Origin of the sequence: Acinetobacter sp. T_3_1 (assembly GCF_025377055.1) — a bacterium.
GTDB lineage: Bacteria > Pseudomonadota > Gammaproteobacteria > Pseudomonadales > Moraxellaceae > Acinetobacter > Acinetobacter kookii.
In genome coordinates this window covers 1-57,671 of the sequence record NZ_JACHVD010000002.1, presented here as the reverse complement: position 1 = coordinate 57,671, position 57,671 = coordinate 1, and the positions used below count along the sequence as shown (strand labels likewise).

Genomic DNA, 57,671 nt, shown 5'->3' with positions numbered 1-57,671 from the left:
CAACAATAACGTGCAAGCCATTGTTTAAAAGTACGATTTCAGTTGGTGCAGCTTCATCACCATTGAAACCTACAAATTGAGCTTCTTTCGCTAAGGTAGTGGTTGAACCATCTTTTAGCGTCACAACCAATTTTTTGCCTTCAACCGCATATTTGGTTGCATCGGCATGTGAGCCATTTGCCAATGGGAAGGTTTCATTTAAGAAGTTTTTAGCAAATGCAATAACTTTTGCACCACGAACCGGGTTATAGCCCTTACCTTTTTCCGCGCCACCTTCTTCAGAGATCACGTCGAAACCGTAAAGTGCATCGTATAAAGAGCCCCAACGAGCGTTCGCAGCATTCAAGCAGTAACGTGCATTACGCACAGGAACCACCAATTGCGCACCAGCCAATAATGCGATTTCTTCATCTACATTTTCTGTGCTGATTTGGAAATCTTCTACTTCTGGTAATAAGTAGCCAATTTCTGTAAGGAAAGCTTTGTAAGCTTCGAGTTCAAATTTGTTGTTGCGGTGCCATTCATCAATTTTAGCTTGAAGGTCGTCACGCTTAGCCAATAGTGCTTTGTTCTTTGGGCTAAGATCGACAACGACTTGTTCAAAGTTTTTCCAGTATGTTTCGCTGTCCAAACCAGAACCTGGTAGTGCTTCATTTTCGATGAAATCGTAAAGTTCTTTAGCAATCGCTAACTTGCCTTTTTGAATACGTGCAGTCATTGTCTTTCCTGATATTGCTACTTTTTATAACAAGAGATTCTAGTATACCGATTTATACCTAGCTGAATAGTACTATCACATTCCTAAATAATGATCATTTTCTAATAAATGAATATATACATCATTCAAAAAAATGAAGATCACCAATGCAACATTATTATTTGCCTGAATACCTTTTTATAGTTTATAAAGTTTTAAAAATGTCGAAATTAGACTTAAGTGCAGAATTTTGCTTTAAAACCACCCAAAAGCTGTATTTCTCATAGCTGTTGAGCAAAGATTAAGCCATGAATAGAACAAAATGTCGATAAAATACTCAAACAATTTATGTAAAAAAAGCGCCTGTTTAGGCGCTTGATCTTTAGCTGGCTTCCGAGGCTGACCCCTGTATTTGTCGATGTTCAGAATTCAGATATTCATCGGACTGCATTTCCAGTAAACGTGAACGCGTACGTTCAATTTCAAAAGCAAGTTTCTCGCCCTGGTAAATATCAATAATACTGTCTTCCGAGGTCAGCAGGAGTTTGACGCCACGATCGTAAAACTCATCTACCAGATAAATAAAACGGCGTGTACCTTCCGACAGGTAATCGGTCAAATGCGGCACATTACTGACCAGTACCGTATTATAAATATTGGCAATTTCAATAAAGTCAGCCGGGCTACGCGGTTTTAAACACAGCTCCGAATATTCACACCACAACACATCTTCCGTATGACCAATGGTTTCCACAATACGGTTATTGATGATAATTGGTTCTTGCGACTGGGTCTGGGTCTGGGTTAAAGCGCTAAAACGCTGGGCAATCCAGAGCTTATGATCATGCGTTAATGGATGTTTAAACAATTGTGCCTGCTTGAGCACACGCAAACGATAATCAACGCCAGCATCCACATTAAGAACCACGCAATGTTTTTTCACCATTTCAATGGTCGGGATAAAGCGGTCACGATGGATTCCGTTCTTATATAAACCATCCGGCGCAATATTTGAGGTCGCCACCAAGGTAATGCCACGGGTAAACAGTTTCTGGAATAACTCACTCAGAATCATGGCATCCGTGACATTCGAGACAAAGAATTCATCAAAACAGATCACCACCGCTTGCTGGTAAATCTGGTCTGCAACCTGATCCAGCGGATTACGTTGTCCTGACAACTTATTCAGCTCACGATGTACATGCTGCATGAAATGATGAAAATGCATGCGCATTTTACGGCGAAACGGAATCGATTCAAAAAACTGGTCCATTAACCAGGTTTTGCCTCGCCCAACTCCACCCCACATGTATACGCCTTTTGGTGAAGTTTGGCGACGGAAACGGCGAAACGCTTTTTTTGAAGCTTTAAAACGCTGAATCAATTCTTGCCAAACACGATCCAATTCATGTACAGCCTGCGCCTGTGCATCATCCGGCATGAACTGGCCAGATGCGATGGCCTGTGCATAGCGCTCCGCAGGTGACAAAGGGATAAAGGCTGTACTGTGCTTAGAATTTAAATCTGACATATGATTGAATACTATTTTAGGCTATTAAAAGTATAGCGAAGATTGAGATGGAATATATAACACTTTGGCATTAACACACTTAGGCTATTTACTAAACTACTTAAAGTACTGCCGTGGACTGTGTCCAAACCAGCGCTTAAAGGCATGATTGAAAGCTGCAGGCTCCGAATAACCCAGTAATTCTGCAATCATTTCAATGGAATATTCTTTATATTCCATTAATCTTAATGCCTTGTCTTTAATCAATTGTTCACGTATCTGTTTATAACTGCTTTGCACCTGTTGCAATTGATGCCGCAAGGTGCGCTCCGGAATTTGCAGGGCTTGTGCTGTTTCCGCCATGCTAGGCATCCCCCCTTCTTGTAGTTCCAGATAATCCTGTACACGCTGCACCAGGGCAGGTACTGAGTCATCTGCCCTCAACCGCTCCAACTCAGCAATACATTTGCTTTCATAAAGATTAAAGGTCATTTTGTCTGCTGAAGGAATCTGTACATTTAACACGGCATCATCAAACCAGAATTCCGCAGACTCGGCAGCGAACTGCAATTCAGCACCATAGTACTCCTGATAAATATCTAAAGCCTGCTGATTTTCAGGCTGTGCAAATGGCAGCTCTATATGCATTCGGGGAATACTTAAGCCCATCATTTTATACAGATCCTGAATAAATTTATAAGTTCCTGAAATTTCACATTGTGCTCGCAACAGTCCAAGCTCACTGTTTAAATCTTCAGGTGCGTAACACAAAACCACCTTTTGTGCTTTATATTTTAGGCTTAATACGCCTGTTAAATGGGTTAATGCCTGATAGCGAATCCCCTGCTCTAAAGCAGTACGGATATTTTCACTACTAACCAGCAACATCAGTAAAGGACCATAGCCGGCAAGTGCATAATGCTGGCCAATGAACAGACCTTTTTCTGGTGCCACATCCTGCCCAATGACTTTCAGCACATCCCATTCCAGACCCGGATGAATAATTGAGCTCGGATCCAATGCATCCGCGCGCAATCCAATACTTTGAAGTTTTGGATCAACATCAATCCCAGCTTTACGCATGCCTTGAATTAAATACATCAAGCCGAGAATTGAACGTTTCATAGCAGGATCACATCAAAATAACCTCTCAATTTTTACTATAATTTTTCATGCTTGCAAATTGCCGAAACTATCAATTTTTTTGTCATGGCTATCATGTCAGTGATCTCAGCCTTGCTATAACCTATAAAAAAATAGAAATCATAAGGCCAATAAAAATATGTATGCTCAAGCCCAGCCCCAGCCTATGCCAGTACAAACAAAGATTGCCATTATTGGTGCAGGTTTTGGCGGTTTGGCAATGGCTATACGTCTGCTACAAAGCAATATGCATGATTTTGTGATCCTGGAAAAAGCTGTTGATGCAGGCGGAACCTGGCGCGAAAACCAATATCCCGGTGCTGCCTGCGACGTCCAGTCCCATATGTATTCCCTTTCTTTTGCACCCAAAAGCGACTGGTCAAAACGTTATGCTGAAGCACCTGAAATCTTTAAATATATACAAGATTTAATGACCGATTATGATTTAGAAAAGTACTGCCAGTTCAATTGTGAAGTTTTGGCTGCTCAATACAATGAACAAAGTTGCGACTGGAAACTTAGCCTGAATAATGAGCAGACTTTGATTGCTCAATTCGTGGTTTTTGCATCCGGCCCTTTACATGTGCCACATATCCCACATGTCAAGGGCATTGAAAAGTTTCAGGGTAAAGTTTTTCATTCCTCACAATGGGATCATCAATACGACTTGACAGGCAAAAATGTTGCTTCCATTGGCACAGGTGGCAGTGCAATTCAATACATTCCAGAAATTGCAGCTCAAGTTAAGCAACTTTATGTGTTGCAGCGTACTGCGGCTTGGGTCATTCCCAGAGATGAACGCCGCTATTTCAATATTGAAAAGAAATTATTCAAAAAACTAGACTGGTTCAGAAAGCTGCATCGGGCACGCCTATATTGGTCAAACGAATCTCGTGTGGTTCCCATAGTTCAACCGGCAGTAATGAAATATACACAAAAGCTAGCGGAAGCTTTTATCAGATTTCAGGTCAAAGATAAAAATCTGGCTCAAAAACTGACTCCTGATTACATTATGGGCTGTAAACGTATTTTAGTATCTAACAAGTACTATCCTACATTTAACCGCAGCAATGTCGAACTGGTGACCGAAGCTATTCAGGAATTAACCACAAACAGCATCATTACCAAAGATGGTAAAGAGTACAAAATTGATTGTTTAATTTATGGAACCGGCTTTATTACCGATCCACGGATTTATTTAAAATCATTTAAGTGTACTGGTGAGCACGGACAAGATTTACGAAATGCATGGCAAGCCGGTGCGGAAAGTTTTTATGGTATTTGCACCAAAGGCTTCCCTAATTTATTTCAGTTATTAGGGCCTAATACTGTTTTGGCACACAATTCGGTTATTTTTATGATTGAAGCTCAGGTCAATTATATTCTGCAAATGATTGAACTGGTCAAAAACACTCAGAGTCATGCCATTGTGGTCAAAGATCAGGCACAGGACCAGTTCAACCAGCGTGTACAAAAATGGCTGGATGGCACAGTCTGGCAATCGGGTTGTGTGAGCTGGTATCAACAAGATGGTGGAAAAAACTTCGCCCTGTGGCCAACCTATACCTGGAAATACTGGCTACAGACCAAAAGGCTTAATCCTGCTGATTTTCGACTGCTAAATAAAACAGCTGGAAGTCGTGCAGCCTAAATCATTAAGGCTCATAATAGGCAGGTATTTATTCGCTGCTTAATTCTTTATGCAATCCTTTTGGTTGATTTTCCAGTTACTCATTTGTTTAGCACTCGGATTTGTTTTGGCAAAACGTTTACCTTCGTGGCTAGAACATCTTGCCTTTAGGACGCTGCCCTATTTTACTTATATTCTGTTGATTGCGATTGCCATGGAGTTTACGCAAACATTGCATACGATTGCTCAGCCTTGGCAAATTCTGAATTATGCTGCTGTTTTGGCCCTACTTACCAGCATCGGTGCATTCCTCTGCTGTTATGTGTTATTCAAGCTCTTGGGGTATCAACCCAGTCACGGCAAAGTATCCATAAACCTGGTCAGCAAATCCCTCATCAATATCAGCTATGCTTTTATTGCCCTGGGCTTCGGTTATGCACTGTCTGAATCTGTAACCAGCATGGGCTACACCTTACAGATCAGTACCTGGAATTTATTGCTGGTATTCATGTTCTTGATTGGCCTGGATCTCGCCTATTCCCCCTTAGACCACTCCTGGTTGAGCTGGAAAATTTTACTGGTACCGCTCGGCTGTATAGTCGGTTCACTACTGGGTGCTTTCGTTACAGCGACACTGATTCAGGACATCAGCTTAAAAGATCTCATCATGCTGTCCCAAGGTTATGGCTTTTATTCCATGACCGGCATTGTGGTCACTGAACTCAAAAATACCCATCTTGGCAGTATTGCACTGATGAATGACCTGTTCCGAGAAATTCTGGCGATTGTGTTGATGTATATGATTGGTTGGCGTTATCCACGTTCTGCAATTTCTTCTGCAGGTGCGACAGCAATGGATGTCACCTTGCCCATGGTCAAACAGGCCTGTGGCAATGATTTTATTCCACACGCCATGGTCAGCGGCTTTATTTTGTCAGTCTTGGCACCTGTAGTGGTGAGTATATTGGCGGCGATTTAATTTTTCATATTTATCCCTCATCTAAGTAATGCTAATCAGTTAAGGAGTTGAGAAATAAACTCTTTAATTTTTTAGTAATTCATGGCGGAGTCTTACCGTTTTAAATCAAATCCTTGCAGCTCATTTGTTACTTTGGTTTCGCCCTGAGAAGCATTGCTTCGTAAGACCAAAGGCATCTTGCGGAGCAATGCTCCTCACCGCAAAACTCATCAGCCACTATCAACTCGCAAATTTATCGCAGAAACAATCATTTTTATGTAGCCCCACCTCAAACAGTTGCGGATGACTTTTCCGCATATCAAATACAGTCATGAATTTAAAAAGAAAAAGCCAGTCAATTTCTTAACTGACTGGCATTACTCATCTAAGTCCTTTCGCAAGAGGAGAAGGCTTGTCCATTTTTATAATAGTGGGACGTTCTCTCTCCCATTGGGAGAGAGTTAGAGAGGGTGTAAAATTTACAAAGTTGCCAAAATATCTTTCAGCATTTGACGCGGATTTTCCGACTTGGTAATTGGACGACCAATCACTAAATGCGTAGAACCATCCAGCATAGCCTGTTTCGGCGTTACGATACGTTTTTGGTCATCAGCCGCAGAACCTTCTGGACGAATTCCCGGGGTCACTAAAGCAAATTGCTGTCCCAAAGTTTCACGCAGCATTTTGGCTTCCTGAGCAGAACAGACCACGCCATCCAGGCCACTTTCCTGAGTGAGTTTTGCAAGACGTTTTACTTGCTCAAATGGCTCAACATCTAAACCAATATCTTTTAAATCTTCACGCCCCATTGAAGTCAGCACAGTCACTGCAATCAACTGGGTATTATAATTACCCGCTTTCAAGCGCTCTACACAGGTTTCCATCATCTTGCGACCACCAGATGCATGCACATTCACCATCCAAACACCTAAGTCTGCTGCAGCACATACCGCCTGAGCTGTAGTATTGGGAATATCATGAAACTTCAAGTCCAAGAAAACTTCAAAACCCTTGTCATGCAATGCTTTCACCACACTTGGGCCTTCATGCGTAAATAACTCTTTACCAACTTTCACCCGACATAATGCAGGGTCTAACTGCTCTGCAATCGTTAATGCGTCATATTGGCTTTTAGCATCCAGTGCAACAATGATACTCAAGAGACTTACCTTCGCTCAGACAAAAAAGAAAGCCTATTATAAAAGGTATTCCAAGCTTTAACAAAGTGATAAAAAATTAGTTAATCGAAATTATTGCTTTGAATTTTCATGATGAGATTAACGTATATAGATAAAAAAACACCCTGAAGCATTTACCTTAGGGTGTTTTAAAATTGATTCAATCTTTCGGTTTCAAGCTGGCTGGCTAAAACCTAAAAATTATCGCCAACATACAGAATTACAAGGGATTAGACGAACGATCATTCGGATGAATGTCTAAAACTGTTTTTTCATGTCTGCTATGGGCTGCTGCCTCAGCTGCCGCCAACTGTGCAGCCTGTATTTGTTCTTTTCGAAGATGCTCAATGTCCTTACGTAGACGCTTAATTTCCCAGTGATTTTGAAATACCCGGAAAATTTGAACCCCTAACAACAAACCCAATACCAAACCTAATGCCAAGGTTAATAACAGCAATAAACCTAAACGCATTGCAGGTACCTGCGTAAACAGCAGGTCTACCGAAAGTTCAGTACCGTTTTGTAGTACAAGTGCTAATGAATAGCCAAAAAGTACAATGAGTAATGCGACTAAAACGTAACGCATAAACACCCCATAAATTTTTTATTACTGTGCAGATTCGTTTACTGCATCACGCAATGCTTTACCAGGTTTAAAATGCGGAACCGCTTTTGCAGCTACTTCAACAGATCGACCTGTTTTAGGATTACGCCCCACACGTGGATCACGGTGATGCAAAGCGAAACTGCCAAAACCACGAATTTCAATACGATTATCAGACGATAATGCAGCTATCATTTGATCAATCATAATCTTAACAGCTTCTTCAACCAAAGGCTCTGCTAAGTGTGGATTTTTTAGTGAAATTCGCTCTATTAAGTCAGACTTATTCAGTGCTTCCGTAGTCATCTGCGACCTCTTTAATTATCAAGCTACTTTGTAGATGAAACGATAATAACCTGTTTAAATACAAAACGGTAGCGTAATAAGTTAATACTACGCTACCGTTTACAGTATTTGTGTAAAAAGTATTAGTTAATTTACATTAACAATACATTTACAGCTCTACTTAGTTGCCCATTTGAGCTTTGATCAAATCACCAATAGTCTTAGGACCATTGTCTTGACCAGCTGCAGCTGTTTTCAAGTTAGCAACCGCTTCTTTCTCTTCAGCTTCGTCTTTCGCTTTGATAGACAAGTTGATAGAGCGAGATTTGCGGTCTACATTGATGATTTTAGCTTCAACTTCTTGACCAACTTCAAGGAACTTAGTTGCATCTTCAACGCGGTCGCGGTTGATTTCAGATGCTTTAAGAGTCGCTTCAACTTCGTCAGCCAACTTAACAGTCGCGCCACGAGCGTCAACTGCAGTTACAGTACCTTTAACAAGCGCACCGCGTTCGTTAGCAGCCAAGAAATCGTTGAACGGATCGCTGTTCATTTGTTTGATACCAAGGCTGATACGGTTGCCTTCAGCATCTACAGACAGGATAACCGCTTCAACAGTGTCACCTTTCTTGTAACGACGGATCGCTTCTTCGCCTTGTTCGTTCCAAGAGATGTCAGACAAGTGAACTAGACCGTCGATACCGCCTGGTAAACCGATGAAGATACCGAAATCAGTGATTGACTTGATTGTACCTGAAACTTTTTCGCCCTTGTCGTGGTCTTTAGCAAACTCTTCCCATGGGTTAGCACGAGTTTGTTTGATACCCAAAGAAATACGACGACGTTCTTCGTCCACTTCAAGAACCATAACATCAACTTCGTCACCAATCTGAACAACTTTAGATGGGTGGATGTTTTTGTTAGTGTGGTCCATTTCTGAAACGTGTACTAAACCTTCAACGCCTTCAGCGATTTCAGCGAAGCAACCGTAGTCAGTCAGGTTAGTTACGCGTGCTTTAACGATAGAACCTTTAGGGTAACGGTTCATGATCGCTAACCATGGATCTTCGCCTAATTGTTTAAGGCCTAAAGATACGCGGTTACGTTCGCGGTCGAATTTAAGTACTTTAACAGTAACTTCTTGTCCAACTTCAACAACTTCTGAAGGGTGCTTGATGCGTTTCCAAGCCATGTCAGTGATGTGAAGAAGACCGTCGATACCACCAAGGTCAACGAACGCGCCGTAATCAGTAAGGTTCTTGATTGTACCTGTAACTGTTTGACCTTCTTCAAGCTGAGCAAGAAGAGCTTCACGGTCAGCTGAAGATTCAGCTTCCATAACAGCACGACGAGATACAACAACGTTGTTACGTTTAGCATCAAGTTTGATTACTTTGAATTCTAACTCTTTGCCTTCAAGGTGAGTTGTGTCACGGATAGGACGAGTGTCTACCAATGAACCTGGCAAGAACGCACGAACTGGACCGATGTCAACAGTGAAACCGCCTTTAACTTTACCAGAGATAACACCAGTAACGATTTCGCCGTCTTCAAAGATTTTTTCAAGTTTAGTCCAAGTTTCAGCACGTTTCGCTTTTTCACGTGATAAAACTGTTTGACCCATACCGTTGTCAAGAGCTTCAACAACAACGTCAACAGTATCGCCAACTTGAACTTCAAGTTCACGTTGGTCGTTTAAGAATTCAGCGCGGTCAACGATACCTTCTGATTTAAGGCCAGTGTCAACTGTTACCCAGTCAGAGTCGATGTTTACTACAACGCCTTGGATGACTGCACCCTTTTCAACGTTGAGGTTTAATTCGCTTTCTTCAAAGAGGGCTGCAAAAGATTCGGTCATGATATACCTGATAAAGTCAGCGGTCTTGGATCAGACAAGGCCGGTTTAATTAAGCTTCCACATAGTCCGTAATAAACTGATCAAGCTATGCTTTAGCTGAAAATTCTTTAATTGGCTAATTGCTGGTCAACAAAGGTGGTCATCAACTCGAATACTTCATCAATGCCCAATGTAGAACTATCGATAATATAAGCATCTGCTGCTGGCTTGAGTGGTGCGACGGTGCGCTCCATATCACGTTTGTCTCGAGCTTGTATATTAGCTAAAATGTCGTTTATTTTAACATCTAGCCCCATAGCCTGCAACTGCTTTACTCGTCGCTCCGCTCGGGATTCAGCCGATGCCGTCAGGTAAATCTTGGCTTGAGCTTCCGGAAAAATGGAGGTTGCCATATCCCTGCCATCGGCAACCAGCCCCGGGGCTTGCGCAAATGCACGCTGACGCTCCAATAGCGCTGCTCTAAGTTCTGGAACTACCGCAACTTTTGAAGCAAACTCTCCTACCCGTTCTGTACGGATGGTTTGAGTCACATCTTCACCCTCGAGTTCGACTCGGGTACCCGATTCAGTCATCACAAATTTTATGTCTAAATTTGTTGCGATTTTAACGCACTGCTCCAGTTTGGAATCAAGGCAATCAAGTAAATCCTGTTGATGTAATGACAGCCCGAGCAGACGATATAGAGCACCTGAATCAAGCAAATGAAATTGATAATGTGCTGCCAGTTTAGCCGCAAGTGTGCCTTTTCCAGAACCACTCGGCCCATCTATGGTAATAATTTGAACTGTCATTAATTTTCCACTTTACGCTATACAGTTTTAGCTAATTTTGAAAAACCTAGTTTAATCGCAGATTTAAGCTGTGCAAGGATTAATTTACTGATAAAAGGAGCACGTGCCTGCAATTCAATGGTATAGGTGACCAATGTTTTGTCGGCAGCTTTGGCTTCGAACTCGATAATGCCCAAATGGTGTTTCACCAAAGGATTCTTCACAATCTGGTATTCGATACGCTGGTTCGGTTCCAGCAGGGTAATCTGTTCCCGTAAAGGCTTGATGGGACCAAAACCCATACGGCGTATCGAGCCCACCCCATCCGGATGCTCAGGATCACTGGAATCTTTAACCCGTTCAACCTGAATCGGTGCAAAGGCCACATTGTAGGTCGCATGCTTGGATAACAGATCAAAAACCTGATCGACGGGTGCGTTAAATTCTTTTTTTACTTGAATAGAATTCATGACTTATCCTGATTTTTATTGACAATACTCATTGTCATTATAGTTTACATGATTTGAATTAATGATTTTGATCATTTAGAGATTTTTCTTGTAATTTCTGCAATCGCTTTTGCTCACGGCGCTTCTTGAAAAAATTGCTGAGCTGCTGGGAACATTGTTCCTGCATACAACCTGCTTCATATTCGAAAACATGATTGTAATACCCTGTTTCAAATAATCGACGCACGCTCATTAAGGAACCTGCTTTCGGTTCAGTTGCGCCGAACACGACCTTGGAAACCCGTGCATGAATCAAAGCCCCAACACACATGGTACAAGGCTCCAACGTCACATAAAGCACCGCATCTTCAGGTAATCGATAGTTATTCAGATTTGTACAGGCCTGGCGCAAAGCCTGAACTTCAGCATGGGCGGTCGGATCATTTAAAGAAATGGGTGCATTATGTCCTGCACCAATAATCCGGTTTTGACTGACGATCACCGCGCCCACAGGAATCTCCTGTTTTGAAGCGGCAATTGCAGCCTGCTCATAAGCAAACTGCATCCAGTATTCATCAGTCAGTTGTGTAACATCAGTCATAGGGTTAACTGATGATCCCGTAATGCTTCAACAGCTCATTCCAGCTTTGAATATTGGTCACTGGCGGACAATCTGACAAGATGGTTTTTAAAGAGAAATCACTGCCTTTTACCCATTCCGGAGAGAGGTCTTTATCGACCAGACGCGCCCGCACACCCTCAACGAAATCAGGATGGCGAATCTTCCAGTTGGATATCTGCGTTTCAAGTTCAAAAACTTCATTCCAGGAATGAACGCGCTTGCCCCACTGCCAGAGTAGCCAGGTTAATGCTGCTGTAGTAGGCGAACCTTTTTGCAGGTTTTCACTGGCTTGACGGAGCCAGTCACTGCGTGCATCACTAAGGCCAATAATAGATTCATAGTCATGTTCAAAGTTCACCCCACGGCAAACACTATGAATGACATCGAGTGAATTTTGTAAGGGACCCGGACCCACCGGACGGTGCATACTGTTTAAAGTGTCATCAATGGCACGAAAATCCCCAGCAGGATAATGTCCCCAATCAATATTCAGCACTTTATCTAGCACATTGTCACGCTGTGCATCGCAAATATGGGTTGCCCAGCCAATTCCATAGGCACCGGCAGAGGTCATAATCGAACCGGTCAAACCGGTAAACAGGCCAATCGCTCCCCGGTCTGCCAGGAAACGTGTCGCACCAACATCCGGATACAGGCCGATATTGATTTCAGGCATCGCCAAACGTGAATAAGGCGTCACCAGACGGAATGGTGCAGCCATAAACAGGCCCAGACCTCCACCCATCACATAACCTTCACCCCACACCAGTACCGGCTTGGCATAGTTATGCAGCAATAAATCCAATGCATATTCCTGTTCAAAGAATTTATTTGCCGTTGCAACTTCATCATTAATCACCAGCTGACGAAGTTTACGCACATCACCCCCCGCACAGAAAGCCTTCGGGGTGGTTGAATCCAGCCAGATCGCTTTTACCGCATCATCATGGTGAAAATCTTGGAACACTTCCAAAAGTGCGGTAACGATAGATTCATCCAGGGCATGTAGAGATTTTGGCCGGTTCAGGCGAACAATGCGCCAGCCATTGATGGCTTCTTCTACAATGAGATCAGGATGATAATTTTTTAATTCAGGAGATTGTGTCATGCGTCCAGCTGCCAATTGATCGGCTCAATGCCATTTTGTTTCAGATAATTATTTGCTTTTGAAAATACTTTACAACCAAAAAAACCACCACGATTTGCTGACAGAGGAGAAGGATGTGCAGCTTTTAATACCAGGTGTTTATTTTGATCGATACGTTGTCCTTTACGTTGTGCATAGGCTCCCCAAAGGATAAATACAATATGCTCACACTGCTCATTTAAAGCATCAATCACATGATCGGTAAAGTCCTCCCATCCACGTTTTTGATGTGATGTCGGCTGTCCAGCCTCAACAGTCAATACCGCATTGAGCAATAACACACCTTGTTCAGCCCAACGGGTTAAATCGCCATGCTTGGGAACAGGAATCCCCAAGTCGGTGTTTAATTCATGAAAAATATTACGTAAAGATGGCGGTAATGCAACCCCTCTTTGCACAGAAAAACTTAATCCATGTGCCTGATTAGGCCCATGATATGGATCCTGCCCCAGAATAACGACTTTAACACGGTTGAAAGGTGTTGTATTTAAGGCATTAAAAATAAGGGAATTAGGAGGATATATAATTTTATCTGCATGTTTTTCAGTCAGCAAAAACTGTTTTAAATCATCCATTTTCGCACTCAGCAAAAAATCGCTTAATGCATTTTTCCAACTTGCATCCAACTGGATTTTATCGAGTTTAGCTTGCTGTTGTTCCGTTAAAGACATACCTGCTTCCTAATTTTTTCGACCAGACCAAACTTTCTTATTGTCTTCAAATGTGTACTTGAAGATCTACGGTTGGATTTTGGAATTTCATGCCTTGTTGTAATTTTTCATACATTTTAGGATCTGCCCATTCCACTTGAACCTGTTCAGAAAACACAATCTGGTCAAGACTAAGCACACCCATTTGCGTATTTTCAATATCTTCGATAAAGCTTTGTGCATAACCGGTATCGGTTTCATGCACAATCACCGAATAAACCTCCACGTCGCCTTCCCCATTTTGGGTAATGGTCGAAGCCAGCACTTGCTGTGCCAGATAGAAAAAAATACGTGAGAACTGTTCTGCAGAGGGTGATACGGGTAAAGATACCCAGCGTGCACTAAATTTTTTGCACGCCTCAATATATTCAGCATCATCATGCTGCCAGAAGCAGATTGCATGATCAAAACTGTCAAAAATATCCTTGATCACACCTTTTAATAATCCGAAGTCATATACCATTTGACCATGATCGAGCCTGGACGCTTTGAGCAACAATTCAACTTTATAGCTATGACCATGAATTGAACGCTTACAGCGGTCCGACGTGCAATTTCGCACAATATGAGCATTTTCAAACTTAAATAACTTACGAATTAACATGTGCCCTGATGCAATCAAAAATCTGTGAATTAAATTTGATTATAAAGCAAAAGTGAAAGTTATAAAGCAAAAGTGAAATTCTGAACATTAATTTTATTGTTCAAGAGCATTGGAGAAATACATTAAGTCAAATAGAGGTGTTTCTCATTTTTCATCGTTTCTCGGAATCTGATTAGAATGGTGCCATGCTGCGAGATGCCACATACACCGCCTTATCCTTTCGCACCAGATCACTACTGAACTGGCGTTTACGTTCACCGAGCTGCACTTCAATTCTGGCTTTAAAATACGCAGATTTTACATCTAACAGATTGCCTGCCTCACTTCTCACCTCTGCACCAAGCTGTCTAAACGGTTCAATCTCCCAAAGCTCATTCACACTGGAAAAATACTCTAAATTGGCTTGGCGTTGTTGCAACAGCTGTTGCACCGCGTTGATATCCAGTTTGGGATCGAGACTGGCCAGCAGCATTGCCGGAGCAGTATTGATATTCACCTTGTTATCAGCATTTGGAGCAGCACTCACATAATCGGCAATTTTCAGATATTTTTTTCCTTCAAAGCCACGTACCAGTTTCAGTTCTTCTACACGATGAAATTTGCTGTTTGCCGGTAAATAGCCCTGTGGCAATCCCTGATAATAACTGGCTTCTGCACCCATCGAGTCTATGGTTTCGTTATCGGCATCTTGCCAGTCAATGACCGCCTCACTTAACTTTTCCGGCAATCCCACACGCAGCAACAGTTTCTCAAACCAGGCTTTTGCCTGAGGATTGGGCGTACCATCCGCATTTACCAGGCTGTTTAAGTTAAATTTTCCCGATTGATCTTCTAGAACCCCCGCAACAAAACCATCCTCTACCGGAAAAGCCGGCATCGGTTTGGCCCAGTTTTCTTGCAAATAATCAATATTACCGGCATTTTCAGCATCATCGGCCAAAAGCTCTGAAAAAAAGGCTTCAGCACTTTTGGCATATAATAGTGACTGGTTTTGACGCATCAAATATGCCGTGTTTTCAGCTGTATTGGCCTGTCTTTTGGCAATGGTCGCAGCCAGGATGGTAGCCAATGCCACCATGACCAAAATCGTAATTAAAGCAACACCCTGTTGCGGCTTTATGTTCAATTGAGTCACACCTTAAGATGTAGATTTATTTGTATTGCTATTTGCATTGTTATTCAAAGTACTATTCTGCTGTTTTAAATAATCGGTGTTTAATAAACTGAAAATCCACTCATAGGCCACATCTTTGACGGTAAGTTTAATTTTAACGCCCTTCGGCAAGACCTGTTTTTGTGTGACATCGTTTAAATCCGCCTGACCCTCTGGCCACGCATTAAGCTCATTCGGATTTAATACCACAATTTCAAACTGGTCGACATCATTTAACAGCACACTGGACTCAGGCTGATCCCGACCTGTACTGTTTAAATTGCGATATTTCAGCCGGTACAGTTTCTTTTCATCGGCACGATATTGATATTCCACGCGCTCATCCGGCGAAATACCCTGCTGTAAAGGATCAGTCACACCGGTTTTGCTAAAATTAAATCGGCCATTTTGTAGCACCAAAGCAGGCTGAATATCCCCATTGATATTCGCATTGAGTGGTACAGCCTGAACGGTATCACGCAGAATTTGCTGATACGCTTCTTGTAGTTGTCCTAAATTCACTTCATGTTGAGTATTACGATCTTTCACTTTGATTAAGTAATCAAATACTTTCCAGCCCAATGCAGAAAGTACCGTAAATATGGCAATCGCGACCAATAATTCAACCAAGGTAAATCCTGAGCGAGGATTAACGAAACAACGTTTCGTCCGAGCGCAAGAGCAAGAACTGTGTTCGGAGTGGGCACGGATAATTCGAGTAACACTCGAACGTGCCGCAAGTCCGAAAGCTGTGCTTGAGGAGCGAGAATTATGCTTTGACTGAGCGCAAGAAGAATAGCTATGCTGTGGGTCTAGAGCCTGATTTTTTTTATTTTCTAACCGCATTAAACCTTAGCCTTATAGTTAAAAAAAACCAGATGGGTAATTCCAGACTCTACTTTGCCTGTATCTGCATTAAAGGAACTGATTTGCACTTCAACACGCTGTACATTCGGGCTAATGGTGGATTGTGCAGATTTATCAATTTGCCAGGTTGCACCCTGCTGGGTGACCTGCTTGGATTGGGTTCCCTGCAGCCACTCCTGATTAATTTCCATCATTGCCACTTCGTTCAAGGCTACAAATTGCGCTTTGGTTCTTAAAATTGCATTCGAGGTTGCCTGAGTATATTGCATGGCCACTTTGGTGAATGCGATAGCTGCCGTCGCAAAAATAGCTAAAGCCACCATGACTTCCAATAGCGTAAATCCTGAGCAGCGATCAGTGAAACGCTGTTTCACCGCTGCGCAAGACGAAGAGCTATACTCGGAGTGCACACGATTAATTCGAATAATACTCGACCTGAGCGGCATTGTCGCGCAAGAAAGTCCGAAAGCTGTATCTGAGGTGCAGTGATGCTTTGAGTATCTAGCTTGCATTAATTTTACCCAGATGATCAATCTCGATTTCTTCACCAATCGGACGCTGCTCGAAATAAAACTGAATCCGTACCGGTTTGGCCTCGCCATTGCCCAGCCATACCAATTTAGGTGCATTGGAATTCAGCAAATCGTCATTATTGGCATTTTCATGGCGATGATCGAGGGCAGTAATACTGAATGAAACATGCTCAGGCAAAGTTCGCTCGGGAAATTCTGAATACTTCTGCCATTTTTTATTTTCAGTCAAAGTAGCATTTTGTTTATTTTGCAAGGATGGGATTAAATATTCCATTACCCCATAATGAAACGGCGATACATCTGTGGCACTGTGTACATCCAGGGCAAAAATCCGTGCCTGATCATTGGCTTCACGGTTAATCCTGTGTAAATCCATCATAAACACTTCCCGTGCCTGCATCGCTTTACGCTGGTCTACTCCGTTAATATTGGTCAGAATTAAAGATGCCATGATTGCCATAATCACGATAACCACCATCAACTCGATCAAAGTAAAACCACGAATTGAAAATGATCGGATTGGTTTCATGGCATACCTTTAAGTAAACTGTTCCGCAGAACTGACCTGCTTGGGCATTGCCAAGGCCTGATCAATATAAGCTACGCGTAATGTGTCACGTGAACCTAAATAGCGCTGGTAAAAACTGGAATTCAGAATAGCTGCAGCGCCATGCGTTAGGGCCCAAATAGATGCCAGATAATCGCGTGTAGACATGCCACTTTGAATACTTTCCAGATAGCTTTCAGTCATACGGATAATAATGCGCAACCGCTGTTTTCTGACCTGATACAGTTCGCTAAATAAAAGATTGATCCCTATACCGGTGGTAGAAAGACGTTCTTCAATTTGATGGAACAGTACTGTGCGCTCAGGATGATGTAAATGATGCAGCATAAAGAAGGCCAGATGCTCCGGAAAGGCTTTTTCGGTATCCTTAATCATCTCGAGCAACATGTTCTCATTACGAATAATGAGTAGCATGTAAAGCTCATCCTTACTCTGGAAATGTTTATAGAGAGTTCCCTTCGCCAAATCGAGTTCTGCTGCCAACGCATCCAGTGTCATCCCTGATTCGCCATTTTCTAACAGCAGCTGCTCTGCAACCTGAAAAATTAACGCTTCTCTTGCTCGAAACTGAGCCTGACGATCCATCTTCACTCTGTAATTCTCTTCTGCGCTTATATCAATTTAATTTATTTACTTTAAATTAAGGAGGTTTTCAAAGTTCTGCATTGTAATGAAAGCAATTTCCTCAACGGACTTATCATATACATCACTTAAGGCTTTGGCTACATAAGGCACGTATTTTGGTTCATTAGATTTTCCTCTATATGGCATCGGTGCCAGATAAGGGCTGTCAGTTTCAATCAGCACCCGATCCAGCGGAACCTGCTTGGCCACATCGCGTAAATCTTGTGCATTTTTAAAAGAAACGATTCCGGAAAATGATACATAGTAACCACAATCCAGTACAGCCTTAGCGGTTTCCCAGTCTTCAGTAAAACAGTGCAAAATACCATGCGTGGATTTTTCAGCCCGGATGATATCCACAGTATCGTGTTTGGCAGCGCGGGTATGCACCACCACCGGTTTTTTCACCGCCTGAGAGGCATGGATATGACGGGCAAAACATTGTTTCTGTTCGGCAATAAAGTCGGTGCTATGGAAATAGTCCAGGCCAGTTTCACCAATCGCCCAGACTTTTTCAGGCTGTGCCAGTTCAATCAGATAATCTGTCGTGGCGCGTGCCATGACCGCAGGATCTTCACAAGGATGCACACCCACACTGTAACCTACATCAGCATGGCGTGAGGCAATTTTAGCCAGCTCGATATGATCGTCCAGATCAACCGAGATCGTCATGAATTTGGATACCCCCGCTTCACGCGCCTGAGCTAATGCCAGATCCAGATTGCCATCATAAGGCGTCAGATCCAGCATGGTTAAATGGCAGTGAGTATCTACAAACACGGCGATATCCTAAATCGTTTAAACAGCTACATAGTGTAACTAGTTCGACCTTCAGACTTAAGACCTGCAAGCAACTTTTCAGCTTCTGATTTGTAATAAACGCCTTTTTCTCCGGTCAATTGCATACCAAAACCTTGTAATTTGATGCCATTTTGTTTCTGAGAGACCCAGATGACCTTGCCTGTTAAAGGAATTTTCTGTGATTGTTCAGGTAAAGTTGCCAGCACAAAAACTTCTTCACCGAGCTTAACCGGCTGTTTGGTCGGAATAAACAATCCCCCACCAACAACATAAGGCATATAACTGGCATACAAGGTATCTACATCTGGAATATTGGCATGAATAATACCGCCCATACGTGGTTGCATTGTTATTCCCCTTAAAAATATTTAAATGTTCATTAGTTTTATACACAATTGATCAAGCACTAAATTGCTTTGTACATTCTGCTCAATATATTGTTTGGCTTGCTGCAAATCCGAATAAACCGTAAATAAAAATTCCAAGGTATAGTGTTCGGATAATGCACTCAAATCCAGATCGGAATTTTTAACCTGCTGACTGAGCTTGACACAAATTAAATCGGACAACAAGTATTCAAACATTTGTGAAAATTCACTAAAACTCAGCGCCTTATTCCATTTGGTCGCAATCGCCATCGGCATATTTTTTTGCGTGACCAGTTTTTGCCAGTCCGTTAAAAATTCCTGCCGCTTATTTAACCACTCCGTTTCCGCCAATTGCATGGCTTGCAATGGCATCTGATTGGATAAATTCATCAACAGTTGTTTTTGGCTTTGACCTAAATCCGGTAAATATTCGGTTAAATATGCATCCGCTTGAGTCACAGAAATACGGTCCAGCGCAAAATGCTGCAAACGGCTACGAATGGTCGCAGGAAGTTTTAAGTAATGATCGGCCAGCAGGATGATTACCACCCGCTCACCCGGCTCTTCCAGGGTTTTCAGCAAAGCATTGGCAGAGGCGATATTTAAGGCTTCTGCCGGTTCAATCACGATCACGCGCCAGCCATCGACGGTTTGCTGCACAAAGGGCAATAAATCACGGATTTTTTCAATCTTGATTTTGGCATTCTGCTTTTTATTGTCTTCATCCGTGCTGATATGGACATAGTTGGGATGGGTATCAGACTTTAACCACAAACAGCTGCCGCATTCACCACAAGGGGCATTGTTTTCATGACGATTGGCACATAGCACCCAAGCCAAAAAATATTGGGCAAAAGCTTCCTTGCCGCTGCCTTTTTTACCATAAAAAAGCAGGCCATGCCCCAGCTGGGGAAAGCGTCCGGTCAAGGTCTCCCAAACCGTTTGCTGCCATGGGTAAACTTGTGCCACAACATTATCTTGCATGGAGGTATTCACCTTATTCGAAGCAGGAAACATCCATCTGATTCAAACGGTCCAGATCTGCCTGGGTATCTACACCCGGTGGCAAGTTGGCTTCAGCAACCGCAATCGCAATACGGTGACCATTTTCCAGTACACGTAATTGTTCCAGACTTTCCAGTTTCTCCAGCACACCCATATCCCAAGACACATATTCTTGCAGCAAATTCACGCGGTAAGCATATAGCCCCAAATGACGGTATGCCTGCTGATGTAATTGCTGAATTTCTTGTTTGGCACCATCACGGTCATAAGGAATCGTGGCGCGGCTAAAATACAAAGCCTGGTTATATTTGGACATCACCACTTTCACAATGCTGTCGCGCTGAAACTCTTCCAGACTATGAATCGGCTCACAAAGGGTCGACATGGAAGATTCAGGTTGCGATTCCAGTAATTGCGCCACCTGCTGCACCAATTGAGCCGGAAGCAGAGGTTCATCACCTTGTACATTGACAATAATGTCTTCGCTGTCCCAGCCTTTAATGCGGGCAACTTCACTTAAACGATCGGTGCCAGAGGGATGATCTGCACTGGTGATGACAACATCCACACCTTCTGCACGACAAACTTCTGCAATACGCTCATCGTCGGTTGCAACACATAAATCATCAAAACCAGCCACTTTTTTTGCCTGGTCGACCACACGTAGAATCATGGCACGACCATGAATTTCCAATAGCGGCTTGCCCGGCAAACGAGAACTTGCAAAACGTGCTGGAATAACAATATGTTTCATAAACAATGAACCTTAAGAGATTAGAATGCCAAGTTGCTGTAACTGTTGATGCAAGACATCGTAGCATTGTGGTGAAAGCACTGCTTCAACAGGAACCACCCAGATTTCCCGTTTAAAATTTGGATTTTGCTTTAATAGGGGCAGCAGTTTTACTGCGTCTTTTTCCGTGGTAATAATGGGATTGTTATCTTCAAACTGCAGATCCGTAATTTCATAATCATAGTGGTCAGGAAATTCATGGCACTGAAACTGGTGAATCCCCATGGAATCCAGGGTGCTGTAAAAACGTTGCGGAAAACCGATACCCACGACAGCATAAAAATTATCCGCCGGATTAAAAGATCTTTCATCTTCCGCATCATTCAGCAAATAAGGCGCAGCAACTTCTAAATGCATATTCAGTTCGGAATTGGGCTGACTGGCATGCTCAATGACCGTTGCTGTTGTTAAGCGGCTTGGCGGTTCGCGTAAATATCCTTCAGGCAATAACTTTTGATTACCCAAACCACGATTCTGATCCAACACAATCCACTCAATCTGGCGTGCCAAAGCCCAGTGCTGCAAACCGTCATCACTGATAATTAAATCCAGCTCATGTTTAGACAACAAATATTCAATACTACGCTGACGGTTTGAACCTACCACCATGGGTACACCAGTTGACTGCACAATCAGGCAGGGTTCATCTCCCACAATCTCGGGGAGCGATTCCAAATCCACATAGGCGGGAAATGGTCCTTTTCCACCGTAACCGCGACTGATGACACCGACACGGACATTTTGGCTTTGTAGATAATTGACCAACTGAATCAGCAGCGGCGTTTTACCGCTACCACCAACGGTAATATTGCCAATCACCATCACCGGAACGGGAGATTGATAGCTGGCTTTAACGCCACATTGGTAAAGCTTTTTGTTGAGTAAAAACCCACCACGATAAATCCATGACAAAGGTCTAAGCACAATCAACCACTTGGCCTGTCTATTCCAAGCATCTTGAATAAATTGTGCGAATGACATAAATCAGTGTTCCTCGAAATTACGCTGATGCAATTGATAGTAAGCTCCATGTTGGGCAATCAATTCTGCATGCGTACCCTGCTCGACAATTTTACCGTGATCCATCACCACAATGCGATCCGCATTTTCAATGGTGGATAAACGATGGGCAATCACGATCGTTGTCCGGTCTTGCATGGCTGCATCAAATGCCTTCTGGATAAAATACTCTGATTCATTATCCAGTGCACTGGTGGCTTCATCCAGAATCAGGATCGGTGCATTTTTCAAAATGGCACGTGCAATGGCAATACGCTGGCGCTGTCCACCCGAAAGGTTCAAGCCTTGCGCACCTAGTTGCGTGTCATACCCTTGTGGCAAGCTCATGATAAAGTCATGGGCATAGGCAGCTTTTGCGGCCGCAATGATGTCTGCATCGGTCGCATTTTCAAGCTGGCCGTAGGCAATATTTTCACGTACAGTGCGGTTAAACAATACCACCTGCTGGTTCACCATGGCAATTTGTGTACGCAAGCTATGCATGTCTATATCTTGAATATTCTGCTGGTCCAGATAAATATGGCCAGAACTCAATTCCTGAAAACGTACCAGCAAATTGACCAGAGAACTTTTTCCCGCACCTGAACGACCGACCAATGCAATGGTTTCGCCCGCCTTGACATTCAGGTTGAAATCCTGAATCGCGTGATGCCCATCTGCATAAATCAGGTTGGCATTTTCAAACCGAATATTACCTTTAAGCACTGGCGTTAAAGCGCCTGCATTTTGCTCTTCCGGCAAATCCAGCAATTCAAAAACGGAATGTGCAGCAGCCATACCACGTTGCAGCTTTTCATTGATATCCGTCAATGCCTTGATCGGTTTGCTTAACATACCGGCTGCTGTAATGTAGGCAACAAATTCACCTGCGCTGGTATCGCGTAAAATTTCTGGCCGTAAGGCAATCCAGATAATAATTGCCATGGCAATGGACATAATGAACTGCACAACCGGGCTATTCAGTTGCTGCACCACCACCATTTTCAAACCGCGTCTTAAGTTTTCCAGCGAGTTTTCACGAAAACGCGTTTGTTCATATTCCTGCCCGCCAAAACCCTTAACAATTAAATTCCCATTCACCGTTTCCTGCACCACATGGTTAACATCCCCCATGGTGTCCTGAACTTGCAGGGATAATTTACGCATACGTTTTGATGCTTTGCGAACCAGCAACCCCATCAGTGGAGCAAAAATCAGAATAATCAGGGTAAGGCGCCAATTGCTATATAACAGATAGCCTAACAAACCAATTGTAATCAGACCTTGCTGGACAAGGGTTTTTAGAGATTCAGATGAAGCAGCCGTTAATTGCTCCACGTTATACATGATTTTAGCGGTAATATGTCCGCTGGTATTATCCAGATAATATTGCGATGGAAGTTTAAGTAATTTTCCAAAAACTTCCTGTCGGATATTAAACACCAGATTACGTGAGATGACTGCGGTATAATAGCCTCCAATAAAGGAACCTAAACCGCGAAAAAACATCAATAAAATAACCAGAAAAGGAAATATAGAAGTAAAGTTCTGGTCTCTGTGCTGGATGGCGGTGATGATTTTTTCCAGTAATTTCGCAATGGAAACCTCAGTCGCTGCACTAATTGCAAAACCGATAAAAACCAGTATTGCCACACCCCAAAAAGGTTTCAGATATCCTAAAAGACGCAGATAGACCTTAAAATCTTGCTTCACTCATAACCCCTAGACGGAACTTTGGTACTAATATTGACGTTCACAAAACCTAACTGTCCTGCTACATCCATCACACGAATGACATCCTGATGCGTTGCCTTGGCATCCGCAGCAATAACAAACATTAAATCACGCCGATCATTGGAAATCTGTTTAATTGCGGTACTTAAGTCGACCACTTCCTTACTGGCAATCGATTGTCCATTAATAGAATAGTGTCCAGAAGCATCTACCACCACTTCAATTTTATGATCATACTGCTTGGGAGGCACCCCTTGCGCATCCGGCAAGGTTAAATTCATGCGGCTAAACTGGTTGAATGTGGTGGATAGCAGTAGAAAAACCAGGATAAACAGCAAACAGTCAATCATGGGTGTCAGGTTAATGTGAATATCTTCAACTTGTGTACGTTTGAATTTCATGTTTCACCACCTTAACCTGCTTTTCTAATATCTTGTTCTTCATCTGTAGAATTTTGATAGAAAAGTGCTGCATGAAATAAGGTCGATTGCTGTTCAAGTTCTGCAATATATTCTTGTACCAAACGCTGAAAATAGCGATAGGCAAACAGTGCCGGAATGGCAATAAACATCCCGGCTGCCGTCGTGATCAACGCTTTTGAAATACCCGGAATCATTAAAGTGGGATTGCTATTGGTGCCTAAATCAATCACCAGGAAGGATTCAATAATGCCCAGAACCGTACCCAACAAACCTAAAAGTGGTGCTACCGCACTCAACGTTCCCAAGAAGTTGATGTTTTTTTCCAGATAACCAATTTCTTGCGATGCAGTCGTTTCCATCTGTGCACGGGCAAATTGCTGATTTTGATTTTTACTTTGGTAACCCGCCATAAAAATTCGACCTAAAGTACTCGCTTGCAAGGCTTGATCCTGCTGTAACTGCTGCATGACCGCATCAGTATTTTGCGCAGAGTTTAGCAACAATACCTTAGGCAAAATCATTGATTTTTTTAAGCGAATAAAGCGTTCAATCGTGATTGCAACGGTAAAAATTGAACATAAAACAAGGGGAAGCATAAGCCACCCACCCGCCTTAACTAATTCCCACATATGTTTTCCCCAATAAAAATTTTAAAAATTATTCTGCAAAGCAGATATTTAAAATACCGTCCAATTCATCAAGCGAATGGTATTGAATAACAAGTTTTCCCTTGCCTTGTTTATTATGATCAATCTTCACATCTGCACTGAAACGCTCTGCCAAACGCTGCGTCAGTTGCTGAATATCGGGTGCAATTTCAGCTTTTGGTTTTTCTTGTTTTGGCGTATTAAAGTCGCGTACCAGTTGTTCGGTTTGACGTACAGATAAACTTTTTTCAATCACATGTTCTGCAACTTTAAGCTGGTCTTTGGCTTTCAAGGTCAGAATGGCACGTGCATGCCCCATGTCCAGCAAACCTTGCTGCATGAAGTCTTTTACCGATTCAGCCAATGTGAGTAAACGTAACAGGTTGCTGACTGTGGTACGCGCCTTACCAACGGTATCGGCAATTTCCTGATGGCTCAAACCGAATTCTTCATGGAAACGCTGGAGTGCCATCGCCTGATCAATCGGGTTTAAATCCTGACGCTGAATGTTTTCAATCAATGCCAGAGCAATGGCAACCTGATCATTCAAGTCACGAACAATTGCAGGAACTTCAGTTAAGCCCGCCAGTTGTGCAGCACGCCAGCGACGCTCACCGGCAATAATTTCATAGGGATGCTTTTCATCATCAATTGGACGAATCACAATTGGCTGCATGACCCCATGCTTTTCAATCGATGCTGCAAGCTCCTGAAGATCTTGCTCATGAATAAAACGACGCGGCTGATATTCACCGCGTTTTAATAAATGGACATCAATCTGTTTCAGCTGACCATGATCTAACGCTTGAGCTTCCATTTGTAATTTTTCTTTCTGGATTGAGCCAAGCAAGGCATCCAGACCACGACCCTTAGCTAGTCCGCGTTTTTTTGTGGTCATGCGTTACTTCCTTTTTTTACTTTACTTTTCTTTAACATCTCAGCTGCCAGATTCAGGTAAGCAACTGCACCCTTGGAGCTTTTTTCAAAATAGATAATCGGCAAGCCATGTGCCGGTGCTTCAGCCAAACGTACATTACGCGGAATCACCGTATCATAGAGCTTTTTGCCAAAATACTGTTCCAGTTCTTCCGACACATCACGGGTTAATGCATTACGTGCATCATACATGGTGCGCAGCACACCCACGATTTCAAGGTCAGGATTCAAAGCCTGCTGAATGCGGTCAATGGTTTGGGTTAAATCGGCCAGACCTTCCAGGGCATAGTATTCACACTGCATCGGAATCATGACACCCTGCACGGCAGCCAAGGCATTCACCGTAATCAGACTCAGGCTGGGCGCACAGTCAACAATAATATAATCAAAAGAAGATTCAATTTCTTGTAATGCGTCACGCAAAATATATTCGCGGCCATCCTGTTCGGCAATGGCAAGTTCAACACCCGCCAAATCGCGGTTAGCTCCGAGAACTTTATAACCGACTTCCGCTTTGGTAATTGCCGTTTCAATCGGGACTTCACCCAATAAAACGTCAGTGACCGAATACAAAAGATCATTTTTCTGGATTCCAGACCCCATCGTGGCGTTGCCTTGCGAATCCATATCCACAAGTAAAACGCGCTTTTTTAAAACAGCTAACGATGCTGCCAAATTTACTGCGGTTGTGGTTTTACCTACGCCACCTTTTTGGTTCGCAATCGCAATAATTTGTGCCATGGTGACCCCAATCCTTCGAAAAAATTAAATATGTTTCAATAAAAGCAAATGACGTTGTTCATCTAAACGCGGAACTTTAAGCTCAATAATCTCACAACTGAATTCATTTTTTAAAGCCTCTACTTCATCCTCAGGAATTAATCCTTTCATTGATGCAATAATACTGTGCACATGCATAAAAGGTTTAGAAGCGGCAACAAAATCGGTTAAAGAGGCAAATGCCCGACTGGTAATGACATCGAACTGACCCAGCTCATGAATGCTTTCTTCATTTTCGACACGCGTCTGTACAGCTACCACATTTTTTAGTTTTAAATCGGCAATAAACTGTTTCAGGAAACGGATTTTTTTACCGTTCGAATCGAGCAATACACACTGGCGTTCAGGCTGGCATAATGCAATGATCATGCCTGGCATACCGCCACCCGTTCCGATATCCAGCAAACGGCCCTGAGGCAAATCTTTCAAAATACTCAAGCTATCCAGCAGATGCTTCACCAGCATCTCTTTGGGATCACGAATCGCGGTCAAGTTATATGCTTTATTCCACAGTACCAAAGCATCCTGGTATTTGAGTAATAAATTTAAAGCCTCATCGCTAAGCTCCAAACCCAAAGCTTGGCTACCCTGCTTAAGTTCTTTGAAAAACTGATGCATATACAAATAACGTCTCGAAAAGTTAATGGAAGTATACCGATTTATACAACAAGTCACAGTAGCTTGTGCTTAGTGAATATGCACTTAATCGTACAAGCCTTGCTTAATTTGTTGATCCAGTACATTTAATCGCTCAGGAGTGCCAACATCGACCCAAACGCCCTGCATTTTGGATGCAGAAATTTGTTGCTCCAGCATGGCTTGCTTTAATAAAGGTGCCAGTGGTCGCTTGCCATTTTCCAGGCCTGCAAACATTCCGGGATGAATCACCGCAACGCCACTGTAAGTCAGTGCTTCACCTGGCTGGTTTTGGTCAAAAGTATATGCTCGACCATTGGCCAGGGTAAAGTCACCATTTGGATGTTGAGCCGGATTCTCAACCAGAACCAGATGGGCGAGATCATTTTCCAGCTTCACATCCAGTAAAGTTGAAAAATCCATGGTGCTCCAGACATCACCATTCACCAGAATAAAAGGTTCTTGGCCCAAAAGCGGTAAGGCATTAATAATGCCACCCGCTGTTTCCAGGCCTTCGCCTTCATGTGACCACAAGATATTGACGCCAAATTGAGAGCCATCTCCCAATGTCTGGGCAAGCTTTTCACCCAGCCATGCCGTATTAATCACAATATCCTTTATGCCAATGTTTTGCAGTTTTTCAATATGCCAAACAATCAGGGGCTTTCCACCCACTTCCAGCAAGGGTTTTGGCGTATGCAAAGTCAGTGGACGCATGCGGTTACCCAATCCCGCAGCAAGAATCATGGCTTTCATTTATGCAGCAACCTCATAGCAACCATATTTGGCTTCAAATTTCGGCATTACCTTCGCTTGAATAAACTGCATAAAAGGTTGCAGTTCTGCATAAGGCTTGCTTTCTTCGAGTAAATACCACATGACACGCGGTAAATCCTTGAGATAACCCGATTTGCCATCGCGTTCAAATAAGCGCACAAAAATGCCCAAAATTTTAATATGGCGTTGAATAGCCATCATGTCAGCATCTTTTTTAAACTGTTCGAAATCACGGTCCTGCTTTGCCGATTCAGGTAACAGGTCATAGAAAGTTTTAAACCATGTATAAACACGGTCCGCATTCCACTGTACATAAGCATCGCGGGTAATTGAAATCAGGTCGTAGGTATCTGCGCCAATGACGGCATCCTGAAAGTCAATCACACCCAGATTGGTTTCGCCTTCAATTTTCATCAGGTTGCGGCTGTGAAAGTCGCGATGCACAATCACTTGCGGCTGCGCCAAGGCAGCGTTGGCTAAAATGGCAAAAGTGCGTTTAATTAAAGCACTCTCCTCTTCTGTCGGTTGAATGTGCAGTGAAGGCAACATCCAGTCCGTCAACAGTTGCATTTCTGCAATCAGTTTTTCGTATGAGTAATCTGGAAAATGATGTGTTCCATCAATCGCCTGTAATTGAATCAGCTGTTTAAAACTTTGCTCATAATAATGGTCTACCGTTTGCTCATTGAGCAAGGTCGAAAGCAGGACATCACCAAAATCTTCCAGCAGCAAGAAGCCCAATTCCAGGTCTTTGGCAACAATATGCGGTACACGCACACCATTGTTATCAAAAAATTCATCGATCGTCACAAAAGGCCCACAATCTTCTTTTTCTGGTGGTGCATCCATGAGCATAAATGTTTTATTATTCAATTTGATTCGTGCATAACGACGGAAGCTTGCATCGCCTGCCAAAAAATGAGTCTCAAATTGATCTGAACCAAGTACAGATGTAATCCATGTTTGTATCAATTGTTCACGTTGTGTATTCATTTGCGATAAATTCTAATACAGGCTGAGTTTTTAAAGTGCTAAGTGTAGCCACTTATCAACTTTTTCTCTATGATGCGAGAATAATTAATTGCGATTAAGCATACTTGGTTAATGAAACAAATGAAGCATCAGTTTAAATTTAATCCTTTAGCGACTGCTATTTTAACCCTTTTATGTGGCAGCTCGATCTCAAGCTATGCTGAATCCACAATTCCAGCTTCGACTGTCGACAACCAAAAAATGAAAGACAGTATTCAGGAGTCGTATCCTGGACAACAATTTTTTGAACAATATTATGTAGACAAATCCTCCCCGGAAGCCCAGCAGCGTCAAGGACAGTATTTAAGCTCCGCTTACTGTAAAGGCGCCTGGATTACGCCGATCAGTCCGGATACCAAAGCCGCAGATCCAGACAATGCCACATCTACAGTAACTGCAGATTATGGCCATTATGACCCGAATGGCGACTCCGTTCTCGAAGGCAATGTATTAATTGACCAGCAAGGCCGCCAGATTCGCGCCGATAAAATTACCATTGACCAGACCCAAACTTATGCCAATGCACAAGGCCGTGTGCAAATGGCACAAGCCGGCTTATTGGCACAAAGTGACCAGATCAATTACAACTTAAAGACCCAGCAAGGCGATTTAAATAACAGCTACTACATTTCTGAAGAGCAGCATGCGCATGGCATGGCAGAAAAAATTGCCCGCACATCAGAAAATGTGGTGGTGATGAATAATGCCACCTATACCACCTGCCCACCCGATGAAAAACCAGGCTGGAAAATTCAGGCGGATAAAATCACCTTGAACAAGGAAACAGGACGCGGTGAAACACGTGGAACCAAACTGTATGTCAAAGAAGTTCCGGTGCTCGCGGTACCTTATTTCAACTTCCCGATTGATGACCGTCGTACCACAGGTATTTTAAATCCAAATTTCGGTTTTTCTAACGATGGTGGCGTAGAGCTTGCAGTTCCTGTTTATTTAAACCTGGCACCGAATTACGATGCAACCGTTACACCACGCTACATCGGTAATCGCGGTGCAATGCTTGAAGGCGAATTCCGCTATTTAACGGAAAATTACGGCTCCGGTATGATTTGGGGCGGCTACTTGGCTTCAGACAGCGAATATAACGACCAAGACCGTAAAGCTTTACAATTTTTACACAACTGGCAAATCAACAATCAGTTTTCTACCAATGTTGAATATAACTATGTTTCAGATAAAGACTATTTTGCCGATTTAAACAATAATCCAAATTCTAAAACCACTTTAAACTTGCGCCGTGCCTGGGAACTGAACTACGGCAATGGCATCCCTGGCTTTCGAGCCCAGTTAAAAGTAGAAGATTTCCAGACTGTAGATAAGTCGGTTTCCGATCAAGATCGTCCTTATGCACGTTTGCCGCAATTTTTACTCAACTATACAGGCGGTGACCCGCAAGGTTTACAATTTGAATTTGACCATGATACGGCTTATTTCAAAAAAGATATCAATGCTTCCAGTTTAACCAACAATAACTCTTACGAACCGAGCGGCACGCGAATTTACAATGATTTTTCGGTACGTTACAACTATCGCAATCCTTGGTCGTTTGTCATTCCTGAAGTATCGCTGCGCAATGTAAATACGTTCTATGATAAAGACACGCAACAAATTATTAACCAACAAAGCCAGACCAGCTCTTCAAGTGAAAACCAATCGGTTACCATCCCTGAGTTCACTTTAGATACCGGTTTAATCTTTGAAAAAGAAGGCAAGTATCTACAAACCCTGACTCCTCGCGCCTTCTACGCATATGCGCCCTATAAAAATCAGGATGGGCATCCAAACTTTGACTCGGCGCCTGCATCCATCAATTACGATCAGCTCTTTAACTCTCGTCGTTTTTATGGACATGACCGTTTAGAAGATAATAATTTCCTGTCTTTAGGACTAAGTTATAGTCTATTTGATGAAGTCGGTTTGGAACGCCTAAAAACCAGCGTCGGTCAAAGCTTCTTTTTTGAAGATCGTCGGGTAACGCTAGAAAATGAAACTGATCAGTTTGATACTGAGCGCCGTACCGGTCCAATTTTAAGCGTATCCAGCCAACTGTCGCAAAATTTCACCTTGGGTGCAAATTCTGCATGGATGTCAAATGGTGATAATGCCCAGCGTGATTTGCAGCTGTATTACACCGGCAATCAGGGTAACCTTTATAACCTGGGTTATTTCTACCGCAAAGATATTCCAAACCGCCAAGACCAGTATGACCAGGTTGTTGCATCATTCATTCAACCTGTAGCCAATAACTGGCGTATTTTAGGTCATGCCCAATATGATCTGGACAACAATGTCGCTCGCGAGTATTTACTCGGCGTAAATTATGAGTCATGTTGCTGGGGCATTTCGGTGTATGGCCGTTCTTACTATAATGACCTGGACAACGTGAATGATGAAGGTGTTTCACCAAAACGTGCCATTATGGCGGAAATTAGCCTCAAAGGTTTAGGCGGTTTCAATAACAAGCTTTCCTCTTTACTCGAAAGCAGGATTCTAGGTTTCAATAATATTAATCAATCTTGGACACAACGTTAATGAAGACAATACAGTTAAAACATTTTTTTAAAGCGACTGCGCTTGCTTTAGCCTTATCTTCATCAATGACTACATTTGCGCAACCCTCAGATGAAGTGGTTGCCCTGGTAGATAACAGTGTCATTTTAAAAAGTGATTTAGAACAAGGCATCGCCGAACTCAAACATCAGCTACAAACGCAAAAAAAACAGCTGCCACCAGAACAGTATTTACAGCAGCAGGCACTGGACCAGCTCATTATTCGTCAAGCGCAACTTGAACAGGTTAAACGCTACAATATCAAACCGAATGAAAAAGAACTGAATGAAGCTGTACTTAAGGTTGCAGGCCAATCTGGCACCAAGACTTTAGAAGCATTCCAGCAAAAGCTTGACAGTATTGCTCCTGGGACTTATGAATCCTTGCGCAATCGCATTGCAGAAGATTTGGCAATTAATCGCCTGCGTCAGCAAATTGTGATGTCCCGAATCAAAATTAGTGATCAGGATGTAGAAAACTTTTTGAAAACGCCACAAGGTCAAGCAGCTTTAGGCAGCCAGGCACATGTGATTCATATCCGTGTATCGGGTAATGACCAGGCAGCATTAGAAAAAACGGCAAAACTTGTCAAAGCCGAACTGAATAACAGCAATGATGTTAAAGCAATTGACCAAAAGTTCACCACCAAGACCGTTAAGGTCGAAGGTGCAGATATGGGTTTTAGAAACCTGTCTGACATCCCGGCTGAACTGGCTGCCCGCGTAAGCACGCTGCAGGAAGGTCAAACGACCGACCTGATTCCGGTACGTGACGGCATTCATGTTTTAAAATTGATTGAACGCAAAGGCGGCGAGCAAAAAGCGATCGTATCGCAATATCAGGTACGTCACATTCTGATTCAGCCTTCTGAAGTGGTAAGCCCTGAAAATGCCAAACAACAAATCGACAGCATTTACAACCGTTTAAAAGCGGGTGAAGATTTTGCCGTATTGGCCTCTACTTTTTCCAATGATCCCGGTTCTGCACGCGATGGCGGCAGCTTAGGCTGGGTGAACCCGGGTGTCATGGTGCCTGAATTTGAAGCACAAATGAAAAACACCCCTGTCGGTCAGACCAGCCAACCGCTCCAGACTCAATTTGGCTGGCACATTCTGCAAGTGACTGATACACGCCAACAAGATATGACGCGCGAATATCAGCAACGTATGGCACGTCAAATTCTGGGTGAACGTCAATTTGATGCTGAACTGGATAGCTGGTTACGTGAAATTCGCAGCAATGCCTTTGTAGAAATCAAAGATCCAAATCTGGACCGTAAAAAAAATAAATAATCCTTAGATGATTTGAGTTAAAAAACCAGTTGCCTAAACAACTGGTTTTTTACTGTCGACAAGAAAATACATTATATCTATTCGCTTGTGCTCAAATAAAAAAGCCTCTCATAAAGAGAGGCTTTTAAGCATTCACAATTAACGATTATTTTCGTCGTCTTGAGAATCTTCAAATTTTGTTTCGCTTTCAAAACCCGGGTTTGATTGACCACCGAAGCCACCTTGACCACCGAAGCCACCTTGGCTACCAAAACCACCTTGACCACCGAAGCCACCTTGGCTACCAAAACCGCCTTGACCACCGAAGCCACCTTGACCACCGAAGCCACCTTGAGGCTGACCGCCACCAAAACCGCCAGCACCTTGAGCACCAGCAGGAGCACCGGCAGGACGTGGATTACGTGCAGGAACAACTGTAGAAATCGCATGTTTGTAAACCATTTGGCTTACAGTATTTTTTAACAAAACAACATATTGGTCAAATGATTCAATATGACCTTGTAACTTAATACCATTTACAAGGAAGATAGAAACAGGAATACGTTCCTTACGGAGAGAATTTAAGAACGGATCTTGTAAAGTTTGACCTTTAGACATGTTATAACTCCAAAAAATTAAAAATCAGCGCAAAAAACTATCTTTATTTCTCAATAAAAATTATAAAAAAGATAGTTACTAAATTTTGCTTTATCCGTAACACTTTCGCAAGTCTTCTTGAGCCTGCTGGACCGTCAAATATGTTTTAAAATTATGCGATTCTTGCAAAGATCTTAACCAAGTATATTGACGTTTTGCCAGTTGTCGTGTTGCAAATAAAGACTTATCCTCCATTTCCCGTCGTTTTTCGACACTTAGATCACTTTTTTGTATAAATTCTAGAGCTTGTCGATAACCAACTGAGCGCATGGATGGTAAATTATCATTTAAATCGTATTTTTCAATCAAACCTTCAACTTCATGCAAAAATCCAATATCCCACATAGTTTTTAAACGTTGTTCGATACGCTTGTGTAATTCTACACGATCAGGCAATAAAGCATGATTATGAAATGTGTAGCGATATGGTATATTTTTGGGTTGTTCAGCTTGTAGTTTTGTAATTGGCTGTCCGGTCAGTCTAAATACTTCCAGGGCACGAATAATGCGTTGCTTATCACTGACCTTAAATTTCTGACCCGCCAAAGCATCGACCTTACATAATTCCTGATAGACCGACTCCCAGCCTTCACGCTCCGCCTTGGACTCAATTTCAGCCCGTACGGCGTAATCCGCACTCGGCAAATTACTCGACAATCCTTCCAATAAAGCCTTGAAATACAGCATGGTACCCCCAACTAAAATCGGGGTTTTACCGCGTGCATGGATATCATCAATTAACTCGCAGGCATCTTCGACAAACTGGGCTGCCGAATAGACTTCCAAAGGGGTAATAATATCGATGAGATGATGCGGATAACGCGCCTGCTCCTCCTTCGTCGGCTTCGCGGTACCAATGTTCATGTCCTGATAAACCAGCGCAGAATCGACGGAGATCAGCTCGAAATGACCCTGCTCATAAAGTTCACATGCCAAAGCGGTTTTACCACTTGCAGTTGGTCCCATTAAATTGATGACCGGCAATTGATTCGACATGTACAACTACTCTCCTCGAGCAAAAAGTTTATCTAATTGTGAAAGTGGAAATGCACGCCAGGTTGGACGTCCATGGTTACACTGACTGGCAAATTCAGTTTGTTCCATCTGGCGCAGTAAAGCATTCATTTCCGAAAGACTTAAAATACGATGCGCACGTACTGCTCCATGACAGGCCATGCCTGCTAGAATTTGGTCACGCTTTTGCAACAATCCCTGTGCTTCATCATTGGGATCGAGATCATTCAGCAATTCAGGGACTAAAGCTGCGAAATCAGCCTTGTGCAAAATAGCGGGAACACCACGCACAATCACCTGTTCATCGCCATATTGGTCAATTTCCAGACCCAGTCGTGCCAACTGGCTTTTTAACTCATCCACCCGCATCGCCTGCATACGACTGATGCTGATCACTTTAGGAATCAGCAGTTGTTGTGATGTCCAGAATTCAGGCTTATCCCATGCGGCTTTCATTTGCTGCAACACAATGCGTTCATGCGCTGCATGCATATCGACAATAATCAGGCCTTCGCTGTTTTGCGCCAGAATATAAATGCCATGTAACTGTGCAATGGCGATACCCAACGGATGTTCATCCACGTAGGTCGATTGCGGCTTTTCAATATGATGACTATCACTTAGGCTATTGATTGGAGAGGATGGAATATCCGTTTCTTCACGTAACGGTGCCAGATAGCTTTTTAAGGCATTATTCAGCTGTTGTGAACCTGAATAGCTATTTGCGACATGAGATGAGGCATAATGCACCGTTTGCGGACTGCTGGCATTAAAATCACTCAGCACATCGGTAGAAATTTGCGCTTCCGGTTGTGGCGTATAGGCATCTACCGCCTTATGCAGTTGAAACTGTTCCTGATAACGCGGTTGCGGCTGCACAGCAGCAAGCTGATCTGCTTCATCCCTTTTCATGGCCGAAGCCAGTTCAGCTGTGGCCGTTTGAAATTGAGACAACTTTTCTTTAGCAAAATGACGTACAAACTCATGTACTTCACGCTGATTTAAAAAACGGATTTCATGCTTGGTTGGATGCACATTGACATCGATATTTTCAGGATCGACTTCCAAAAACAGCAAATAGGCAGGATGCTGATGACCGTGCAGAATGCCATCATAAGCCATACGCAAGGCATGCGAGATGGTCTTGTCTTTGACAATCCGGCCATTCACATACACATACTGCAAATCGGCTTGCGCACGCGCATCTGAGGGATGTCCCAACCAGCCGGACAAACGCATATTGATACTGTCGGCATCAATCCAGTACGCATTTTCGGTAAATTGTCGGCCCAAGAGCTGCTGCACACGCTGAAAACGCAGCTCACCGCTATCTGCTACCGGCAAATTCAGGCGGATATTGTTGTTATGCTCCAACACAAAACGGATATCGAAATGGGTCAATGCCAGACGGCGCACAATTTCTTCAATATGACCAAATTCAGTCGCCTGTTTTTTTAAGAATTTGCGACGTGCGGGCACATTAAAGAATAAATCCTGTACCCGGATATGGGTACCTTTTTTTGTTGCAACCGCCTGAATTTCCTGATGATCAAAAGCCGTACCATTGACTTCTACCTGATAACCGATGCCTTCATCATTTTGACTGCTGGTCAGGGTCAGGCGTGACACCGCAGCAATCGATGCCAAGGCTTCACCACGAAAACCCAAACTGACAATTGCATGCAAATCATCTGCCGTCTGGATTTTACTGGTGGCATGCCGCATGACGGCCAGAGCCAAATCGTCAGGATGAACCCCATGACCATTGTCCATGATTTCAATGAGGGTACTACCGCCTTGCTCAACCCGAATAATAAGCTCCGTCGCACCCGCATCAATTGAATTTTCTAATAATTCTTTGACCACCGATGCAGGACGTTCAATCACCTCACCTGCTGCAATCTGGTTCGCCAGTGCAGGATTAAGGGTATGAATACGGCGTTCGCTTAAATTATCACGCATTGTTAAAATGGCTCTCTAATGCTTGGTTTAATGCTGCAGAGGAGAAACTTAAACTTGCAGTACGCGTCAGCTCATCTTTAGACTTTTCAATATTGATGATCAGGTCAGGCTGTGGAATTTCATCGCCACCTTTGGATGGCCATTCAAATAAAAATAGCGCATTCGGCGTTTCCAAATAGTCGCGAATGCCCATCAGTTCCAGTTCATAAGGGTCATTTAAACGGTATAAATCAAAATGGAAGATATCTTTTCCATGAATATTATACGGTTCAACCAAGGTATAAGTCGGGCTTTTTACTGCACCTTGATGGCCTAAACTTTGCAAAAAATAGCGTGTCAGTGTGGTTTTTCCCGCACCTAAATCACCAATTAAATAAATTACACCTGTTGTAAAATGCTGCGCCAAAACCTGTGCTAAATTTTGGGTATCGTCTTCATTGTTTAACGCCAAATTAAATGAATACTGCATATTACTCACGACAAAATTCAAAAGAACAATTATGATAGCATCGCACCGCTTTATTGCCCATGTTCACACTTCCAAATATGGAACTTTTCCTGCATTTCATTGTAAATAGCAGGATATTATGCAGAGCAGATTGATCTACCACAAATCACATGACCAGTACTGAATTTCTTCCACCCATGATTGAGGGTGTTAGCGCAAGTAAAGTTTTTTTGCCTAAAACCTCTCCTGCACCAGACAGTGTATATCAATATCTTTGTCAGCAATTTGCGCATATCACGCCTGCTGAATGGCAACAACGTTTTGCCGATGGTTTAATTTATGATGCCGCAGGCAATATTCTAACGGTTGATGCACCTTATAATGAAAATAGTCATGTGTTCTACTACCGCTTTTTAGCCCATGAAATACCTGTTCCTTTTGAACATAAAGTTTTATTTGAAAATGAACATTTACTGGTCATCGACAAACCGCATTTTTTAACCATCAGTCCGACCGGACAATATGTCCAGGAAACGCTTTTAGTTCGCTTAAAAAAACAGACCGGCAATGAATTTCTAACCCCGATTCATCGTCTGGACCGAGAAACTGCCGGTGTAGTTTTATTCTCTAAACAGGTTGCTAGCCGTGCAATCTATCAGGAGATGTTCGCCAAACGTGAGGTGAAAAAAACCTATCATGCCATTGCACCGTTTCATGCCGATTTAACATTTCCCTGCTATACACGTTACCGTATGGAAAAAGGTGAACCCTTCTATACCATGCAAGTGGTTGAAGGCAAAATAAATAGTGAAACAGAGATTGATCTGATCGAACATGATGCAGCATGGGGAAAATATGAGCTGAAACCGACCACCGGCAAGCAGCACCAGCTTCGCGTGCACTTGCACAGCTTGGGTATTGCCATTAAAAACGACCCCTTTTATCCAACAGTACAACATAAAAGGGAAGATGATTTTTCTGCACCGCTGCAACTGTTAGCCAAGCATCTTGCATTTATTGACCCCCTGAGCAGGCAGGACATGGCTTTTTCATCGCATTTCGAATTGACATTGTAATATGCTTGTCATTACAAAATATTTTGGTAAATCGAGTGTATGAATATTGAAATTACATTCAATTTGATTAAAATAAATGCTGAAAAGTTAAGTAATTAGACGTATTTAAAAAATCATGAGAAAAACCGAAGTTTATCAAATACGACTTGATTCCCAAGAAAAAAAGCATGCTTTTGCAGTGTTTAAACAATTGGGTATTACGCCAGCACAAGCTGTCCGACTGTTTTTCAAGCAGGTTGTTTTAACAAAATCCATTCCATTTTCTATTGAAAATCAAAATATTAACCTTGATCAACTGCAAAAAATCCGAAAATTAAAACAACAACAAAACACTTTAAACGCTCCTGCAGAACAAGCTGTTTCTCATGATCAGGACTTTGATCTGGATGATGAACATTTAGACTTATTTGAAGAACTAAATGCGATTTTGGGTGAAAGTGACAAAACTTAACAGTGTCGCATTTACAAACAAAATTTAGAAAAATTCTCATAAAAACTTAGGTATGCTTCATGCAAAGACTATAAAAAAGCATGGAGTATCGCATGATCGTACGACGCGCCTCTTTAGAAGATTTACACCCGCTTTCTGTTCTTTTTGATGAATACCGTCAATTTTATGGTGCTTCTTCTAATCTGGATGTATCTTATCAATTTTTAAAGCAGCGATTTGAAAATCAGGAAAGCGTTATTTTCATTCATGTCAAAGATGATGTTTTTACCGGTTTTATTTTGTTATATCTCGGCTTTTCATCGGTGGCTTGTGCAAATTATTATATTCTGGATGATGTTTACGTCACCCCGACTTTTCGTCGTCAGGGTTCAGCCAAACAGCTCATCGATACTGCAATTTTATTTGCTCGTCATGAAAATGCTCAGCGTATTAGCCTGCAAACTCAAAAAAACAACTATCAATCCCATCAACTTTATCAACAAATGGGCTTTGTTAAGGATGATGAATTTCAAATCTATCATTGTTTCCTGAAATAACCATTAAACCGTCATTCGTGTCTTGGCCAGTTCCACCTGTTCCGGGTTTAGATAGGTCCAATGCCCTTCTTCCAAATCTGTGCATGTCAAGGCGCCGATTTGCTGACGATGCAATCGCTCCACCTTATTGCCTACTGCCGCCAACATTCGCTTCACCTGATGATAAACGCCCTGATGAATCGTGAATTGCAATTCGTTTTCAGCCAGTAGAATGATATCTGTCGCGGCAAAAATACCCGCTTCATTTCGCAATTCCACGCCCTGCTCTAGCTGCTGAATTTGCCCTGCCGTTACAGGATCGGCAGTTTGCATACGGTAAACTTTGGCCACATGTTTTTTCGGGTGGGTTAGAGCTTGCAGAAATTGCCCATCATCGGTAAGCAACAACAGTCCACTGGTGTCCTGATCTAATCGCCCCACACATTGCAAACCGCGATTCATCAAGACATCGTCAAACAAGTCAAATACGCTAAAATGATGGGTGGCCTGATGGGAACACTCATAACCTTGCGGCTTGTTTAGAGCAATATACACCTTTTCCCGATAATCAAAGCTTTCACCATAAACCGTAAAAGTTAAATCCTTTAAATCCAGCTTATGTTTGGGATTGCTGATGACTTCCCCTTGAATGGCAATCGCTCCGTTTTTAATGAGCTGCTGGCAATGTTTACGCGAACCAAAGCCCTGCGATTGCAACATCTTTTCCAACAACATAGACCCAACCTTTTACTCTCACGGAATGCGCATTCTATACTGAAATGACGGCTTTTTTTATTGTTCCCGCTTTTTCAGGCAAATCTTTTATCAAAACCTTATACAATACTCATGATTTATCACTTTCTCCCTTAAAATCATGTCCCATCTCGATTTAAACCTGATTGTTCTACTGGTGTTATTGGCCTGCGGTATTTTTAGCCACAATAGTGCCGTAACGATTGCTGCGGGTGTACTGATCGTTTTTCGCATTACCCCGCTGAGTGAATATTTTCCTTATCTGCAACAACACGGTTTAAATATTGGCATCATTATTTTAACCATTGGGGTACTTACGCCTATTGCCAGTGGCAAAATTCCCGGTGATGCCATTTTAAAATCTTTTTTAAGCTTCAAATCATTGCTTGCCATCGCTGTTGGCGTACTGGTCGCATGGCTGGGTGGACGCGGCGTCAAACTGATGAGCAACCAGCCGGATGTGGTTGCAGGATTGCTGATTGGTACAGTTGCAGGCGTGGCAGTATTGCGCGGCGTTCCCGTCGGTCCTTTAATTGCAGCAGGGATATTGACCCTGTTTATTGGGCATTCTTAAGTTTTTATTTTTAAACCTGATCCCTGTTACTGATCACACTTGATCTTCATGGCTTATGCAGCTTTTCGAAATAGAATTCTGGTTAAAAGCATACCGATGAGTGACAGTGTGGCCATTAAAATTCCCACCCAAAACCATCCACCTGTGGCCATTACAATTGAGGCAATCAAAGGCGGCAACAGGAATTGTGAGGTGGCGGAAAATTGCAACACCAACCCGATTGTGGTGGTAATGGCGATCGGCTTTGCGGAAAAATTTAACACTTGAGAAAATACGACCGCTGCGACCAAACCGCCAAACAATGAAAAGCTCAAAACCAATATAAATTGCAGAATAAAGGGCAAGAATTCGCGTAACAGATAAAAACTCAGCGCACAGACCATTAAGGTGGCAAAACCGGTTTGGACTAAAGTTTGAGGCCGAAAACCACGCTGTAACAGTAGGCCACACCCAAAGGTACCAACAGCATTGGCAATCGCCACGATTGCCGTTAAGACCCCGGCAACTGCTAAAGAAATTTGATATTGCTGATAAATGCTGGGCAAAAAACCGACCAGACTCAACCATTGTCCGGCATATACACCAAAAATAGTCGCCAGAATCCAGGCTGGAGGATGTTTTAAAGTCAGCTTAATTAAATCAAGTATTGCAACCGATTGGGTATGGGTTTGCACGGCGGGAATAACCGTGTAAATCACGCCAGCCAAAGCGAGTGATAATATCCCGAAACCCATCCAGACCCCTTGCCAGCCCATACTATTGATCAGGAATGGCGTACACAGCAAGCCTATTCCCATTCCGCCTCCCATATAGGCACTCCATAGGCCCATCTTGGCTTGCAACTGCTCGACCGGAACCAGTTGGCGGATAAAAGCGGGACCACTCAAGGTAATCAGTAAAAATCCGAAACCTTCAACCACGCGTAGTGCCAGCAATGCAGGGAATTCTTTTACAAAACCACCGCTAAAACTGGCAATTGCGAGTAAACTCAGGCCCAATAGTACACAGCGTTTTAAGCCAATTTTAGCGATATAGCTGCCCAGCAAAAGTGCCATGCACATGCCTGCAACTTGCACCAGGGACAATAAAAAACCGGCTTGCACCAAGCTGATGCCTAACTCGGCTTGCAGAACAGGAACCGCGGGTGGCAACTTGCCTACATGCATGGCAGCGACAAATCCTGCTGCAATAATCCATAAATCTTTGCTGAGCCAACGCACGGCACTCACAACCTTCTCCTTCGGCAATTCCAGCGTTAGACTAGCAAGAATAAAAACGGTTATTTATCGTTGATTTGAATAAGCTAAGAGCTTGCAACAATCAATCTAGCATTGACTCGGATCATGAAAAAATTCCCTATAAAGCTTTGATTCTATATAGGATTCAAGCACGATTTTTTAAGCAGAATAATACGGATTACGCTTTTGCGAAAATTTAGCCAGTTGCTTTAAAAAACCTTCAAAATAGCTTTTTTCTTTTTCTTCAGTTCGATAACCCGCATACAAGGTCCGGCGCAAACCACTCGCAGCAACACAGTCCAAACGGCGCGAAGTCACCCAGCCCTTTTGCTCATATTCATTCACGACCCAGTCTGGAAGTGCCGCTATGCCGCGCCCACTGGCCACCAGTTGAATCAGCATCTGGGTCAGATCCGTGGTCCGGATCTGTTTCGGCTGTATATTGGCAGGAATAAACAGTTTCGCCATGATATCCAGACGGTGCTTATCCACCGGATAAGTAATCAGGGTTTCCTCCGCCAGTTCTTGCACGGTGATGCGTTCTGCACGTACCAGCGGATGGGTATTGGATAAGACCAGTCGGGATTCATATTCAAAAATCGGGAAATATTCAATGCCTTTTAAGGCAATCGGATCTGCCGTAATCAACAGGTCAAATTCGGCATTTTGCAGCAGTTCATGCGGATTGGCTTCAAAACCTGAAGCGAAATCAAGATCTACATCCGGGTATTGCTGACGATATTGGTTCAGCAAGGGCATTAACCAGTCAAAACAGCTATGACATTCAGAGGAGAAAATAATCCTCCCCGTCTGGCCATGTACAATACGGGTAATGTCTGTCTGGGTAATCTGGATTTGTGGCAATACATCATCCGCCAGTTTCAGCAAGCGCTGCCCCACATTGGAAAAAGTGACCGGACGGCTACGGCGATTGACCACCTCCACGCCATACCAGTGATCCAGTTCTTTCAGCTGATGAGAAATGGCTGATGGCGTTAAACACAGGTCATTGGCAGCAGCCACCAGAGAACCATGTTCACGCAATGCCGTTAAAGTTTTTAAGTGACGAATTTCAAGCATGAGTAAGGGTCCAGCAAAACATCGTTTTGCCCTTACGCAAGGCTTTCAGCTATGCTGGAAGTGCGAAGAGGCAATAAAAGCACGGCTTTGCCTGAGCGCAAGACGAGAAGCTATGCTTCGAGTAGCAAGGCTTAGACAAAGCTTTAAATAAATAAGATTAATAATTTGAAATTATTCACACTACTAAAATGAATAATCAAAGCAATAAGTGAATATTATTCAATATATCATTAAATTAATTAGTATGTTTCATGTTTAATTTTATTTGATGAGGTTTTCAACAAAAACAATCTTTCTTTTAAGGAAATTTCTTCATACGCACATGGGCTATTGAAACTTTAAAGACCGCTTAGCATAGATTACAGAGGGATGCCGAAGTGATTGGCATTGAAACTTCTTGTTCTGGTTTAGCGCTATTAAAAAGCATTGCTGCAGAACGTTTATGGGTGAATCCAGTTTGTGACTTGAAAACGCGGGCATGGGATAAAAAACTGCCTTGGCAACTTTGTTGCAATGGCTAAAGAAGGATCGAAAGAATGAGAGGCTGCCTCATCCATTCACATGGCATAGGATTTTCAAAACAGGCAACTTCTTTGAAAGGCTATTTTTAACCTTAAAACATTATGACTTAGCTAAAATTGTAATATTGCCCTGTACTAAAGTCATACAGACTGATGGTCGAACCGGAAACCGTGATTTCATAATAACTTGAGTTGCCATAATGGTAACCTTCGTATTTTTTTATGCCTTTCTTTTTTAAACTGATATATTCGCTATGACCATAGTCATACAGGTTAAATTCCCGGCCGGTATTTCGTCCTTCAAAAACTGCTGAGCGCTGATAATCATAAAGTTTTGCCTCATGTGCATTTACATTACCGCTGATTTGGGGATATGCACTTTCATTATAATCATAAATATTTGATTTATGATTGCCAAACTCCAGCTTGGCCACTACTAGGGCAAGCGCTGCTCTCTGATACTGTTTCATATATTTTCCTTTTCATTTTTTTTATTTTCATTGAATGAAAAAATCATCCTGTTTTTTTCAACGTTAAAACTGACCCAGCTTATGGTTAATCACAACCAACATAACAAATTATTTTTCCGACTCAAAGTGATTATTTTTTACAAGGCTCCCTTGGAGTGAGTTCCATGACCTGCGTGCTCTACATATACGCATTTCAACCTGTCAGGGACGCATCAATCCAGCAATTCCAGCGAAGACATCCGCCATTCTTCAATGCCTAATCATCAACCAGTCCCAATCATCAATTTTAATCTACAACGCAAGCCATGTGTGAAATGTCAACGGACCGTAAATATCAGCTTACTCTGGCAATTTTTTTCCGCAATGTGGGCAATAGGCATATTGCTCGCGTTCTTGCTTTAATGCTTCTTCTCGCTGTTCGCGCAGCAACTGGAAAACAATATCTCGAGTTTGATGCGAAGTGAGCCCCACTTCTTTGCGAATGCTCTCTATTTTCTCCTGATCCCTCAATAAATCAATTTCCGAACTCTGCAATAGCTCTCTAAACCTTAATTCCAGATTCTGCTTACGCTGTTCCAGTTCGTGCGTTAGGCCAGTGGCCAAAATACCTGCCGGCAAAGCAGCCAGCCCGACGCCTAAAATGGTAATAATTGCGCCAAAAAAACGCCCCAATGGGGTAATCGGCGTAACATCCCCATAACCTACAGTGGTCAGGGTCACCACAGCCCACCACATGGAGGCAGGAATGGAGGTAAACACCTCTGGCTGGGCTTTGCTTTCGACCACATAAATACTCGCAGCAGCCATCATGATCATAATGCCTAGAATAAAAATGACTGCCTGGAACGATCCTTTTTCTCGCTCAATCACACGCAATAGAATTTGCAGGGAGACAAAATAACGGGTTAATTTTAACAGTCGTATCAATCGTAAAATTCTCAGGAAACGTAGGTCAATCGGCACCCAGAAATTAATATAAGCTGGCAGAATGGCCAATAAATCGATAATTGCAGCACCACTTTTGACCCAGTTCAGGCGATTTTTCCAGGCACTGTAAAATGGATTTACTTCAGCAACCGACCAAAAACGCAGCAGATATTCAAGCGAAAAAATGAAGATAGAAAAATATTCGAAAAAATCGAAAAATGCTGTATAGGATTGATACAGGTCATTCACCGACTCCAACAACACGGCTGCCGCATTGCCCAGAATCAGTAAAATTAAAAAATAGTTGATCGCCCGACTAAATTTTGTTTCGTAGTCTTCATTATGTAAATTGTTATAAACGAATTTTCTTAGTGTATACCACGTAGTAAATGCCATAGCCGTGCATATCGTGATTGAAAGGACTTTAGTTTAACCGAAGTTTGCGATGATGTAATGAATGATCAATACATCCTGACTGATCATTCATAAGCAGGAGTTTGATGATGCTTTATTCCACAAATAACAGAGCCAAACGCACCTGATCGTACCCCATACGCGGACTGGTCGCTTCCACAATCGGGCGCAGCTTGATTGCACCATCTTCACTAAAGTTTTCAGGACTTTGACGCTTCATTAAACGCTTATAGATTTTCCGTACCTGTTCCACCACCTCATCGCCCGGATGAGCCACGGAAATGTCCAAGCCCTGCTCTTTATGCAATTTCGCCAGATGATTGATAATGGTCGCTGGCGTCAAACCGCGCTCAACGGCAATATCCTGAATTTCATAGCCTTCTTCAAACAGTTCACGGGTTTCATCCAGTGTGGCAGTAGCATAATTGGTTTTGCCGCCACTTTTGGCAATTTTCTTCTCGTTACGCTGAATTTCAGCTTCATTCAAGGTACCGCCACAATGACGGATAAACGCTTTATGCTGCGGTGTTAAATCAATCAGTTCAAAGTGGTTTTCCGCTTCTTCCGACAGTTCCTGAAAACGGCGATCCGCCTTAATAGCCAAACTATCCAGTTCCAAAGCCTGTTCATTCATACCCAGCAATTTTAAACCGCTTAATGCTTTTAAACGCGACAGTGCCACATAGCCCTGACCTTTTTCAAAAGTATGCGCCAGATTAATCTCGGCCGCTTCCAGCGTCATGCCTTGTGATTTATGAATGGTAATGGCCCACGCCAGACGTAATGGAATTTGCTGAAAACTGGCAATGGTTTTACCGGCATCATTATCCACGGACCAGGTTTCAGGCTCCACCAGCAATACCGTACCGTCGGTCAGTTTTACCTTGGGCAAAATGCCATATTCATCATCTTCTTCAAAGCCAATGACCTCTCCCAGACTGCCGTTGATATAGCCCATATCAAAATTGTTTTTGACAAACATGACCTTGGCATTTTTCTTTAAAGTCAGGTTTTCAGGCGCACGTACGGACGATTTCAAGGTTTCAATCAGCTTGTCATTGCCATCACAGATCGCGTCAAACTGCTTGCTTTCGGCATCGATGGCATTCAGATGCTTAAAGTTGATGCTATCCACATCCATATTGTGGGTATATAAGCGGGTGAAGGTTTCTCCCACATCCTGCTGGCGGGTTTGTTCCAAAGCCCGAAGATGCTCAGCGCTTATGCTTTGGCTGCGAATGGCATTTAAAATATCATTTAAATAGTCATTGCCCTGACGGTGCTGCTCGGTCAGATAACAGACCCGAAATTTGGCTTCCACCCATGCATCAGACATAAAGCAGAATTTATCCCGGTTACGTTCATCATTTTTACCCACCGGCGGCAACTGGAAGAAATCACCTGCGACAATGACCTGAATCCCGCCAAAGGCTTCATCACTTTCTTTAAAATATTTTAAAACCTGATTGACCAGATTCAGCTGCTTGGCATGCAGCATGGAAATTTCATCAATAATCAGTACCTGGGCATTTTCCAGATGCTCTTTGAGGTACTTGCGCTCTTTCATGTTTTTCAGGTCAGCATCGCCCAGAAAATCCTTGATGCCGATTCCTGCCCAGGTATGAATGGTCATGCCATTCATATGCGTTGCCGCAATACCGGTGGATGCCGTAATCGCCACAGGCACCTTGCGGGCTTTTAAATAATTGATGTACTGATTGAGTGTATAGGTTTTCCCTGCACCAGCCGAACCTGTTAAAAAGACATTTTCGCCCGCTTTCAAAAGCTTGAGTGCAGTTTCTTGTTTCATAAGACCTATAACCGTAAATTAACGGCTATAGCCTACCGATTTTTTTGCTAAAAGTTAAGCCCGGAAAAAAGTTTAACGACAGCGGCTGTCACTTAAACGGCGCAAACTGGCCATTTAACCAGGAGATAAATTGCAGCGCGATATTGACAAAAAGATATTCGGTTTTTCTATTATGCGGATATTCCAGCTGGTCATAGATCAGCTGACCTTCGCGCAGGTAACAGCCTAAAGTCATATGCAGCTTGCCGGTTTGCGAGACCATATGAAAAGCCACATACTCTCTTTCAATAATCCGCTGTGCATAACTGGCAGCCAGACAATTTTGGCATCTTTGCGACTCTTCAATAATCCGGTCCAGATCTGTCAATTCCTCAAAGCTCCAGCTGGAAAAGTGCATGACTTTTTCTGGCATCAAAGGCTGCCATACTGAAGCTGCATAACTTGACTTTAACTGGCTGATAATTTCCTGCTTCTGGATGTAATTATGCCAATCCGTGGCCTGATGATAAAAGCCGATCCAGCTGGTACTTTTCGCTACAGGTTGATTATCCTTAAAAAACTCAACCAGATAATCCCGCACATAGGCATCGAATACCGACACCCGGATATTTCGACCACGCAGGTAAAAGATCTGCCTAAACTCATCCAGCTGCATTTTATAGCGTTGCAACACGCTATAAAATTCGCGATTCTGATGGGTTTCCGGTCGGATATAAGCCATTAAATCATCGCCGAAAACCCGGGTTATTTTGTGCAGGTACAACATATAAGCCTGCATCACCCGACTTAAACGCAAATAGATTTTCTTCACGGTTTGCTCATTGCCTTGGGTGACATTGCGCATTAACTCCATCCATTCATCCAGATACAAAATGGATGGGCTGATGGCAATACGCTGGTCATCCAAAGCCTGATTCTGCCCTTTAAGCATCACACTATGATTATGTTCATGCTCAAACCAGGCTTCCTGCATGGCAAAATAATGACAGCTATGAATAAACATGCGTGCTGAACAATGCTGAAAGTACTGCAAGGTGGCTAAAATAACTTGAGGATGAACCTGACTGCTATCAATAAAACTGAATGCCGTGACTGCAACCCGTACACTGCTCTGCTGAATATTGCGGCTCAGCCAGTCCGGTACCTCGGCAGACTGTTTAAACAGCCAGTTTACCGCTCGCGGATAATCAAATAAGGGCAATTTTGCGACTTTCTTTTGCCAGACCCCGGTCGAGCTGTGCAGAAAATTGTGTTTGGAAAGTAAATTATCACGCTGCCAGAGTTCACGCCGCATCAAACGAACAAAGCCCAGCAAGGCTGGTTGCTCGCAAGCATGCCGATAGAGCAAATGGATATCATCCTGATGTTCCATTAGCTCATTCAAGTTAAAGCGCTCTTCAAATGAAAGCGCCATAATGCGGTACATCGCTGCAGGCAAACACTGGGCTGCACTAAAACAAAACTCATCCAGCGCTTCCATTAAAGCTTGCAAGGGTAAAAATTCATTTCCGTACACTCGTTGTACTGAACAGATCTCTTGCAGCATCTGGATCAGCGCTTCAGGCAATGCCGTTTTATTCACGACATAATCTGTCAAAATGGCACAAGAATAAATGTTTGCCTTCATCATCAGCTGATCAATGATTTCAGCTTCAAGCAAGGAAAGATTTTGCAAATAAGCCCGCACCCGCTCGGCACCATGCACCCACAGATATACCTGATCGAGTAAGAGCTGACGCAACTGCTGGGCTTTTTGACGCAGATACAGAGAATGCTGCGGCTTTAAGTCATTAGTGAGAAAGTACAGATCATGCAGTATGAATTCTTCCAGTAATTCAGCTTTTTGTCCCAGATAAGTGAAATCAAAATGCAAAATGCTTGTCTGCGCCGACTCAGGGGCATGAAATTGCAGCTGAAACAACCCATTAGCCACGTGTACAATATGCCGCTCCTGATCGATACGAAACATATTTTGTGCATTCAGCTCACCGACAATATTGAGCTGATCTTGAAAAATTTCATTGAGATTTTTAGAAATTCTGAGTAACTGTTTCGCAATCCCTTGATCTTGCAGTACTAAACGATCCTGTTCCATACTCGCCTCAAATTAAATGATCATCCTAAAATGAATTTAATCATTTTAATCATATAGTAATCTAATCCAGATACTGTATGCCGAGTTCATAATTTAATCAAATTTGCTCGATGAATCCTTAAAGCCTAATGACTGGTTCATCCATTTATCATTGTGGAAATAAAATACAAGCCAAGCCTGTTCAAGCTTTTTTGTGATCGCGCTGTCGTTTTAAATATTCTAAACCCGCATAAATTTGTTGCTGAATCTGATCGCGAAAATCTTTTAATTGTTCCGTATTTTCAATCTGCATTAAATTCTGTCGCGGCATAAATTGAAAATAAAAAGGCAGGCGCTTCGGAATGATACTTTTCGGCAAGGATGGAATGACATCGCCATGGCGCAACCATTTATCCAGTTGCGGCAACTTTAACAGTGTTTGAAACCACGCGCTTTCAACAATCCGATTGGCATCGAAGCCCAGCTCAAAGATTTCATCGCCACCTAAGGCAGCAAAAGGCACAATATCATAGTTAAATTCTTGCGCGAGCTTTAGAAAACCGTAACGCTGTTTCCAGATCAGCTGATAGGCCTCACCTTTTCTTTTTAAAACTTCCCGCCCGCCTCCAGGAAAGACCAGAATCGAATAGCCTTGCTGCATCGCTGCACGGATATATGCTTTTTCGCCATCCACTGCACCGAATTTCTTAAACAGGGTACGCCAACCAGGCAAATAAAAATGGCCATGATCAGCAACACTGACCACAGCCACCTGATGATGATTATATAAATAATCAATCAGCACCGGGGAATCAAACACCCCATAAAGGGTATGATTCCCGACATACATTGCAGGTCTGGCAGCATCAATATGTTCAGCTCCCAAAAAGGTTGGGGTGAAGTACAGTTTGGACAACGCACTGAGGCATTTAATCCATCTTGCATCATGCTCGACCTGCAATAGACGATTCCTTATGCAACAACGTGTTTTTGTACCAGAACCGAACCGACCGAATAACCCGCACCAAACGAGCAAAGTACGCCGTACTCGCCATCATTCACTTCATGTGCGGTGCGGTGTAAGGCAATGATCACGCCTGCAGAAGATGTATTGGCAAATTCATCGAGAATAATCGGCACAAGCGAACGGTCAGCATCTTTACCGACCACATATTTCAAGATCAGGTCATTCATGCTGGCATTGGCTTGATGCAACCAGAAACGTTTCACGTTAGTTGGCGCAATTTCGTTTTTCTCAAGCTGCTTGGTAATGATTTTCGCAACCAGAGGACACACCTCTTTAAACACTTTACGACCGTCCTGACGGAACAGCTTGTCATCCACCACCGCATCTTCACTACGGTTCAAGTAACCGAAATTGTTGCGGATGTTGTTGGAAAATTGCGTAAACAAATGCGTATCTAAAATGTCAAAACCGGTTTTAGTGGTCGTATCTTCAATAATTGATGCCGTAGCCACATCACCAAAAATAAAGTGACAGTCGCGTGAACGGAAATCGGTATGGCCAGAGGTAATTTCTACATTGACCAATAACACGCGGCGTGCACCGCTTTTGATTGCATCAGCTGCCTGTTTTAAACCGAAAGTTGCAGCAGAACAGGCAACGTTCATGTCATAGGCATAGCCTTGAATGCCCAAAGCCGTTTGAATTTCAATCGCTACGGCAGGATAGGCACGCTGGATATTTGAGCATGAAAGAATCACGACATCGATATCTTCAGCCGTAACCCCGGCATTTTCCATCGCTTGTTTGGCAGCAGTTACGCCCCATTCCGCTTGAATAGAAAGCTCATCATTGCTGCGTTCACGTAAGCGTGGATATAAACGTTTTGGGTCTAGGATGCCTGATTTTTCAGCAACATAGCGACTTTTAACCCCAGACGCCTTTTCAATGAATTCTGCATTCGAACCGCGAAGCGCTTCAATTTCACCCGCTGCGATTTTATCCGCATTGTCGTGGTTAAACTGTTCCACATAAGCATTTAAACTTTCAACCAATTCATCATTGCTAATCGATTCTTCTGGGTGATAAAGACCAGTACCGGTAATACGAATGCCCATGTAAAACTCCCGTTAATTTTGCGCTATGTTAATTCATGCCTGATTGATTCCATACTTTTTGCAATCGGGTTGGAGAAACCGGCATCTTTGTTTTCATTGGCTGTGAGAACAGGGAAATGCGGAACTCCTCGACCATAAAGTACAAATCTTTCAGGCGAGCGTCATTTTTAAACTTAAACAATTTTTCCATCCATGGGTCAACTTGATCGATGGCAGAATTGTCTCTTTGCAGGTTATTGGGCAAGCGCTCCAAACGCAAGACCAATGCCTTCAAATAGCGTGGAAATTCCTGCCAGATATCCGAAGATTTCACATATACACAGTTGGAAAGATTCATCAAATCAAGCTGATCCTCAATGTCATCGATATTTTTTCCAAAGATAGAATCGTCGAGAACCAATAATTTCCGACGAATATCCTGCCACTGGATATAAATATCGCTGAGTATAGATAATGCCACTTGACCATGAGTTAGGAAAGATTTTTTTACATTTAAAAGCAAATTTTGAAATTCTTCAGCATTGACAGGAAGCTCACTTATGGTCATCTGGAGTGTAGCATAAACTAACATCTGCTCCAGTTGGGCCTTGTCACCCAGCGGTGAATAGGCCAAAGCCAGCGGTTTCGGAATCTGTTTTTTCAGCTGACGAATCAAATCGCCCAGCTGCAAATAGACCAGATGAATCACCCCTTCCCGGTGCTGTTTAATGGCTTCAGCCTGATTATTAAAGGTCTGAATCACCACACCGGACTCATCTTTCGCTTCCAGCTTTGCAAATGTTTTGGTCGGTACCAGTGCCTGATATTGTTTCACAACAACACCGGTCACTTTTTGCGAAGCTTCAAAAGTGAAATTTTCCGGGAAAGTCTTAAATTCGCCCTTTAGCTGCTTGACCGGACTATGCGTTTCAGTACGGCAGCGTGCTTTCAGTTCAGACAGATCCCGGCCTTTTTCAATCACACGGCCCTTTTCATCAATCACTTTAATGAACGGCAGCAAATACTGTTCGACACGCTCAAAAGAAAAGTCTTTTTCGGAAATTTGTTCGCCACGCAGTTGAAAAGCCAGGAAGCTGAAAATATGCTCGCGTAAATTGACCGCATCTATTGCCTTCATCAGTTTACGTGCGGTGTCCGGAATCGGCACCAGATTACGGCGCTTGTCTTTAGGCAAAGATTTTAACAAAGCTTCGATTAAATCCTGACGCCAGCCCGGAATTCCCCATGACCAGATGTTTTCATCCACTTGTGGCAAGGCCTGTACTGGAATTTTAACCGTTGCACCATCTTCATCATGACTCGGATCAAAACGGTAACTGGCCGCCAGACGCAATGTACCATTATGCAAATAATCCGGAAATTGCTGCGTGGTTGGACGGTCGTTCATCCACAATGCATCATCTTCGACAAATAAATAGCGCGGATTTTGCGGCTCGACCGTTGCACGCCAGTCTTCAAAACTACGGCGGCTGGCCACTTCTGCCGGCACTTTAGAGGCATAGAACTGATAGATGGTTTCTTCATCCACCACCAGGTCACGACGACGCAGCTTGTCTTCTACCCGTTCCACTTCTTCCAGCTTCAGCAGGTTGTGTTTCAAGAATGGCGGCGTGATACCCAAATTCCCGGTGGTTAGAGCATCACGCAGGAAAATTTCATGTGCAGCAGCCTGATCGACCTTTTCATAGTTGACCTGACGTTTCGGCTCTACAATCAAACCGAATAATGAAATCTGGTCATAGGCATTGACCACACCGGCCTTTTTCGACCAGTGTGGCTCGAAATAATGATGTTTTAGCAAATCACGCGCAGCCAGCAGAATCCATTCCGGTTCTATTTTTGCAAGTGTGCGCAAGTACACCTGAGATGTTTCCACCATTTCAAAAGCCATGACCCACGGCGTATTGGTCTTATGCAAGGTAGAAGCCGGGAAAATACGGGCTTTTTGCTGACGCACGGCCATAAACACATTGCGCTCATCAGTTTTATTGGCAATAAAAGACAATAAACCGGTCAGCAAGGCACGATGCAGGTTTTCATAGCTGGCTTTCTTTTCATTAAAGGACAGCTTCAAGCCTTTTGCCAAATCCACCAGCTGTTCATGAGTTTTTTTCCATTCCCGCAAACGCAGCCAGCTCAGGAAGTGATTGCGCGCAAAAGTACGACGCTTGTTTTCGCTCATACTTTCGCGATTGGCATGCAACGTTTCCCACAGTTTTAAATAAAACAGGAAATCTGAATCTGCTTCACGGAACAAGGCATGTTTTTGGTCTGCCTGCATCTGTTTATCCGCAGGACGTTCACGTGGATCTTGCACTGCTAGCGCAGCGACGATGACCAAGACTTCATTCAGCACACCAAAATGCGCACCGCCCAAAATCATCCGGGCCAACCGCGGATCAATCGGCATTTTTGCCATCTGCTGACCGATTTTGGTTAATCCACTGCTTTGAAGCCCTCCTTTATCAAAGGATGAGGAGTTTTTCTCCGCAAGAGGAGGATTTGCATTTGGATTTTGACCTTTAGGGGGATTTTTCTCAGAAAGTGCCCCAAGCTCAATCAGCAATTTACGCCCATCATTCACTAAGCGGTGATCTGGCGGCTCAATAAAATCAAATTCTTCCAGTGAACCCAGATTCAGACTTTGCATTTGCAAAATCACCGAAGCCAGGTTGGTTCGTTTAATCTCGGGTTCGGTAAATTCAAGACGGCTCTGGAAATCTTCCTCAGAATACAATCGGATGCAAACACCTGGCGCAATACGGCCACAACGCCCTTTACGCTGATTGGCTGCCGCTTGAGACACTGCTTCGATCGGCAAGCGTTGCACACGGGAACGATAGCTATAACGGGAAATACGCGCAAAACCGCTGTCGATTACATAGCGGATATTGGGTACAGTTAAAGCCGTTTCAGCCACGTTGGTGGCAATAATAATGCGTCGCCCACCACCGCCAGGATTGAAAATCTTTTGCTGCTCTGCAATAGCTAAACGCGCATATAAGGGCAAAATTTCGGTGTGCCGTGGTCCATGCTTTTGCAGGGTTTCCTGCAGTTCACGAATTTCCTGTTCGGTACTGGCAAAGATCAGAATATCGGCATGTTCAGGATGGCCTTTTTGCTGTGCATCGGCAAAACATTCTTCTACCGCTTGTACCACTGCACGCGGCAGGTTTTCTTCAAAGTCATCAAACTCGTCGTCATCACTGCCGCCAATGCTCATTTCTGAAATGGGACGATAACGCACTTCTACCGGATAACTGCGCCCTTCCACTTCAAAAACAGGGGCTCCGTTAAAGTAGTTGCTAAAACGGTTTACATCTAAGGTTGCTGAGGTGATGATAACTTTTAAATCTTTGCGGCGTGGCAGAAGCTGCTTTAAATACCCCATGATGAAGTCGATATTCAATGAACGTTCATGCGCTTCATCAATAATAATGGTGTCGTATTTGGTCAAATAACGGTCATTGGCCAGTTCAGCCAGTAAAATACCATCCGTCATCAAACGAACAATCGAGTCTTGCGACCCCTGTTCGTTAAAGCGGATTTTAAAACCGATGGATTCACCCAGCTTTTCACCGACTTCTTCGGCAATACGCTGCGATACGCTACGCGCAGCCAGTCGACGCGGTTGGGTATGACCAATCATTCCGGTTAAACCGCGACCGGCCAGCATGGCAATTTGTGGTAATTGTGTAGTTTTACCCGAACCGGTTTCCCCAGCCACAATAATCACTTGATGCTGTTGAATCGCTTCAATCAACTTGTCTTTATATTGGGTAACAGGAAGGTCCTGATTCAGCTTGACGCTTGGAATACGGCTCAGGCGTTCGCGAACTTTCAGATTGGATTTCTCGAACAGCTCTTGGTATTGTTTTTCGTTGGCATCTTTACCTTTGCGGAGTCGATTTAAACGATGACAGTCACGAGCCATGACCAATTGATCTACATTTAAATGACTGAACACAGATACCCTATCCCAAAACAAAAAATTGAACTGAGTATTTTACGCTGTAACGCAGCCAAGAGAAAGCCAGCCTGATATTTATTGCTGCTATTTTTAAGCGCGACAAGCGTTAGAATCCTTCAGCTTTGGGCACCATCAGGACAATAAACCGGCACTTTATCACTCGGTTTTCCCTTGGCCAGCAGAATGAGAAACCAATAAAATGCTTTGTTCTAAAAACAAATTAAATTTTTAAAAATTTACCCTTGAATTTTACTTGTGCAACCTTCATGTTCTTAGGCAAGCTGAAAAACTGCATATTTGTCATTTAATAATCATTTTTAAATGATTGAATAGATAAAGAGTCAGATTTGGTGGAATTGTAGACTTTATATTAGTTAATTCGGTTTTTCCGATTTCAATAATGTAAAAATACTGTTTCAGCAATAAGAAAAAATTCGCTATCCTTTTGGAAATCAAATACAAACCTCAATCATGGAGACAATGATGAGCTTAATTAATACTGAAGTTAAACCATTTAAAGCAACTGCATTCCAAAACGGTCAATTTATTGAAGTGACTGAAGCTGATCTTAAAGGTAAATGGTCTGTTGTATTCTTCTACCCAGCTGACTTCACTTTCGTTTGTCCAACTGAACTGGGTGACCTTGCAGACAACTACGCTGAATTCCAAAAATTAGGCGTTGAAATCTATTCAGTTTCTACTGACACTCACTTCACTCACAAAGCTTGGCACGATTCTTCAGAAGAAATCAAAAAAATCCAATACGTAATGGTTGGCGATCCAACTTGGACTCTTGCTAAAAACTTTGAAGTATTAATCGAAGCTGCTGGTCTTGCTGACCGTGGTACTTTCGTAATCGATCCTGAAGGCAAAATCCAGATCGTTGAAATCAACGCTGGTGGTGTAGGCCGTGACGCTCAAGAACTTCTTCGTAAAGTTAAAGCAGCTCAATACGTTCACGCTCACCCAGGTGAAGTTTGCCCAGCTAAATGGAAAGAAGGCGACGCTACTCTAGCTCCTTCAATCGACCTAGTGGGTAAAATCTAATTTAAATTAGATTGAACTGATTTAAAAAACCACGCTCTTTAGCGTGGTTTTTTTTGGTCAATCGTTTGTTGTTATATTTGATTTATGAAAGATATATATTAATAAACATTTACAATTTCATTGTTTTTACTCTGAGACTGTACTGTTTTAAATAGCCATTTTGAGAAAACCAAAGCTCATCCATAAACCCTTGCCATGGCAAAAATACAATAATCCATTGGCTAAATTAATAATGGAAAGGTGTACTTTGACAGTATTAATTTTGATCGGTTTAGCTGGTGCTGTATTTAAAAATAACAACAAATTAAATCTTAATTCCAAGCTACCTTTCAGCAATTATTTCTGTTATACATCAATTATGATCTTATCAGTATGGTCATGCTCAGTAAGACATCAAAACGCTTTGGTTATATATGAGGTGCTTATGGGAACAATGCTTGTCGTAACTTCTTATAAATACAGTACATCATCACGCTATTTAAAAATTTTTTATAATAATGGTTCAGCTGAACTGTACCACCCTGTGCCTGAATTCATTTATAACAACCTGCTTCGCAGCAGTGATAAGGCAGCATTTGTCCATAAATATCTCGAATATGATTTACACTTTACCCGGGTTTCGATTGATTAAAAAAATCAGGGTTTATCCCTGATTTTTAAATACCCTGAATTAATTTTTTATTTATAACAAATCATAAATAAGCCTGCACCAATAGACAGGGTCATACTCATAAAACGTTCATCACTTTTCACCAACGCCATAAATTGTTTAACTTCTGCGGCATGCGAGATCACATTATCGACAAACATGACGCCATTTTCAGGATGCAACATATGCTGCAAATACTGCCAGTAATCTACATAGGCATCCCGTTCGGCATCCAGCAAAATAAAGTCATATTGCTGTTCGGTCTTTTCAAGAAAACTTTGTGCATCCCCTACCCAGAAATCAATCACTTCACTCAATTGTAGCTCTTGGGCATATTGCTGAGCTTGCTGGGTACGTTCCGGATCAATTTCCAAAGTAGTGACATGACCTTGGGAAGTCTGAGCTGCATTGGCCAGCCATAAAGTCGAATAACCTGTTGAAGTACCAATCTCCAAAATGTTTTTAGATTGTTGGATGCGTACCTGCATGGCTAAAAATAATGCAGAATCCGGCTCGATATTTCGATAACGCTGAATACGGTCTTTTTGCAAGGCATCAAACTTGATAAAACTTTGATGCAGCTCCTGCATTCGTTTCTGGAATGTCTCACTCATGCTCATCACAGCTATTCCCATCTTATTATTCTGTTGAGTCTAGCGTTTATCGAGGTCGTTAATCCAGTTCATGCGGTTTCTTGAATTAATTTAAATCGTGGAACCACTGCACCATTCTCGAGTGTGACCGTTTCCTGAAACATTTCCAAGGGACGTACCCACATTGAATAATCGCCATATAAACATTGATAGACCACCAGTTTCTCGGCCGTTTCACTATGGGTAGCCACATGAAAAACTTGATATAACTTGCCTTTATAGTGTTGATAAATCCCGGATTTGAGTTGCATTTTTATGACCTTGTTAAAACATGATGCCATCATAATCAAAATTACCCAGAAGTATGCAGAAATTGATAAAAAATGCTTTAATTTCTAGTTAATACTTGAATATTCACGCTAAACCAGCATTTACTTAAGACAGTATTTTTTGTAAAAAATTTATCAATCTATTAAACCGATTGTTTTTATAAAAATGAAATGTTTTACCTATTTAAATATTTATCCTAGTATAGCTTTATTAAATAAGCATTTACTCCCTTGGAGACGTTAGCCATGTTAGACCAAAATACTTCAGCACAACTTAAAACACTCTTGCAACGTCTGGAAAGCCCGATTGAACTGGTCGCAACTCTAGATGCTTCGGA

57 protein-coding genes and 1 pseudogene (1 of these 58 running past the window's edge) are annotated in these 57,671 nt (G+C 42.7%); 11 read left to right on the top strand and 47 right to left on the bottom strand.

What is annotated here, in order from left to right; translation table 11 throughout:
* The 3 genes from H4I94_RS02905 to H4I94_RS02895 form a co-directional block, all read right to left on the bottom strand.
* On the bottom strand, positions 1-718 hold the 5' end (the start) of the coding sequence (locus H4I94_RS02905; RefSeq protein ID WP_261181418.1) for a malate synthase G. Its footprint begins 1,445 nt before the window's first position; 718 of the gene's 2,163 nt are visible here — the first part of the coding sequence; the start codon lies at positions 716-718; the stop codon falls past the left edge of the window.
* 361 nt (positions 719-1,079) lie between these two features.
* Positions 1,080-2,228, bottom strand: a complete 1,149-nt coding sequence (gene zapE / locus H4I94_RS02900) for a cell division protein ZapE (protein ID WP_261181417.1) — start codon at positions 2,226-2,228, stop codon at positions 1,080-1,082.
* 96 nt (positions 2,229-2,324) lie between these two features.
* Positions 2,325-3,332 (bottom strand): AraC family transcriptional regulator, encoded by a 1,008-nt coding sequence (locus H4I94_RS02895; RefSeq protein ID WP_261181416.1) that lies wholly within the window; start codon positions 3,330-3,332, stop codon positions 2,325-2,327.
* Positions 3,333-3,489: 157 nt separating this feature from the next.
* On the opposite strand from H4I94_RS02895, the gene H4I94_RS02890 reads away from it, so the two are divergent.
* Together H4I94_RS02890 and H4I94_RS02885 are read left to right on the top strand one after the other, a co-directional pair.
* Positions 3,490-5,001, top strand: a complete 1,512-nt coding sequence (locus H4I94_RS02890; protein ID WP_261181415.1) for a flavin-containing monooxygenase — start codon at positions 3,490-3,492, stop codon at positions 4,999-5,001.
* 49 nt (positions 5,002-5,050) lie between these two features.
* Complete coding sequence (locus H4I94_RS02885; protein ID WP_261181414.1) at positions 5,051-5,959, top strand: lysine exporter LysO family protein; 909 nt, start codon at positions 5,051-5,053, stop codon at positions 5,957-5,959.
* A gap of 458 nt (positions 5,960-6,417) precedes the next feature.
* Here the strand turns inward: H4I94_RS02885 and pyrF are convergent, their stop codons facing one another.
* From pyrF to H4I94_RS02745, 28 genes are all read right to left on the bottom strand, one after another.
* Complete coding sequence (pyrF, locus tag H4I94_RS02880; protein WP_261181413.1) at positions 6,418-7,098, bottom strand: orotidine-5'-phosphate decarboxylase; 681 nt, start codon at positions 7,096-7,098, stop codon at positions 6,418-6,420.
* A gap of 238 nt (positions 7,099-7,336) precedes the next feature.
* On the bottom strand, positions 7,337-7,702 hold the full coding sequence (locus H4I94_RS02875; protein ID WP_131274578.1) for a lipopolysaccharide assembly protein LapA domain-containing protein: 366 nt from the start codon (positions 7,700-7,702) through the stop codon (positions 7,337-7,339).
* Positions 7,703-7,723: 21 nt separating this feature from the next.
* Positions 7,724-8,026, bottom strand: coding sequence for an integration host factor subunit beta (locus H4I94_RS02870; protein WP_086174991.1), 303 nt, complete (start codon positions 8,024-8,026; stop codon positions 7,724-7,726).
* Between the two features lie 160 nt (positions 8,027-8,186).
* The gene (gene rpsA, locus H4I94_RS02865) at positions 8,187-9,863 is read right to left on the bottom strand and encodes a 30S ribosomal protein S1 (RefSeq protein WP_086195468.1); all 1,677 of its coding nucleotides are present in this window, start codon (positions 9,861-9,863) and stop codon (positions 8,187-8,189) included.
* 107 nt (positions 9,864-9,970) lie between these two features.
* Entirely contained in the window at positions 9,971-10,654 is a 684-nt protein-coding gene (gene cmk, locus H4I94_RS02860) for a (d)CMP kinase (protein ID WP_261181412.1), read from the bottom strand.
* Positions 10,655-10,671: 17 nt separating this feature from the next.
* Complete coding sequence (locus H4I94_RS02855; RefSeq protein ID WP_261181411.1) at positions 10,672-11,103, bottom strand: SRPBCC family protein; 432 nt, start codon at positions 11,101-11,103, stop codon at positions 10,672-10,674.
* A gap of 58 nt (positions 11,104-11,161) precedes the next feature.
* On the bottom strand, positions 11,162-11,683 hold the full coding sequence (gene tadA / locus H4I94_RS02850; RefSeq protein WP_092818352.1) for a tRNA adenosine(34) deaminase TadA: 522 nt from the start codon (positions 11,681-11,683) through the stop codon (positions 11,162-11,164).
* A gap of 4 nt (positions 11,684-11,687) precedes the next feature.
* Positions 11,688-12,812, bottom strand: a complete 1,125-nt coding sequence (locus H4I94_RS02845) for an enoyl-CoA hydratase/isomerase family protein (RefSeq protein WP_131274580.1) — start codon at positions 12,810-12,812, stop codon at positions 11,688-11,690.
* A complete protein-coding gene (ung, locus tag H4I94_RS02840; protein WP_086195473.1) occupies positions 12,809-13,522 on the bottom strand; it encodes a uracil-DNA glycosylase in 714 nt (237 codons plus the stop codon). Before ung ends, H4I94_RS02845 begins: the two co-directional genes overlap by 4 nt.
* 46 nt (positions 13,523-13,568) lie before the next feature.
* Positions 13,569-14,165, bottom strand: a complete 597-nt coding sequence (locus H4I94_RS02835; RefSeq protein ID WP_092818355.1) for a 6-pyruvoyl trahydropterin synthase family protein — start codon at positions 14,163-14,165, stop codon at positions 13,569-13,571.
* 172 nt (positions 14,166-14,337) lie between these two features.
* On the bottom strand, positions 14,338-15,285 hold the full coding sequence (gene gspK, locus H4I94_RS02830; protein WP_261181985.1) for a type II secretion system minor pseudopilin GspK: 948 nt from the start codon (positions 15,283-15,285) through the stop codon (positions 14,338-14,340).
* An 18-nt stretch (positions 15,286-15,303) separates the two neighbouring features.
* Positions 15,304-16,029 (bottom strand): type II secretion system minor pseudopilin GspJ, encoded by a 726-nt coding sequence (gene gspJ / locus H4I94_RS02825; protein ID WP_261181983.1) that lies wholly within the window; start codon positions 16,027-16,029, stop codon positions 15,304-15,306.
* A 134-nt stretch (positions 16,030-16,163) separates the two neighbouring features.
* A complete protein-coding gene (gene gspI, locus H4I94_RS02820; RefSeq protein ID WP_409976745.1) occupies positions 16,164-16,631 on the bottom strand; it encodes a type II secretion system minor pseudopilin GspI in 468 nt (155 codons plus the stop codon).
* Between the two features lie 55 nt (positions 16,632-16,686).
* Positions 16,687-17,247: a type II secretion system protein gene (locus tag H4I94_RS02815; RefSeq protein ID WP_092818358.1), complete on the bottom strand. Its 561-nt coding sequence runs from the start codon at positions 17,245-17,247 to the stop codon at positions 16,687-16,689.
* 9 nt (positions 17,248-17,256) lie between these two features.
* The gene (locus H4I94_RS02810) at positions 17,257-17,871 is read right to left on the bottom strand and encodes a TetR/AcrR family transcriptional regulator (protein WP_261181410.1); all 615 of its coding nucleotides are present in this window, start codon (positions 17,869-17,871) and stop codon (positions 17,257-17,259) included.
* A 45-nt stretch (positions 17,872-17,916) separates the two neighbouring features.
* A complete protein-coding gene (locus tag H4I94_RS02805; RefSeq protein ID WP_261181409.1) occupies positions 17,917-18,690 on the bottom strand; it encodes a TatD family hydrolase in 774 nt (257 codons plus the stop codon).
* A 26-nt stretch (positions 18,691-18,716) separates the two neighbouring features.
* On the bottom strand, positions 18,717-19,058 hold the full coding sequence (locus H4I94_RS02800) for a PilZ domain-containing protein (protein ID WP_261181408.1): 342 nt from the start codon (positions 19,056-19,058) through the stop codon (positions 18,717-18,719).
* A gap of 21 nt (positions 19,059-19,079) precedes the next feature.
* Entirely contained in the window at positions 19,080-20,063 is a 984-nt protein-coding gene (locus H4I94_RS02795) for a DNA polymerase III subunit delta' (protein WP_261181407.1), read from the bottom strand.
* A 13-nt stretch (positions 20,064-20,076) separates the two neighbouring features.
* Entirely contained in the window at positions 20,077-20,838 is a 762-nt protein-coding gene (kdsB, locus tag H4I94_RS02790) for a 3-deoxy-manno-octulosonate cytidylyltransferase (RefSeq protein WP_261181406.1), read from the bottom strand.
* Positions 20,839-20,850: 12 nt separating this feature from the next.
* Positions 20,851-21,858: a tetraacyldisaccharide 4'-kinase gene (lpxK, locus tag H4I94_RS02785; protein WP_261181405.1), complete on the bottom strand. Its 1,008-nt coding sequence runs from the start codon at positions 21,856-21,858 to the stop codon at positions 20,851-20,853.
* 3 nt (positions 21,859-21,861) lie between these two features.
* A complete protein-coding gene (msbA, locus tag H4I94_RS02780; RefSeq protein WP_092818363.1) occupies positions 21,862-23,589 on the bottom strand; it encodes a lipid A export permease/ATP-binding protein MsbA in 1,728 nt (575 codons plus the stop codon).
* Positions 23,586-24,011 carry an ExbD/TolR family protein gene (locus tag H4I94_RS02775; protein ID WP_092818364.1) on the bottom strand — a complete coding sequence of 142 codons (426 nt, stop codon included), beginning with the start codon at positions 24,009-24,011 and terminating at the stop codon, positions 23,586-23,588. The genes msbA and H4I94_RS02775 overlap by 4 nt, the downstream gene beginning before the upstream one ends.
* Before the next feature lie 11 nt (positions 24,012-24,022).
* Positions 24,023-24,661, bottom strand: a complete 639-nt coding sequence (locus H4I94_RS02770) for a MotA/TolQ/ExbB proton channel family protein (protein WP_092818365.1) — start codon at positions 24,659-24,661, stop codon at positions 24,023-24,025.
* Between the two features lie 28 nt (positions 24,662-24,689).
* Positions 24,690-25,577, bottom strand: coding sequence for a ParB/RepB/Spo0J family partition protein (locus H4I94_RS02765; RefSeq protein ID WP_092818366.1), 888 nt, complete (start codon positions 25,575-25,577; stop codon positions 24,690-24,692).
* Positions 25,574-26,356 carry a ParA family protein gene (locus H4I94_RS02760; protein WP_131274592.1) on the bottom strand — a complete coding sequence of 261 codons (783 nt, stop codon included), beginning with the start codon at positions 26,354-26,356 and terminating at the stop codon, positions 25,574-25,576. Before H4I94_RS02760 ends, H4I94_RS02765 begins: the two co-directional genes overlap by 4 nt.
* A gap of 24 nt (positions 26,357-26,380) precedes the next feature.
* The gene (rsmG, locus tag H4I94_RS02755; protein ID WP_131274593.1) at positions 26,381-27,013 is read right to left on the bottom strand and encodes a 16S rRNA (guanine(527)-N(7))-methyltransferase RsmG; all 633 of its coding nucleotides are present in this window, start codon (positions 27,011-27,013) and stop codon (positions 26,381-26,383) included.
* A gap of 84 nt (positions 27,014-27,097) precedes the next feature.
* The gene (gene murU / locus H4I94_RS02750) at positions 27,098-27,787 is read right to left on the bottom strand and encodes an N-acetylmuramate alpha-1-phosphate uridylyltransferase MurU (RefSeq protein ID WP_261181363.1); all 690 of its coding nucleotides are present in this window, start codon (positions 27,785-27,787) and stop codon (positions 27,098-27,100) included.
* Positions 27,788-28,801, bottom strand: coding sequence for an aminoglycoside phosphotransferase family protein (locus tag H4I94_RS02745; protein ID WP_261181361.1), 1,014 nt, complete (start codon positions 28,799-28,801; stop codon positions 27,788-27,790). It abuts the gene before it with no gap.
* 120 nt (positions 28,802-28,921) lie between these two features.
* Here H4I94_RS02745 and H4I94_RS02740 point away from each other — a divergent pair, with 120 nt between their 5' ends.
* Positions 28,922-31,390 (top strand): LPS-assembly protein LptD, encoded by a 2,469-nt coding sequence (locus tag H4I94_RS02740; protein WP_261181978.1) that lies wholly within the window; start codon positions 28,922-28,924, stop codon positions 31,388-31,390.
* Positions 31,390-32,700 (top strand): peptidylprolyl isomerase, encoded by a 1,311-nt coding sequence (locus tag H4I94_RS02735; RefSeq protein WP_261181359.1) that lies wholly within the window; start codon positions 31,390-31,392, stop codon positions 32,698-32,700. The genes H4I94_RS02740 and H4I94_RS02735 overlap by 1 nt, the downstream gene beginning before the upstream one ends.
* Before the next feature lie 138 nt (positions 32,701-32,838).
* Here the strand turns inward: H4I94_RS02735 and hfq are convergent, their stop codons facing one another.
* From hfq to tsaE, 4 genes are all read right to left on the bottom strand, one after another.
* Entirely contained in the window at positions 32,839-33,297 is a 459-nt protein-coding gene (hfq, locus tag H4I94_RS02730; protein WP_261181358.1) for an RNA chaperone Hfq, read from the bottom strand.
* 90 nt (positions 33,298-33,387) lie between these two features.
* Positions 33,388-34,332: a tRNA (adenosine(37)-N6)-dimethylallyltransferase MiaA gene (gene miaA, locus H4I94_RS02725; protein WP_261181354.1), complete on the bottom strand. Its 945-nt coding sequence runs from the start codon at positions 34,330-34,332 to the stop codon at positions 33,388-33,390.
* A gap of 6 nt (positions 34,333-34,338) precedes the next feature.
* Positions 34,339-36,312: a DNA mismatch repair endonuclease MutL gene (gene mutL, locus H4I94_RS02720; RefSeq protein WP_131274822.1), complete on the bottom strand. Its 1,974-nt coding sequence runs from the start codon at positions 36,310-36,312 to the stop codon at positions 34,339-34,341.
* Positions 36,305-36,781 (bottom strand): tRNA (adenosine(37)-N6)-threonylcarbamoyltransferase complex ATPase subunit type 1 TsaE, encoded by a 477-nt coding sequence (tsaE, locus tag H4I94_RS02715; protein ID WP_261181977.1) that lies wholly within the window; start codon positions 36,779-36,781, stop codon positions 36,305-36,307. Before tsaE ends, mutL begins: the two co-directional genes overlap by 8 nt.
* A gap of 149 nt (positions 36,782-36,930) precedes the next feature.
* On the opposite strand from tsaE, the gene H4I94_RS02710 reads away from it, so the two are divergent.
* The 3 genes from H4I94_RS02710 to H4I94_RS02700 all read left to right on the top strand — a co-directional run bounded on the left by H4I94_RS02710 (position 36,931) and on the right by H4I94_RS02700 (position 38,823).
* Positions 36,931-37,836, top strand: a complete 906-nt coding sequence (locus tag H4I94_RS02710; RefSeq protein ID WP_261181353.1) for a pseudouridine synthase — start codon at positions 36,931-36,933, stop codon at positions 37,834-37,836.
* A 115-nt stretch (positions 37,837-37,951) separates the two neighbouring features.
* On the top strand, positions 37,952-38,287 hold the full coding sequence (locus H4I94_RS02705) for a type II toxin-antitoxin system RelB/DinJ family antitoxin (protein WP_131274818.1): 336 nt from the start codon (positions 37,952-37,954) through the stop codon (positions 38,285-38,287).
* 92 nt (positions 38,288-38,379) lie between these two features.
* Positions 38,380-38,823, top strand: coding sequence for a GNAT family N-acetyltransferase (locus tag H4I94_RS02700; RefSeq protein WP_092818378.1), 444 nt, complete (start codon positions 38,380-38,382; stop codon positions 38,821-38,823).
* A 3-nt stretch (positions 38,824-38,826) separates the two neighbouring features.
* On the opposite strand, the gene H4I94_RS02695 is transcribed toward H4I94_RS02700, so the two are convergent.
* Positions 38,827-39,537 carry a pseudouridine synthase gene (locus H4I94_RS02695; RefSeq protein ID WP_261181349.1) on the bottom strand — a complete coding sequence of 237 codons (711 nt, stop codon included), beginning with the start codon at positions 39,535-39,537 and terminating at the stop codon, positions 38,827-38,829.
* A gap of 139 nt (positions 39,538-39,676) precedes the next feature.
* Between H4I94_RS02695 and H4I94_RS02690 the strand changes: the two genes are divergently transcribed.
* Positions 39,677-40,129 carry a DUF441 domain-containing protein gene (locus H4I94_RS02690; RefSeq protein WP_092818380.1) on the top strand — a complete coding sequence of 151 codons (453 nt, stop codon included), beginning with the start codon at positions 39,677-39,679 and terminating at the stop codon, positions 40,127-40,129.
* A 53-nt stretch (positions 40,130-40,182) separates the two neighbouring features.
* Here the strand turns inward: H4I94_RS02690 and H4I94_RS02685 are convergent, their stop codons facing one another.
* From H4I94_RS02685 to hrpA, 9 genes are all read right to left on the bottom strand, one after another.
* Positions 40,183-41,358, bottom strand: coding sequence for a CynX/NimT family MFS transporter (locus H4I94_RS02685; RefSeq protein WP_261181348.1), 1,176 nt, complete (start codon positions 41,356-41,358; stop codon positions 40,183-40,185).
* Positions 41,359-41,526: 168 nt separating this feature from the next.
* Complete coding sequence (locus H4I94_RS02680) at positions 41,527-42,447, bottom strand: LysR family transcriptional regulator (protein ID WP_261181346.1); 921 nt, start codon at positions 42,445-42,447, stop codon at positions 41,527-41,529.
* A gap of 628 nt (positions 42,448-43,075) precedes the next feature.
* Entirely contained in the window at positions 43,076-43,438 is a 363-nt protein-coding gene (locus H4I94_RS02675) for a hypothetical protein (protein WP_131274809.1), read from the bottom strand.
* 339 nt (positions 43,439-43,777) lie between these two features.
* On the bottom strand, positions 43,778-44,761 hold the full coding sequence (locus tag H4I94_RS02670; protein WP_261181344.1) for an ion transporter: 984 nt from the start codon (positions 44,759-44,761) through the stop codon (positions 43,778-43,780).
* Between the two features lie 112 nt (positions 44,762-44,873).
* The gene (locus H4I94_RS02665) at positions 44,874-46,589 is read right to left on the bottom strand and encodes an AAA family ATPase (protein ID WP_261181343.1); all 1,716 of its coding nucleotides are present in this window, start codon (positions 46,587-46,589) and stop codon (positions 44,874-44,876) included.
* An 88-nt stretch (positions 46,590-46,677) separates the two neighbouring features.
* Complete coding sequence (locus H4I94_RS02660) at positions 46,678-48,684, bottom strand: hypothetical protein (RefSeq protein ID WP_261181342.1); 2,007 nt, start codon at positions 48,682-48,684, stop codon at positions 46,678-46,680.
* A 181-nt stretch (positions 48,685-48,865) separates the two neighbouring features.
* The gene (locus H4I94_RS02655; protein WP_261181341.1) at positions 48,866-49,624 is read right to left on the bottom strand and encodes a lysophospholipid acyltransferase family protein; all 759 of its coding nucleotides are present in this window, start codon (positions 49,622-49,624) and stop codon (positions 48,866-48,868) included.
* A gap of 11 nt (positions 49,625-49,635) precedes the next feature.
* Positions 49,636-50,745, bottom strand: coding sequence for a beta-ketoacyl-ACP synthase III (locus H4I94_RS02650; RefSeq protein WP_131274797.1), 1,110 nt, complete (start codon positions 50,743-50,745; stop codon positions 49,636-49,638).
* A gap of 28 nt (positions 50,746-50,773) precedes the next feature.
* Complete coding sequence (hrpA, locus tag H4I94_RS02645; protein WP_409976747.1) at positions 50,774-54,679, bottom strand: ATP-dependent RNA helicase HrpA; 3,906 nt, start codon at positions 54,677-54,679, stop codon at positions 50,774-50,776.
* A gap of 519 nt (positions 54,680-55,198) precedes the next feature.
* On the opposite strand from hrpA, the gene ahpC reads away from it, so the two are divergent.
* A complete protein-coding gene (gene ahpC / locus H4I94_RS02640) occupies positions 55,199-55,762 on the top strand; it encodes an alkyl hydroperoxide reductase subunit C (RefSeq protein WP_092818388.1) in 564 nt (187 codons plus the stop codon).
* A gap of 424 nt (positions 55,763-56,186) precedes the next feature.
* Complete coding sequence (locus H4I94_RS02635; RefSeq protein ID WP_092818389.1) at positions 56,187-56,393, top strand: KTSC domain-containing protein; 207 nt, start codon at positions 56,187-56,189, stop codon at positions 56,391-56,393.
* 47 nt (positions 56,394-56,440) lie between these two features.
* Here H4I94_RS02635 and H4I94_RS02630 read toward each other — a convergent pair whose 3' ends face one another.
* Together H4I94_RS02630 and H4I94_RS02625 are read right to left on the bottom strand one after the other, a co-directional pair.
* Positions 56,441-57,031, bottom strand: coding sequence for an O-methyltransferase (locus H4I94_RS02630; RefSeq protein ID WP_261181337.1), 591 nt, complete (start codon positions 57,029-57,031; stop codon positions 56,441-56,443).
* Between the two features lie 62 nt (positions 57,032-57,093).
* The gene (locus tag H4I94_RS02625; RefSeq protein ID WP_092818947.1) at positions 57,094-57,315 is read right to left on the bottom strand and encodes a DUF1653 domain-containing protein; all 222 of its coding nucleotides are present in this window, start codon (positions 57,313-57,315) and stop codon (positions 57,094-57,096) included.
* Between the two features lie 264 nt (positions 57,316-57,579).
* Between H4I94_RS02625 and H4I94_RS02620 the strand changes: the two are divergent.
* A pseudogene (locus H4I94_RS02620) lies at positions 57,580-57,671 on the top strand (alkyl hydroperoxide reductase); the annotation flags it as partial.

Bases quoted from the DNA above. Each gene is read 5' to 3' on its own strand.
- zapE (WP_261181417.1), bottom strand. From the start codon at position 2,228: ATGTCAGATTTAAATTCTAAGCACAGTACAGCCTTTATCCCTTTGTCA.
- H4I94_RS02895 (WP_261181416.1), bottom strand. From the start codon at position 3,332: ATGAAACGTTCAATTCTCGGCTTGATGTATTTAATTCAAGGCATGCGT.
- H4I94_RS02890 (WP_261181415.1), top strand. From the start codon at position 3,490: ATGTATGCTCAAGCCCAGCCCCAGCCTATGCCAGTACAAACAAAGATT.
- H4I94_RS02885 (WP_261181414.1), top strand. From the start codon at position 5,051: ATGCAATCCTTTTGGTTGATTTTCCAGTTACTCATTTGTTTAGCACTC.
- H4I94_RS02875 (WP_131274578.1), bottom strand. From the start codon at position 7,702: ATGCGTTACGTTTTAGTCGCATTACTCATTGTACTTTTTGGCTATTCA.
- H4I94_RS02870 (WP_086174991.1), bottom strand. From the start codon at position 8,026: ATGACTACGGAAGCACTGAATAAGTCTGACTTAATAGAGCGAATTTCA.
- rpsA (WP_086195468.1), bottom strand. From the start codon at position 9,863: ATGACCGAATCTTTTGCAGCCCTCTTTGAAGAAAGCGAATTAAACCTC.
- cmk (WP_261181412.1), bottom strand. From the start codon at position 10,654: ATGACAGTTCAAATTATTACCATAGATGGGCCGAGTGGTTCTGGAAAA.
- H4I94_RS02855 (WP_261181411.1), bottom strand. From the start codon at position 11,103: ATGAATTCTATTCAAGTAAAAAAAGAATTTAACGCACCCGTCGATCAG.
- tadA (WP_092818352.1), bottom strand. From the start codon at position 11,683: ATGACTGATGTTACACAACTGACTGATGAATACTGGATGCAGTTTGCT.
- H4I94_RS02845 (WP_131274580.1), bottom strand. From the start codon at position 12,812: ATGACACAATCTCCTGAATTAAAAAATTATCATCCTGATCTCATTGTA.
- ung (WP_086195473.1), bottom strand. From the start codon at position 13,522: ATGTCTTTAACGGAACAACAGCAAGCTAAACTCGATAAAATCCAGTTG.
- H4I94_RS02835 (WP_092818355.1), bottom strand. From the start codon at position 14,165: ATGTTAATTCGTAAGTTATTTAAGTTTGAAAATGCTCATATTGTGCGA.
- gspI (WP_409976745.1), bottom strand. From the start codon at position 16,631: ATGCCGCTCAGGTCGAGTATTATTCGAATTAATCGTGTGCACTCCGAG.
- H4I94_RS02815 (WP_092818358.1), bottom strand. From the start codon at position 17,247: ATGAAACCAATCCGATCATTTTCAATTCGTGGTTTTACTTTGATCGAG.
- H4I94_RS02810 (WP_261181410.1), bottom strand. From the start codon at position 17,871: ATGGATCGTCAGGCTCAGTTTCGAGCAAGAGAAGCGTTAATTTTTCAG.
- H4I94_RS02800 (WP_261181408.1), bottom strand. From the start codon at position 19,058: ATGCAACCACGTATGGGCGGTATTATTCATGCCAATATTCCAGATGTA.
- H4I94_RS02795 (WP_261181407.1), bottom strand. From the start codon at position 20,063: ATGCAAGATAATGTTGTGGCACAAGTTTACCCATGGCAGCAAACGGTT.
- kdsB (WP_261181406.1), bottom strand. From the start codon at position 20,838: ATGAAACATATTGTTATTCCAGCACGTTTTGCAAGTTCTCGTTTGCCG.
- lpxK (WP_261181405.1), bottom strand. From the start codon at position 21,858: ATGTCATTCGCACAATTTATTCAAGATGCTTGGAATAGACAGGCCAAG.
- H4I94_RS02775 (WP_092818364.1), bottom strand. From the start codon at position 24,011: ATGAAATTCAAACGTACACAAGTTGAAGATATTCACATTAACCTGACA.
- H4I94_RS02770 (WP_092818365.1), bottom strand. From the start codon at position 24,661: ATGTGGGAATTAGTTAAGGCGGGTGGGTGGCTTATGCTTCCCCTTGTT.
- H4I94_RS02765 (WP_092818366.1), bottom strand. From the start codon at position 25,577: ATGACCACAAAAAAACGCGGACTAGCTAAGGGTCGTGGTCTGGATGCC.
- H4I94_RS02760 (WP_131274592.1), bottom strand. From the start codon at position 26,356: ATGGCACAAATTATTGCGATTGCGAACCAAAAAGGTGGCGTAGGTAAA.
- rsmG (WP_131274593.1), bottom strand. From the start codon at position 27,013: ATGCATCAGTTTTTCAAAGAACTTAAGCAGGGTAGCCAAGCTTTGGGT.
- murU (WP_261181363.1), bottom strand. From the start codon at position 27,787: ATGAAAGCCATGATTCTTGCTGCGGGATTGGGTAACCGCATGCGTCCA.
- H4I94_RS02745 (WP_261181361.1), bottom strand. From the start codon at position 28,801: ATGAATACACAACGTGAACAATTGATACAAACATGGATTACATCTGTA.
- H4I94_RS02740 (WP_261181978.1), top strand. From the start codon at position 28,922: ATGAAGCATCAGTTTAAATTTAATCCTTTAGCGACTGCTATTTTAACC.
- H4I94_RS02735 (WP_261181359.1), top strand. From the start codon at position 31,390: ATGAAGACAATACAGTTAAAACATTTTTTTAAAGCGACTGCGCTTGCT.
- hfq (WP_261181358.1), bottom strand. From the start codon at position 33,297: ATGTCTAAAGGTCAAACTTTACAAGATCCGTTCTTAAATTCTCTCCGT.
- miaA (WP_261181354.1), bottom strand. From the start codon at position 34,332: ATGTCGAATCAATTGCCGGTCATCAATTTAATGGGACCAACTGCAAGT.
- mutL (WP_131274822.1), bottom strand. From the start codon at position 36,312: ATGCGTGATAATTTAAGCGAACGCCGTATTCATACCCTTAATCCTGCA.
- tsaE (WP_261181977.1), bottom strand. From the start codon at position 36,781: ATGCAGTATTCATTTAATTTGGCGTTAAACAATGAAGACGATACCCAA.
- H4I94_RS02710 (WP_261181353.1), top strand. From the start codon at position 36,931: ATGACCAGTACTGAATTTCTTCCACCCATGATTGAGGGTGTTAGCGCA.
- H4I94_RS02705 (WP_131274818.1), top strand. From the start codon at position 37,952: ATGAGAAAAACCGAAGTTTATCAAATACGACTTGATTCCCAAGAAAAA.
- H4I94_RS02700 (WP_092818378.1), top strand. From the start codon at position 38,380: ATGATCGTACGACGCGCCTCTTTAGAAGATTTACACCCGCTTTCTGTT.
- H4I94_RS02695 (WP_261181349.1), bottom strand. From the start codon at position 39,537: ATGTTGTTGGAAAAGATGTTGCAATCGCAGGGCTTTGGTTCGCGTAAA.
- H4I94_RS02690 (WP_092818380.1), top strand. From the start codon at position 39,677: ATGTCCCATCTCGATTTAAACCTGATTGTTCTACTGGTGTTATTGGCC.
- H4I94_RS02680 (WP_261181346.1), bottom strand. From the start codon at position 42,447: ATGCTTGAAATTCGTCACTTAAAAACTTTAACGGCATTGCGTGAACAT.
- H4I94_RS02675 (WP_131274809.1), bottom strand. From the start codon at position 43,438: ATGAAACAGTATCAGAGAGCAGCGCTTGCCCTAGTAGTGGCCAAGCTG.
- H4I94_RS02670 (WP_261181344.1), bottom strand. From the start codon at position 44,761: ATGGCATTTACTACGTGGTATACACTAAGAAAATTCGTTTATAACAAT.
- H4I94_RS02665 (WP_261181343.1), bottom strand. From the start codon at position 46,589: ATGAAACAAGAAACTGCACTCAAGCTTTTGAAAGCGGGCGAAAATGTC.
- H4I94_RS02660 (WP_261181342.1), bottom strand. From the start codon at position 48,684: ATGGAACAGGATCGTTTAGTACTGCAAGATCAAGGGATTGCGAAACAG.
- H4I94_RS02650 (WP_131274797.1), bottom strand. From the start codon at position 50,745: ATGGGCATTCGTATTACCGGTACTGGTCTTTATCACCCAGAAGAATCG.
- hrpA (WP_409976747.1), bottom strand. From the start codon at position 54,679: ATGGCTCGTGACTGTCATCGTTTAAATCGACTCCGCAAAGGTAAAGAT.
- ahpC (WP_092818388.1), top strand. From the start codon at position 55,199: ATGAGCTTAATTAATACTGAAGTTAAACCATTTAAAGCAACTGCATTC.
- H4I94_RS02635 (WP_092818389.1), top strand. From the start codon at position 56,187: ATGGGAACAATGCTTGTCGTAACTTCTTATAAATACAGTACATCATCA.
- H4I94_RS02630 (WP_261181337.1), bottom strand. From the start codon at position 57,031: ATGAGCATGAGTGAGACATTCCAGAAACGAATGCAGGAGCTGCATCAA.
- H4I94_RS02625 (WP_092818947.1), bottom strand. From the start codon at position 57,315: ATGCAACTCAAATCCGGGATTTATCAACACTATAAAGGCAAGTTATAT.